57 protein-coding genes, 1 tRNA gene and 2 pseudogenes (1 of these 60 cut by a window edge) are annotated in these 57671 nt (G+C 49.8%); 39 read left to right on the top strand and 21 right to left on the bottom strand.

From position 1 onward, the window contains the following. The 12 genes from EHV15_RS08835 to dnaA form a co-directional block, all read right to left on the bottom strand. Positions 1 to 1204, bottom strand: partial view of a heparinase II/III family protein gene (locus tag EHV15_RS08835; protein WP_128630880.1) — the 5' portion only. It extends 632 nt beyond the left edge of the window; the window shows 1204 of its 1836 coding nt (coding positions 1-1204); the start codon lies at positions 1202 to 1204; its stop codon lies beyond the left edge, outside the window. Positions 1205 to 1246: 42 nt separating this feature from the next. Continuing rightward, a complete protein-coding gene (locus EHV15_RS08830; protein ID WP_128630879.1) occupies positions 1247 to 2866 on the bottom strand; it encodes a helix-turn-helix domain-containing protein in 1620 nt (539 codons plus the stop codon). Then, positions 2866 to 4704, bottom strand: a complete 1839-nt coding sequence (locus tag EHV15_RS08825) for a cache domain-containing sensor histidine kinase (RefSeq protein ID WP_128630878.1) — start codon at positions 4702 to 4704, stop codon at positions 2866 to 2868. The genes EHV15_RS08830 and EHV15_RS08825 overlap by 1 nt, the downstream gene beginning before the upstream one ends. Positions 4705 to 4767: 63 nt before the next feature. Continuing rightward, on the bottom strand, positions 4768 to 6189 hold the full coding sequence (locus EHV15_RS08820; protein WP_128630877.1) for an ABC transporter substrate-binding protein: 1422 nt from the start codon (positions 6187 to 6189) through the stop codon (positions 4768 to 4770). Positions 6190 to 6257: 68 nt separating this feature from the next. After that, positions 6258 to 7097, bottom strand: coding sequence for a carbohydrate ABC transporter permease (locus tag EHV15_RS08815; RefSeq protein ID WP_128630876.1), 840 nt, complete (start codon positions 7095 to 7097; stop codon positions 6258 to 6260). A gap of 18 nt (positions 7098 to 7115) precedes the next feature. Continuing rightward, entirely contained in the window at positions 7116 to 8003 is an 888-nt protein-coding gene (locus tag EHV15_RS08810; RefSeq protein WP_246061423.1) for a carbohydrate ABC transporter permease, read from the bottom strand. Between the two features lie 118 nt (positions 8004 to 8121). Beyond that, the gene (gene gyrB, locus EHV15_RS08805) at positions 8122 to 10026 is read right to left on the bottom strand and encodes a DNA topoisomerase (ATP-hydrolyzing) subunit B (RefSeq protein WP_178075804.1); all 1905 of its coding nucleotides are present in this window, start codon (positions 10024 to 10026) and stop codon (positions 8122 to 8124) included. 69 nt (positions 10027 to 10095) lie between these two features. Beyond that, complete coding sequence (gene remB, locus EHV15_RS08800) at positions 10096 to 10344, bottom strand: extracellular matrix regulator RemB (protein WP_036618201.1); 249 nt, start codon at positions 10342 to 10344, stop codon at positions 10096 to 10098. Between the two features lies 1 nt (position 10345). After that, complete coding sequence (recF, locus tag EHV15_RS08795) at positions 10346 to 11470, bottom strand: DNA replication/repair protein RecF (protein WP_128630873.1); 1125 nt, start codon at positions 11468 to 11470, stop codon at positions 10346 to 10348. A 62-nt stretch (positions 11471 to 11532) separates the two neighbouring features. After that, positions 11533 to 11757, bottom strand: a complete 225-nt coding sequence (gene yaaA / locus EHV15_RS08790; RefSeq protein WP_128630872.1) for a S4 domain-containing protein YaaA — start codon at positions 11755 to 11757, stop codon at positions 11533 to 11535. A gap of 20 nt (positions 11758 to 11777) precedes the next feature. Then, entirely contained in the window at positions 11778 to 12920 is a 1143-nt protein-coding gene (dnaN, locus tag EHV15_RS08785) for a DNA polymerase III subunit beta (protein ID WP_128630871.1), read from the bottom strand. Between the two features lie 494 nt (positions 12921 to 13414). Next, positions 13415 to 14761 (bottom strand): chromosomal replication initiator protein DnaA, encoded by a 1347-nt coding sequence (gene dnaA / locus EHV15_RS08780; protein WP_128630870.1) that lies wholly within the window; start codon positions 14759 to 14761, stop codon positions 13415 to 13417. An 839-nt stretch (positions 14762 to 15600) separates the two neighbouring features. On the opposite strand from dnaA, the gene EHV15_RS08775 reads away from it, so the two are divergent. Further along, positions 15601 to 16725 (top strand): C45 family autoproteolytic acyltransferase/hydrolase, encoded by a 1125-nt coding sequence (locus tag EHV15_RS08775; protein ID WP_128630869.1) that lies wholly within the window; start codon positions 15601 to 15603, stop codon positions 16723 to 16725. A gap of 296 nt (positions 16726 to 17021) precedes the next feature. Here the strand turns inward: EHV15_RS08775 and gntK are convergent, their stop codons facing one another. The 4 genes from gntK to gnd all read right to left on the bottom strand — a co-directional run bounded on the left by gntK (position 17022) and on the right by gnd (position 22028). Next, entirely contained in the window at positions 17022 to 18572 is a 1551-nt protein-coding gene (gntK, locus tag EHV15_RS08770; RefSeq protein ID WP_128630868.1) for a gluconokinase, read from the bottom strand. 257 nt (positions 18573 to 18829) lie between these two features. Further along, positions 18830 to 20191 carry a GntP family permease gene (locus tag EHV15_RS08765; RefSeq protein WP_128630867.1) on the bottom strand — a complete coding sequence of 454 codons (1362 nt, stop codon included), beginning with the start codon at positions 20189 to 20191 and terminating at the stop codon, positions 18830 to 18832. A gap of 150 nt (positions 20192 to 20341) precedes the next feature. After that, positions 20342 to 21013 (bottom strand): GntR family transcriptional regulator, encoded by a 672-nt coding sequence (locus tag EHV15_RS08760; protein ID WP_128630866.1) that lies wholly within the window; start codon positions 21011 to 21013, stop codon positions 20342 to 20344. 115 nt (positions 21014 to 21128) lie between these two features. After that, complete coding sequence (gene gnd, locus EHV15_RS08755; RefSeq protein WP_128630865.1) at positions 21129 to 22028, bottom strand: phosphogluconate dehydrogenase (NAD(+)-dependent, decarboxylating); 900 nt, start codon at positions 22026 to 22028, stop codon at positions 21129 to 21131. A 336-nt stretch (positions 22029 to 22364) separates the two neighbouring features. On the opposite strand from gnd, the gene rpmH reads away from it, so the two are divergent. From rpmH to EHV15_RS08695, 12 genes are all read left to right on the top strand, one after another. Continuing rightward, positions 22365 to 22499, top strand: a complete 135-nt coding sequence (rpmH, locus tag EHV15_RS08750) for a 50S ribosomal protein L34 (protein WP_009223341.1) — start codon at positions 22365 to 22367, stop codon at positions 22497 to 22499. A gap of 132 nt (positions 22500 to 22631) precedes the next feature. Continuing rightward, positions 22632 to 22982 (top strand): ribonuclease P protein component, encoded by a 351-nt coding sequence (rnpA, locus tag EHV15_RS08745; protein WP_036618220.1) that lies wholly within the window; start codon positions 22632 to 22634, stop codon positions 22980 to 22982. 75 nt (positions 22983 to 23057) lie between these two features. After that, on the top strand, positions 23058 to 23945 hold the full coding sequence (locus EHV15_RS08740) for a YidC/Oxa1 family membrane protein insertase (RefSeq protein WP_128630864.1): 888 nt from the start codon (positions 23058 to 23060) through the stop codon (positions 23943 to 23945). Continuing rightward, the gene (gene jag / locus EHV15_RS08735; RefSeq protein ID WP_128630863.1) at positions 23942 to 24661 is read left to right on the top strand and encodes an RNA-binding cell elongation regulator Jag/EloR; all 720 of its coding nucleotides are present in this window, start codon (positions 23942 to 23944) and stop codon (positions 24659 to 24661) included. Before EHV15_RS08740 ends, jag begins: the two co-directional genes overlap by 4 nt. Before the next feature lie 1047 nt (positions 24662 to 25708). Continuing rightward, positions 25709 to 27088 (top strand): tRNA uridine-5-carboxymethylaminomethyl(34) synthesis GTPase MnmE, encoded by a 1380-nt coding sequence (gene mnmE / locus EHV15_RS08730; protein WP_128630862.1) that lies wholly within the window; start codon positions 25709 to 25711, stop codon positions 27086 to 27088. Between the two features lie 125 nt (positions 27089 to 27213). Beyond that, positions 27214 to 29100, top strand: coding sequence for a tRNA uridine-5-carboxymethylaminomethyl(34) synthesis enzyme MnmG (gene mnmG, locus EHV15_RS08725; protein ID WP_128635252.1), 1887 nt, complete (start codon positions 27214 to 27216; stop codon positions 29098 to 29100). 8 nt (positions 29101 to 29108) lie between these two features. Then, complete coding sequence (gene rsmG, locus EHV15_RS08720) at positions 29109 to 29831, top strand: 16S rRNA (guanine(527)-N(7))-methyltransferase RsmG (RefSeq protein WP_128630861.1); 723 nt, start codon at positions 29109 to 29111, stop codon at positions 29829 to 29831. Between the two features lie 229 nt (positions 29832 to 30060). After that, complete coding sequence (gene noc / locus EHV15_RS08715; protein ID WP_128630860.1) at positions 30061 to 30885, top strand: nucleoid occlusion protein; 825 nt, start codon at positions 30061 to 30063, stop codon at positions 30883 to 30885. 277 nt (positions 30886 to 31162) lie between these two features. After that, positions 31163 to 31924, top strand: a complete 762-nt coding sequence (locus EHV15_RS08710; RefSeq protein ID WP_128630859.1) for a ParA family protein — start codon at positions 31163 to 31165, stop codon at positions 31922 to 31924. Further along, entirely contained in the window at positions 31917 to 32759 is an 843-nt protein-coding gene (locus tag EHV15_RS08705) for a ParB/RepB/Spo0J family partition protein (RefSeq protein ID WP_128630858.1), read from the top strand. Before EHV15_RS08710 ends, EHV15_RS08705 begins: the two co-directional genes overlap by 8 nt. A gap of 109 nt (positions 32760 to 32868) precedes the next feature. After that, positions 32869 to 34029 carry an aminotransferase class V-fold PLP-dependent enzyme gene (locus EHV15_RS08700; RefSeq protein ID WP_128630857.1) on the top strand — a complete coding sequence of 387 codons (1161 nt, stop codon included), beginning with the start codon at positions 32869 to 32871 and terminating at the stop codon, positions 34027 to 34029. A 22-nt stretch (positions 34030 to 34051) separates the two neighbouring features. Further along, a complete protein-coding gene (locus EHV15_RS08695; RefSeq protein ID WP_128630856.1) occupies positions 34052 to 34552 on the top strand; it encodes a DUF4446 family protein in 501 nt (166 codons plus the stop codon). On the opposite strand, the gene yyaC is transcribed toward EHV15_RS08695, so the two are convergent. Further along, on the bottom strand, positions 34524 to 35132 hold the full coding sequence (yyaC, locus tag EHV15_RS08690) for a spore protease YyaC (protein WP_128630855.1): 609 nt from the start codon (positions 35130 to 35132) through the stop codon (positions 34524 to 34526). The two genes, EHV15_RS08695 and yyaC, sit on opposite strands and share 29 nt — an antisense overlap. A gap of 147 nt (positions 35133 to 35279) precedes the next feature. Here yyaC and EHV15_RS08685 point away from each other — a divergent pair, with 147 nt between their 5' ends. From EHV15_RS08685 to EHV15_RS08665, 5 genes are all read left to right on the top strand, one after another. Then, positions 35280 to 35513 (top strand): putative Se/S carrier protein, encoded by a 234-nt coding sequence (locus EHV15_RS08685; RefSeq protein WP_246061912.1) that lies wholly within the window; start codon positions 35280 to 35282, stop codon positions 35511 to 35513. Between the two features lie 35 nt (positions 35514 to 35548). Then, a complete protein-coding gene (locus EHV15_RS08680; RefSeq protein ID WP_128630853.1) occupies positions 35549 to 36412 on the top strand; it encodes a mechanosensitive ion channel family protein in 864 nt (287 codons plus the stop codon). 49 nt (positions 36413 to 36461) lie between these two features. Beyond that, on the top strand, positions 36462 to 36698 hold the full coding sequence (locus EHV15_RS08675; RefSeq protein WP_128630852.1) for a DUF951 domain-containing protein: 237 nt from the start codon (positions 36462 to 36464) through the stop codon (positions 36696 to 36698). Positions 36699 to 36926: 228 nt separating this feature from the next. Continuing rightward, a complete protein-coding gene (locus tag EHV15_RS08670; RefSeq protein WP_128630851.1) occupies positions 36927 to 37511 on the top strand; it encodes a glycerol-3-phosphate responsive antiterminator in 585 nt (194 codons plus the stop codon). 198 nt (positions 37512 to 37709) lie between these two features. After that, positions 37710 to 37800, top strand: a tRNA-Ser gene (locus EHV15_RS08665). 932 nt (positions 37801 to 38732) lie between these two features. Here EHV15_RS08665 and EHV15_RS08660 read toward each other — a convergent pair. Beyond that, entirely contained in the window at positions 38733 to 38948 is a 216-nt protein-coding gene (locus EHV15_RS08660; RefSeq protein WP_128630850.1) for a helix-turn-helix domain-containing protein, read from the bottom strand. Positions 38949 to 39070: 122 nt separating this feature from the next. Between EHV15_RS08660 and EHV15_RS08655 the strand changes: the two genes are divergently transcribed. The 3 genes from EHV15_RS08655 to EHV15_RS08645 all read left to right on the top strand — a co-directional run bounded on the left by EHV15_RS08655 (position 39071) and on the right by EHV15_RS08645 (position 40416). After that, the gene (locus EHV15_RS08655) at positions 39071 to 39385 is read left to right on the top strand and encodes a hypothetical protein (RefSeq protein ID WP_128630849.1); all 315 of its coding nucleotides are present in this window, start codon (positions 39071 to 39073) and stop codon (positions 39383 to 39385) included. Between the two features lie 335 nt (positions 39386 to 39720). Beyond that, positions 39721 to 40026 carry a hypothetical protein gene (locus EHV15_RS08650; protein WP_128630848.1) on the top strand — a complete coding sequence of 102 codons (306 nt, stop codon included), beginning with the start codon at positions 39721 to 39723 and terminating at the stop codon, positions 40024 to 40026. A gap of 36 nt (positions 40027 to 40062) precedes the next feature. After that, positions 40063 to 40416 carry a hypothetical protein gene (locus EHV15_RS08645; RefSeq protein WP_128630847.1) on the top strand — a complete coding sequence of 118 codons (354 nt, stop codon included), beginning with the start codon at positions 40063 to 40065 and terminating at the stop codon, positions 40414 to 40416. Positions 40417 to 41265: 849 nt separating this feature from the next. On the opposite strand, the gene EHV15_RS08640 is transcribed toward EHV15_RS08645, so the two are convergent. Next, on the bottom strand, positions 41266 to 41463 hold the full coding sequence (locus EHV15_RS08640) for a YjzC family protein (RefSeq protein ID WP_128630846.1): 198 nt from the start codon (positions 41461 to 41463) through the stop codon (positions 41266 to 41268). Positions 41464 to 41662: 199 nt separating this feature from the next. On the opposite strand from EHV15_RS08640, the gene EHV15_RS08635 reads away from it, so the two are divergent. The 10 genes from EHV15_RS08635 (at position 41663) to EHV15_RS08590 (ending at position 51515) form a co-directional block, all read left to right on the top strand. Further along, positions 41663 to 42214, top strand: a complete 552-nt coding sequence (locus tag EHV15_RS08635; RefSeq protein WP_128630845.1) for a TetR/AcrR family transcriptional regulator — start codon at positions 41663 to 41665, stop codon at positions 42212 to 42214. A gap of 15 nt (positions 42215 to 42229) precedes the next feature. Next, on the top strand, positions 42230 to 43816 hold the full coding sequence (locus tag EHV15_RS08630; RefSeq protein WP_128630844.1) for a GH3 family acyl-acid amido synthetase: 1587 nt from the start codon (positions 42230 to 42232) through the stop codon (positions 43814 to 43816). After that, the gene (locus tag EHV15_RS08625; RefSeq protein ID WP_128630843.1) at positions 43813 to 45078 is read left to right on the top strand and encodes an MFS transporter; all 1266 of its coding nucleotides are present in this window, start codon (positions 43813 to 43815) and stop codon (positions 45076 to 45078) included. Before EHV15_RS08630 ends, EHV15_RS08625 begins: the two co-directional genes overlap by 4 nt. 160 nt (positions 45079 to 45238) lie before the next feature. Further along, positions 45239 to 45523: a 30S ribosomal protein S6 gene (gene rpsF / locus EHV15_RS08620; RefSeq protein WP_068784284.1), complete on the top strand. Its 285-nt coding sequence runs from the start codon at positions 45239 to 45241 to the stop codon at positions 45521 to 45523. A 43-nt stretch (positions 45524 to 45566) separates the two neighbouring features. Beyond that, a complete protein-coding gene (ssb, locus tag EHV15_RS08615; RefSeq protein ID WP_128630842.1) occupies positions 45567 to 46064 on the top strand; it encodes a single-stranded DNA-binding protein in 498 nt (165 codons plus the stop codon). Between the two features lie 342 nt (positions 46065 to 46406). Further along, complete coding sequence (gene rpsR / locus EHV15_RS08610; protein WP_023559051.1) at positions 46407 to 46691, top strand: 30S ribosomal protein S18; 285 nt, start codon at positions 46407 to 46409, stop codon at positions 46689 to 46691. Positions 46692 to 46905: 214 nt separating this feature from the next. Continuing rightward, complete coding sequence (locus tag EHV15_RS08605) at positions 46906 to 48054, top strand: tyrosine-type recombinase/integrase (protein ID WP_237716596.1); 1149 nt, start codon at positions 46906 to 46908, stop codon at positions 48052 to 48054. Continuing rightward, positions 48051 to 49448 (top strand): tyrosine-type recombinase/integrase, encoded by a 1398-nt coding sequence (locus EHV15_RS08600; protein ID WP_128630841.1) that lies wholly within the window; start codon positions 48051 to 48053, stop codon positions 49446 to 49448. The genes EHV15_RS08605 and EHV15_RS08600 overlap by 4 nt, the downstream gene beginning before the upstream one ends. Beyond that, positions 49441 to 51072: a tyrosine-type recombinase/integrase gene (locus tag EHV15_RS08595; protein ID WP_128630840.1), complete on the top strand. Its 1632-nt coding sequence runs from the start codon at positions 49441 to 49443 to the stop codon at positions 51070 to 51072. Before EHV15_RS08600 ends, EHV15_RS08595 begins: the two co-directional genes overlap by 8 nt. Further along, positions 51069 to 51515 carry a DUF6262 family protein gene (locus tag EHV15_RS08590; protein WP_005828377.1) on the top strand — a complete coding sequence of 149 codons (447 nt, stop codon included), beginning with the start codon at positions 51069 to 51071 and terminating at the stop codon, positions 51513 to 51515. The genes EHV15_RS08595 and EHV15_RS08590 overlap by 4 nt, the downstream gene beginning before the upstream one ends. Positions 51516 to 51646: 131 nt before the next feature. Here the strand turns inward: EHV15_RS08590 and EHV15_RS08585 are convergent, their stop codons facing one another. Further along, positions 51647 to 52543 carry a manganese catalase family protein gene (locus EHV15_RS08585; RefSeq protein WP_054943616.1) on the bottom strand — a complete coding sequence of 299 codons (897 nt, stop codon included), beginning with the start codon at positions 52541 to 52543 and terminating at the stop codon, positions 51647 to 51649. A gap of 82 nt (positions 52544 to 52625) precedes the next feature. After that, the gene (locus EHV15_RS08580; protein WP_155615381.1) at positions 52626 to 52853 is read right to left on the bottom strand and encodes a YuzF family protein; all 228 of its coding nucleotides are present in this window, start codon (positions 52851 to 52853) and stop codon (positions 52626 to 52628) included. Between the two features lie 218 nt (positions 52854 to 53071). Here EHV15_RS08580 and EHV15_RS08575 point away from each other — a divergent pair, with 218 nt between their 5' ends. The 8 genes and pseudogenes from EHV15_RS08575 to EHV15_RS08535 all read left to right on the top strand — a co-directional run bounded on the left by EHV15_RS08575 (position 53072) and on the right by EHV15_RS08535 (position 57646). Then, positions 53072 to 53275, top strand: coding sequence for a hypothetical protein (locus EHV15_RS08575; RefSeq protein ID WP_101807367.1), 204 nt, complete (start codon positions 53072 to 53074; stop codon positions 53273 to 53275). 12 nt (positions 53276 to 53287) lie between these two features. Continuing rightward, a complete protein-coding gene (locus tag EHV15_RS08570) occupies positions 53288 to 53518 on the top strand; it encodes a hypothetical protein (RefSeq protein WP_128630839.1) in 231 nt (76 codons plus the stop codon). 129 nt (positions 53519 to 53647) lie between these two features. Next, positions 53648 to 54172: a spore germination protein gene (locus EHV15_RS08565; protein ID WP_178075803.1), complete on the top strand. Its 525-nt coding sequence runs from the start codon at positions 53648 to 53650 to the stop codon at positions 54170 to 54172. Beyond that, positions 54130 to 54788, top strand: a pseudogene (locus EHV15_RS38290) (spore germination protein). The gene EHV15_RS08565 and the pseudogene EHV15_RS38290 overlap by 43 nt, the downstream one beginning before the upstream one ends. 16 nt (positions 54789 to 54804) lie before the next feature. Then, a complete protein-coding gene (locus tag EHV15_RS36435) occupies positions 54805 to 54975 on the top strand; it encodes a hypothetical protein (protein WP_007779739.1) in 171 nt (56 codons plus the stop codon). A 12-nt stretch (positions 54976 to 54987) separates the two neighbouring features. Next, a complete protein-coding gene (locus EHV15_RS38285) occupies positions 54988 to 55062 on the top strand; it encodes a CHASE3 domain-containing protein (RefSeq protein WP_081494688.1) in 75 nt (24 codons plus the stop codon). Between the two features lie 906 nt (positions 55063 to 55968). Then, positions 55969 to 56382, top strand: a complete 414-nt coding sequence (locus tag EHV15_RS37885; RefSeq protein ID WP_281281714.1) for a CBO0543 family protein — start codon at positions 55969 to 55971, stop codon at positions 56380 to 56382. Between the two features lie 221 nt (positions 56383 to 56603). After that, a pseudogene (locus EHV15_RS08535) lies at positions 56604 to 57646 on the top strand (YkvI family membrane protein). Positions 57647 to 57671 lie beyond the last annotated feature (25 nt).

Raw genomic sequence — 57671 nt, 5'->3', positions numbered from 1 at the left:
GCCCGCCCTTGGCGGCAAAGCCAAACGATCCGGCCGTGCTCCGGTGCCGCGAGACCAGCCACTGGGCATCGGGCAAATCATAGCTCGCCGCCGGCCAATCGCGATCTTGCTCCCCTCCCGCCGTTCCGTTCTTCCAAATCAGGTTGCGGAAGGCCGGCGCCCAGCGGCTGCAATGGTCGTCCCGGTAATCGGCCCGCAGGCCGGGCGGCGGGAGCTGCACACTCTTGTAGCGGCGGGCGAGTTCATAGGACAACCCGATCTGCACGCGGCAATGGGGGAGCGCATCGGAAAAATTGGCGACCCGGTCGCCGCCGAGGTAGCATTTTTGCTGAAACTCGGCAATCCGCCGCACCTTGTCCAAGGCAAACAAGTCGGCCTCTCCTAATGTGCGCCGCGCGAGCAAATCGGCAAAATACACAAAATAGCCGAACCCGTAATTCCAATACCCGGGCCCTTCCGGGCAGGCCCCGTCCGCGCCGAAGCCTTGCAGGTAGCATTCGAGGCTGGCTTGCACCCGCTGCAGGATGGCGCTCAGGGCCTCCGGGTCCCGCAGCAGCAGCAGCGCGGCGGCACCGACGGAACCGGCGCATACGGCCGCCCAGTTATGCGTGGCCGTCTCCCATTCGTACGGCGCGCTCCGCAGGAAAGGCCAGAACAACCGCCGGTTCACCTCCGCCTCGATCCGCGTTTGCAGCAGCTTGGGCAGCCGCCCCTGCAGCAGCAAGGCAATCTCCCCGAGCGTAAACCCGGTTTCGGCCGCAAATAAATCGATGGCCCGGTCATGACCGTCCTCGCCCAGATGAGCCGGCAGGCACCACGTATACTCGCCGCAGACCGACCAGATCATGTCCAGCAGCTCATGTTCCGCATCCTGATCGTCCGGATCAAGCAGCGCCAGCAAAACGAATGTGTTCAGCCGCCGTCTCCGCTCAAAATACACCCGCTCATACTCCAGCCGCGTCCCCCGATTCGCATAGATCGTAAACAACGAGAAAGTGAGCTCCGGATTTTTTTCTTGCCGCAGCCGTTCCGCTTCCGCCCGGATTTCCCGGACTTCTTCCCGGTGCTCCCCGGACTCCCGCACCCGCCGCCAAAACGCGCCCTGATCTCCGTCCGGATAATATAAACGAAGATCGGCCGGAACCATACGGCTGACGATCGTCAGCCAATCCTCACGTTCCAACGTTCGTCCCAACGAATTCATGATGATCCCATCCTCCGCTTCACGCCAGATTCCAAACGCCCCTCACCTGCGGTATTCCATAGGAGTGGCGCCCGTGTATCCCTTGAACGTTTTGATAAAATAACTCTGATTGTCGTAACCGAGCATTTCGCCGATCTCCCCGACGGAATGCCTGGTCCCGTCCAGCAGCTCTTTGGCCCGCTCCATTTTCATGTGCGTAATATACTCTATGAAGGTCATGCCCGTTTCCTTCTTGAACAGCCGGCTGAAATAGCTCGGGTTCAAATGGAGATGTCCGGCCACCTCGTCCAGGCTGATCCGCGTATGGAGGCGAAGGGAGACGAACCGGCAGGCCTCCGCGACCTCCGTTCGCCGGCTCGCCCCCGAGCCCGCCTCCGTCAGAGCCGCAATCCGCTCCAGATGAAGCTTCAACCATACGCCAAGCTCGGACAGCGAATATATGTCGACCAGTTCCTTGTGCAGGGACTCGGCGGAATAGGACGGGCGGATCGAATGCAGCGAGTGAAGCTTCAGCTTCAGATCGAGCAGCAGCTTCAGCGTCCAATCTTTGACGGTCTCCGGCGAATAACGCGCCCGGCCGATCATGGACATCCATTGGTCCACGATACTTCCGGCCCGGGACGGATTATTGCCGAGCAGCGCCTCCCTCAGCTCCGCGTTGGCCCGGTCATAAAAAGCGAACAGATTCGGCCGCTCGCCATCCCCCGCGCTATCCAAGGTCTTTTTGCTCCGTTTGGCAATTTCCCCGGGTTCCAGGTAAAACCGTATCTTCTCGCCGTTAAGCAGCTCGCCAAGCTTCTGTTTCAGCCCCTCCGCACCGCTGCAGCTCTCTCCCAAAACAAAGGACATGCCGACCTTAAGCACGCGGCGCAGCGTGGATTGCATCTCCTGCAGGCACGCGGCCGCTTCGTCCGCGGCGTTCCGCTTCAGCGAAGGCGTATGGGAAAACAGCAAAATCGACGTCCCGGCGCCAAATCTGACGTGAAGACCTTGCAGCGGCAGCTCGTTCCAGACTTCCCCCAGCACGTTGCCGATCGCAAAATGCAGCGTCCGGTCCGATGCGAAGCGGTGCTTCACCGTCTGATAATTCTCCACGTAACCGATCGCCGGCAAACAGGACTGCCCGGGCAGAAACAGTCCGTATTCCCGCGCTTCCTGCTCCCACTTCTGCGCCGAGAAAAGCGGCTGATCGATCAGGCTCGCCAGCATCTGCTCCTTGCGCAGCTCGCTCGTCTCCACGACCAGATGCTTCATCCGCGACTGCTCCCAGCCGTTGTGCGCCTCTTCATCCATATGGTCCTTGAACCGGCGCAACACCGCGGCCACATCCTCCGGATCGAGCGTATCCTTCAGCAAATAATCCTGCACATTCAGCCGCATCGCCTGCTGGGCGTATTCGAATTCGCTGTGGCAGGACAAAATGGCGATTCGTACATGCGGAGACATTCCCCGGATTCGAGCCGACAGCTCCAGTCCGTCCATCCTGGGCATCCCGATGTCCGTGATCAGAATGTCCGGCATTTCCCGCTGCGCCTGCTCCCAGGCGCTCCAGCCGTTTTCGTAGGAACCCATTAAACGTAACCCCAGCCCTTCCCAAGGAATCGCCTCCGACAGCAATTGGGTAACGGGATAATCGTCGTCCACCAGCATAACGTTATACATCAGCGCTCCCCCTTATCGTGAGGAATGTACATCTCGATCACCGTTCCAAGTCCCGGCTCGCTACGAATTTCCACGTGGAACAATGGCCCGAACCTCAGGCGCATCCGCTCCATCACATTGTGCAGGCCCATGCCGGAAAAATGGCCTTTCGGCTTTAAACCACCTTGCTCTGCCGCCGTCCCCGTATCATTCATCTTGCGCAATGTGGCCACAAGCTTCGCCTCTTCCATCCCGGCGCCGTTATCCTCGACGGTGAGCAGCAAACCGCTCCTTTCCATCGAGGCGGCGATCCTGATCATGCCGGCCTGCTGCGTGAGCCCGTGGATCAGCGCGTTTTCTACAAGCGGCTGCAGGATGAGCCGCGGCACCTTCACGAGAAAAGCCTCCGGTCCAACCGCAAGCTCCAGCGTCACTTCCTGCTTCTGGCGCAAATTCATCAGCCGCACGTAATGCGAAACAAGTTCGATTTCCTCATGCAGCGTGATCTCATCCTCTTCCCGGCTGATCGTCATCCGCAGCAGCGTGGACAGCGAACCGATCATTTTTGCGCTCTCGAGATCGCCCTGCTTCATCACTTTCATCCGAATCGAGTTGAGCACGTTAAACAAAAAATGCGGGTTGATCTGCGCCTGCAGCATTTTCAGCTCCGCCGTCCGTTTGCGGGCCTGGGTCGCGGAAATTTCCGCGATCATTTCCTTTACCCGGTCCAGCATCTGGTCGAACAACAACCCCAGCCGCCCGATTTCATCATTGCCGCGAACGCCGGAGCGCACCTCCAGGTTGCCCCGCTGCACCGCCGAAGCCGCCTTGCCGAGCCGCACCAGCGGTCTGGTGAACGTTCTAACCAACACGATCAGCATCGCCATGAACACGATAAACGAGATGATCTGAAACAAGAACACGCGGTTGAAAATCGAGCTGATATTAACCGTCGCCTCCTGGTAGGGTTGGGTAAGGATCAGCCGCCAGCCGTTCAGGGCGATGCTCTGCTCGGCCACAAGCCGCGTTTCCCCATCGTCCCGCGAAACAAAGGCGGTTTCCGCCGCCGCATGCCCAAGTCCAGCCCCAAGCCCCAACTGCTCCTGCTTCCCGACGGGATACATGCCGCCGATGTTGTCCTTGTTCCGGTCCGCCACAACCCTCCCTGCGCCATCCACCAAGCGCACCTCCTGGCCCGCGGTCAGTTCGCTGAAAATATCGCTGACCTGATCCTCCATCACCGTCACGACGACATACCCGTAAATGTCCGAGTTAGCCAGCCGCAGCGTACGCGCTACCGACACCTGGTACGGATGGTCGAACCGGTCGTACTTGAATTTCGTCGGCTCCGCGCCAATCCAATAAGAATCCAACCCCTGCAGCTCGTCGAGTTGTTCGAACCAAGGTTCCTGCAGCAAATCGAGCGGCTTGTAATCGCTTACGGAATAATTCATAAAATAAGATCCGTCGGTGAGCAGCACCGTTACATAGCTTTTTTCGCCAACCACGGTCAGGCTGTCCAGCTGTTCCAGCACGCGGTTCGCGTCGGTAAATTTCCGGTAAGGGTCCGGTTCCTTATATCCGGAGGCCACCAGCTTGAAATACGTGTTCAATCCCGCATTGACCTGGATGTAATTGGCGATGTCCAGCATGCCTTTTAATAAATGGGTCACCGAGCCGTTTACCAGTTCGAGCGAATTTTCCGCATTGGCGATGGCCTGCTGCTTGACCGCCTTTTGCGTCAGCGCATGATACACGTTTAAGGTAAAGGCAGCGGGAACGAGAATGCAGACCACCGCGGCCAAAATCAATTTCGCGCGAATCGTCCGGGGCGCAAAGTGGCTGAGCCGCTTGAACATTTCACCTCTCCCCTTAGTGAAAAGGGGGGCGATGCCGCCCCCTGTTTTGGATCATTTTACCACTCATTTTTTGTTGGATTCAATAATTTGGTTAACGCGCTCCTGACAATTTTTGATCGTCGTATCGATATCCTGGTTGCCCAAAATCAGCTTCTCGTACTCCTCGTTGATTGCCTTGTACACCTCGGCCTGGTACGAAGAAGGCGGGATGATCGCGGAAGCCTTGGAGGCCATCAGCGTGTTCACCAGCGACTCTTTGTCGACCTTCTCCGGATTTTTCGTGCCGGCCAGAATCGTATCGATGATGCCGGTGATTTCCTCAGAGCTTACACCGTTCCACGCCGGAATGTTTTTGCCCTGCACGACTTGCCCTTCCGTCGTATACCAGCGGACAAAGCGGTACGCCTCTTCCTTGTGTTGCGATTTGGCGGCGACGGCTACATAATCGGTGGTCACCGGAGTCAGGCCGATCTCATCCTCGGGGTTGTTCTTCGGGAACGGAGCGACCGCCACGTTAAAATTCAACGGGACTTTGTCGGTGCCGCCGATTTCCGTGTTCATCCAGCTCCCGATCGTCAGCATGCTGGCCGATTCGTTGAAAAACTGCGTCCGGTAAGCGAGCTTTTGCGAGATCATATCGGTATACGGCACGGAAGACTGGTCTTCTTTCTCCATCCGCACGCGCAGCTCCAGCGATTTGCGGAAATTCGGGTCATCCAGATTGGAAGAGCCGTCCGCTTTCAGAAAATCGGCATTTTGCGGCTGATTCATCAATAGCAGCTTGACGTATTCCATCCATCCCCCGGCTTGCGGACCGTGGAAATACGTTCCATAGCGTTTGTTTGCACCTTCCCCCTGGGTCAGCTTTTTTGCATAATCGGCATATTCGTCCCAGGTCCAGTCGGCAGGCACCGGAAGTCCCGCCGCTTCAAGATGATCTTTGTTCAAAAGCACGTACCACGGATTAAATTTACCTGGAAGCGCATACACTTTACCGTCCAAATGGGTGTCCACTTTGTAATCTTCTTCCACGGTGTACCCGTCTTTGGCGATGTAATCGTCGAGCGGCTCGGCCATGCCTAACGCCACGCGCTGTGCGTATCCGGCGGCATCGCTGAACATCAGGATGTCCATTTGCGCCGACGAGGCCGCTTCCAGGTCCAGCTTTTTGAACGCCTCCTGGGTGTCTCCTTTTTCGCTCAGCTGCACCAGCTCGACCGTTACGCCCGGATTCGCCTGCTCATAGGCCTCCAGCGTGTGCTTCCAGTTGTACGCCTCTTCGGTTCCGTACGTGTACAAGCGAAGATTCACCTTGCCGCCGCCGTCACCGGACGTTTCTCCTTCCGCCGCCGGAGATCCCCCGCCGTTGCCTCCGGCCGTGTTCCCGCCGCCCCCACAGCCCGCCAGCAGCCCGATCAGCAGCATCGCGGCCAGTATTGACGACCACAGCTTTACTTGTCTAGACCCCGTTTTCCATTTGTTCATGCTTACCCCTCCTTGGTCAGGATATATATGGATTCTCCCGGACGGTTCTTATGTCTTTCCTTATGCCGTTAACCTTTCACCCCGCCGAGAGCAATTCCTTCAATCACGCTTTTTTGCCCAATGATGAAAATAATCAGGAGCGGAAAGATCGCGGACACCGCCCCGGCCATAATCAGGGAATAAAACTCCCCGCTCATGGACGTAAACTTCTGCATCGCCAGCGGCAGCGTAAACCATTTGTCCGTCCTTAGAAAAATCAGCGGATTCTGATAATCGTTCCATGTCCAGATAAACCGCAAGATCGCATAAGTCGCCACGGCCGGCTTCACCAGCGGCAGACCGATCGAACGGAAAATCCGGAAATGCCCGGCCCCGTCGATTTTTGCCGATTCGATGAAATCCTGGTGCACGCCCATAAAAAACTGCCGCAGCATAAACGTCCCCAGCACGCTGAAGCTGCTGATGACGATTAGGCCGAGATGGCTGTCGAACAGCCCGATGTTGCGGTACAAAATAAACTGCGGCACCAAAATCGCCTGGCTCGGAATCATGTACGTGGCCAGCACGATCAGGAACAACCCCTGGCTGGCGGCGAACTTGATCTTCGAGAAGCCGTAGGCCGCCAAACTGGAGATCAGGCTGGAAATAAACGTCGTTGCCACAGCGACCTTAATCGAATTCCAGTAATACACGTAAAACGGATAGTCGCCGAACCACACCTCTTTGTAATTTTCCACCGCGTTCCAGGTCCGGGGAATCCATTCAATCGGGTAAACGAACACCTCGGTTTCGATTTTGAACGACGTCATCAGCATCCAGAAGAAAGGGAGCAGAAACAGGATGCTTGCGGCAAACATCAGCAGGGTCAGAACGGCCCTCGGCCACTCGATACGGCGGCTCGTCATCATCTAAGCCCACTCCTTTCCTCAGTAGTTGACCCATTTTTTCTGGGCGATCCATTGGATGAACGTAATCAGCATAACCAGCCCAAACAGCACCGTGGCGATGGAGGAGGCGTAGCCCACTTTCAAATTCACGAAGGCCGTATCGTACAGATACCACACCATCATCGTCGTCGAACCGATCGGTCCTCCCTGGGTTAATACAGCGATGATATCAAACACTTTAAACGTGGAAATGATCCCGGTGACCATCAGGAAAAAAGACGTCGGCGACAGCAGCGGAAACGTAATGCGGCGGAATTTCACCCACCCGTTGGCGCCGTCGATATCGGCGGCTTCGTACAGATCCTTGGGGATCGATTGAAGCCCGGCGATGTAAATGATCATGTTGAAGCCGATGGAGATCCAAACCGTGATCATCATGATCGAGATGAGCGCATAATTCGGATCGGCGATCCATTTCGGCGGATTGGCGAAGCCGATCGTTTTCAAAAGCTCGTTGATCGGGCCGTAGGAGGGCTGAAACAGCACCTGCCAGACGACGGCCACGGCGACGATGTTGGAGATGTATGGCATAAAATACGCCACCTTGAAATACCCCTTCATGTACACGTAACGGTCGATCAAAATCGCCAGCACCATCGAAATCAGCATATAGGCCGGGACGGTCAGCAAAAAGAGCAAATTGTTGCGAAGTGAACGAATAAACATCGAATCTTCCATCAGGTTGCGGAAATTTTCCAAGCCGACAAAGCGGATGCCGTCCCAGCCCTGCACAAAATTCCAGTCCGCAAACCCGAGCACCAGCGTGGCGAGAATCGGCATCAGTACCAGCACGGACACGCCCAGCAGCATCGGGCTGACGAACAATAATCCGGCGATCGTTTCGCCCCGCTGCAACGATTTCATCATAGAAATCACCTCGGAAAGGAGTAGTAAGCTCTTGCGTACCTCCATAATAAAAAAAATACCGCCACCACAGTGACGGTATTTTGATCAATTTCACGCTGATTTTTACTTTTTCATCTGATTAGATATCGAGGTTCTTCACGTATTTGGCGTGCTCGTGAATGAAATCGCGGCGCGGCTCGACGTTGTCGCCCATCAGCGTATCGAAAATCGCATCCGCCTGGATGGCGTCGGCAATCGATACCTGCTGCATCGTCCGGCTTTCCGGATCCATCGTCGTCTCCCACAGCTGCTCGGGGTTCATCTCGCCCAAACCTTTATAGCGCTGAACGTTGACTTTGACGCCTTCGCCGAATTCGGCGATGATTTCATCGCGTTCTTTCTCCGATTGGGCGTAGCGCACCGTCTTATTGCGTTCGATTTTGAACAGCGGCGGCATCGCGATGTAGATGTAACCGGCTTCGATGATTTTCCGCATGTAGCGGAAGAAAAACGTCAGCAGCAGCGTCCGGATATGGGCGCCGTCGACGTCGGCGTCGGTCATGATGATGATTTTATGGTAACGCGCCTTCGTAAGGTCGAACTCCTCGCCGATCCCGGTGCCCAGCGCCGTGATGATCGCGCGGATTTCGGCGTTGCCGAGGATGCGGTCCAGACGCGCTTTTTCCACGTTCAGAATTTTACCGCGCAGCGGCAAAATCGCCTGGAAGTGACGGTCCCGCCCCTGCTTCGCCGAACCGCCGGCCGAGTCGCCTTCGACGATGTACAGCTCGCTGATCGAGGCGTCCTTGGAGGAGCAGTCCGCCAGCTTGCCCGGCAGGGCGCTGACTTCCAGGGCGCTCTTGCGGCGCGTCAGCTCGCGCGCTTTACGGGCCGCTTCCCGCGCCCGCGAAGCCTGCAGTGATTTCTCCAGGACACGCCGGGATACGGACGGATTTTCTTCCAGAAACTCCTGCAGCTTTTCCGCAAACAGCGATTCCACGATTCCCCGCACTTCGCTGTTGCCGAGCTTTGTTTTCGTTTGGCCTTCGAATTGGGGCTCGGGAATTTTTACGGAAATGATCGCCGTTAACCCTTCGCGCACATCGTCCCCGGTCAAATTGTTGTCATTGTCCTTGATCATTCCTGCCTTGCGGGCATAATCGTTGATGATGCGCGTCAGCGCGCTCTTAAAGCCGGACTCGTGGGTGCCCCCCTCGTGCGTATGAATGTTGTTGGCAAACGAATAGATATTTTCGGTATACCCTTCGTTGTATTGCAGGGCGACTTCCACCTGAATCATGTCGCGTTGGCCTTCCACGTAAATCGGCTCTTCATGCAGCACTTCTTTGTTATGATTCAGGTAAATCACGTATTCCTTGATGCCGCCTTCGTAATGGAACGAATCGCTGGCCCCGGTGCGTTCATCGGTCAGGGAGAGATTGATGCCTTTATTCAAAAAGGCCAGTTCCCGGATCCGCGTCAGCAATGTGTTGTAATCGAATACGGTCGTTTCCGTGAAAATTTCCGGATCAGGGTAAAATCTCGTCTTCGTCCCGGTTTCATCCGTGTCGCCAATGATCCGCACATCGTATTGAGGCACGCCGCGGTGATACTCTTGCTGATAAGCATGCCCATCGCGGCTTACCTCAACGACAACTTTCGTGGACAATGCGTTGACGACGGAAACGCCGACCCCGTGAAGTCCCCCTGATACTTTATATCCGCCGCCGCCGAATTTCCCCCCGGCATGCAGCACGGTCATGACGACTTCGAGCGTCGATTTCTGCAGCTTCTCATTCAGGCCGACCGGAATGCCCCGGCCGTTGTCTATGACAGTCACACTGTTATCTTCATGAACGATGACGTCGATTTTGTTCGCATAGCCGGCAAGCGCCTCGTCTATACTATTGTCTACGACTTCCCATACCAGATGGTGCAAACCGCGGACGCTGGTGGATCCGATATACATCCCCGGCCGTTTCCGGACCGCTTCCAGGCCTTCGAGCACCTGTATGTTACTCTCGTCATACGTTTGTTCGTTCATCGACAATGCCTTCACCTACTTCTATAGATTCAACCACATCATGTAAACCTCTGAACTTATATTATAACGCTAAACCGCCAATATAACGTTAGCCTTTTTTTTCAAAGTCGCCGAGGAAATAGGCGAATAGTATACTTCATTTTGGGTCACGACGATCGACTTGGCCTCTTCTTCACCGATGCGCACGACGTTTTTTTGCTCAAGCGCGTGGCTGATAAACTGCTTGGATATTTTCGATGACTGCTCGATGGAAATATCAAAAATCGCCACCAACTCCGAAGAGAGAATGACTTTTTCTCCGCCCAAATGAATATACATTTTACTCCTTCGCCCCTCCTTGGACTTGTCCGTCCTGAACATGAAAAATGCTGGCGTCCCGCAGCCGGCTTGCATTGATGCTTTCGATGCCAGTCGCCGTAATGAACGTCTGCACTTTGCTCTGAAACGTTTCGATCAATTGGGTTTGGCGGTAAGGATCCAGCTCGGACAATACGTCGTCCAACAGCAGGATGGGATATTCCCCGATCTCCTCATGAATGAGCTCGATTTCCGCCAGTTTCAAAGATAACGCCGTGGTCCGCTGCTGCCCCTGCGACCCGTAGACTTGGGCTTCGTTCCCGTTAATATAAAAAGAGACATCGTCGCGATGGGGACCGCAAAGTGTCATGCCGCGGCGGATTTCCTGATCTTTCACTTGTGATAACTTTATCATAAATTGCTGCAATAAGACAGCTTCATCTTCTTCTTCCGCTTCTCCGAACGAGGGAAGATAGGATAATTTCAGCTTTTCACCGCCGCCGGTGATGCCTTCGTGTATCTGCTCGGCCCATTTTTGCAGTTTTCTTATAAATTGTTTCCTTTTTTTGATGATTTTAACACCATGCTCCGCAAGCTGCTCGTTCCATATTTCCAGCATCGTGGAAAGCTCAGGCCCGGCGCCCCAGGCTTGCTTCAGCAGGTTGTTCCGCTGCACCAAAATCTTCTGATATTGCTGAAGATGATATAAATATCCGGGCTGCACCTGGCCGATTTCCATATCGAGGAAACGCCGCCGCACTCCCGGCGTGCCCTTGACGATTTCCAAATCCTCCGGGGCGAACATCACGACGTTCAGCGCCCCGATGAAATCGCTGAGCTTGCGCTGCTCCAGTCCGTTGAGCTTTGCTTTTTTGCCTTGCGAAGTCAGGCGAAGCTCCAGGCGGACAGCTCCGTATTTTTTCTCCACTTCTGCCTCCACCACGGCGTGATCGCTGCCGAACGAAAGCAGCTCCTTGTCTTTGCCGGTCCGGTGCGATTTCGTCAGAGCCAGCACAAACAAAGCTTCGAGCAGATTCGTTTTGCCCTGGGCGTTGCGCCCGATGATCAAATTGACGGCGCCAAACGAGTTTAGCGATAGCGTATCATAGTTTCGGTAGTGCTGCAGCGATAATTGATTAACATACACGATAGCTTAAGCCCCCTCGTTTTCCGCTTGCTTCGCGCCGATTTAAGGCTGGGAAGAGCCGGTCAGGGAGCCTTCGGCCCGGCGATTTGAAAGGCACCGCACCCTTCCACTTCGACCTTGTCGCCGGGATACAGCTTGCGGCCCCGGCGCTCTTCCGCTTCCCCATTCACTTTGACCGCCCCGTCCGCCAGCAGCGCTTTGGCCATGCCGCCCGTCGGCACGCAATCCGCCAATTTTAAAAATTGATCCAATTTAATATATTCACTGGAAATGGAGATTATTTTCATGGCGCCGATTTCCTTTCAGGTCAGTGAGTAGTCCGGTATGGCAAGATCAGATACAGGCTCTGCGTGTCGTCCACCGGCTTGATAATGATCGGGCTCATCGCGCCCGTAAATCCGATATGCAGCTGTTCGCTCTCCACCACTTTGAGCACGTCCAGCATATATTTTGAGTTGAAGGAGATGCGCAGCGGTTCCCCGGTGAACTGGGCGACCTCCATTTGCTCGGTAACTTTCCCCAGTTCCGAAGAGCTGGAGGAGATTTCGATGGAGCCGTCCTCCAGCGTCTGCAGGCGCACGATGTTCGTTTTTTCCTCGCGGGACAGCAAATAAGCACGGTCGATCGAATCGCTTAATTTTTTCGTGTCTAAAATCAGTTCTGTTTTATAGTTTGTCGGAATAATCTTGGAAGTATCCGGATATGTCCCATCGAGAATACGCGTATAGAACAGGACGCGGTCGATTTTGAACAGCACTTGGTTGTCGGCGACGACGATCTCGATGCGCGTATTTTGGTCGGGAATGATTTTGCTCAGCTCGTTTAGGGTTTTGCCGGCAATGACGATGTTGCTGAAGCGCGCCCCTTCGGCGTCATCGAGCCCGGCCACACGGCTGGCCAGCCGGTGACGGTCCGTCGCCACGAATTTGAACTGGTTGTCGCTTAAATTCCACAACACCCCGGTCAAAATCGGCGACGTTTCGTTGGTGGAAATCGAGAACACGGTCTGCCGGATCATATTTTTGAGCAAATCGCCGGGGATGGTAATGACCTGGTTCTCCTCGATGCTTGGCAGCACCGGGAATTCCTCGGGGTCGAGACCGACCATTTGAATGTCCGTCGAACCGGAGCGAATGAACGTTTGGAAGCCGTCTTGAACCTCCATTTCGATCTCCTCCGAAGGCAGCTTTTTGATGATTTCGACGAAAAATTTAGCGGGCAGCACCACACTGCCGGGACGTTCGACTTGAACGATCTGCTTGTCCTTGTCTTCCGCCGGGATATAAGCCTGGATGGAGATGTCGGTGTCGCTGGCGGTTAACGTCATCCCTTGAAAATTCACTTCCAGCTTGATCCCCGTCAAAATCGGAATCGTCGTACGGCTGGAAATCGCCTTGGATACGTGCTGAATCGACTCGTTAAGATCATGTTTTAAAACGCGGATTTTCATAAGTTCAACTCCTAAAAGTTTTATGAAGCATAAGCTTCTTTGGAATAACATCGCAATAAAACTACTTCGGAAGCATAGGCTTAGTTTTATGAAGCTTACGCTTCTGTTAGAAAGGACTTCGCAATATAACTTGCTTCGAAAGCATAAGCTTAAGTTTTATGGAGCATAGGCTCCTTTAGAAATAACCTCGCAATATAACTTACTTCGGAAACTTTAAATCTATAAGTAATAAAACTTGCTTGATAAGCATAAGCTTGTTTTATGTAACGGGATTACTCCCCCGGTTTTTCGGGTTATACGAAAGTGCGAATGTGCTGATTGCTGTTTGCGTTGGTCCCCGAAGTCAGGTTGCTCGCTACCACTTATTAAGATGTGTATATTTAAATTTATTTAGAAGAAGTAGTAGGGGCCCTGAATATGTGGATAACAACCCGGAAAATATGAAATGAAGCCTATCCACATGTGAATATCATGTGCATAGGCTTATCCCTTATTCAGGTGGCGTTTTTTATTTTCTCGGTAATGTTGTTTACGATCTTGTACAGTTCCTGATCGTTTTTGAGCTGCTGGGTGATTTTCTCGTGTGCGTGTATGACCGTCGTATGGTCCCGCCCGCCAAAGGCGTCGCCGATCTTCGGCAGCGAGAAATCGGTTAGTTCGCGGGCCAGATACATGGCGATCTGCCGCGGAAAAGCGATCGCTTTGGTCCGTTTGCGCGCTTTGAAATCGTCCAGTTTCAAATTATAGTAATCGCCGACCCTTTGCTGAATATCCTGGATCGTAATCATCTTCGGACGGCTGGAAGGGATGATATCCTTGAGCGCTTCCGCCGCCAGATGGGTGGTGATGTCTTGATTGATCAGGGAGGAATAAGCGACAACCCGGATCAAAGCGCCCTCCAGCTCGCGGATGTTCGTATCGATTTGATTGGCGATGTAGATCATCGCTTCGTTCGGAATATCGAGATTTTCGGCCTTGGCCTTTTTACGCAAAATCGCGATCCGCGTCTCTAAATCCGGCGGCTGGATATCGGTGATCAGTCCCCATTCAAACCTCGACCGCAGCCTCTCCTCAAGCGTCGGAATCTCTTTTGGCGGCCGGTCGCTGGAGATAATGATCTGCTTCCTCTCTTCATGCAGCGCGTTAAACGTATGGAAAAATTCCTCTTGGGTCGATTCCTTGCCGGCCAGAAACTGAATATCGTCGATCAGCAAAATGTCGATGTTGCGGTATTTGTTGCGGAAGCTTTCCGCACGGTTATCCCGGATGGAATTGATGAATTCGTTCGTAAATTTCTCGGAGGAAATGTATACGACTTTGCTGCTGGGGCTATGCTCCAAAATATAATGGCCGATCGCGTGCATCAGGTGGGTCTTGCCGAGTCCTACGCCGCCGTAGAGGAAAAGCGGGTTATACGCGCGCGCCGGCGCTTCCGCGACAGCCAGGGAGGCCGCATGGGCGAACCGGTTGCCGGATCCGATGACGAACGTGTCGAACGTATATTTCGGATTAAGCATGTTGGAAACGCTTTCCTCGCTTGGGACGGGAGCGGGTGGTTCCTTGTATACCTGGGTTTGTTCGGCCGGAGCTGATTCCTCAATGACGAAGGAGACGTCAAGCTGTTTGCCGGTAAATTCAAAAATCGTCGTTGCGACCAGCTTTGTGTAGCGGCTTTCCAGCCATTCCACCGCAAACGTCGTCGGCGCGGAGATGACGATCGCTTTGTCGGTCATGGAGACGATTTTCGTTGCTTTGAACCAGGTATCAAAGCTGGGTTTGCTTAGCTTGGTATTAATGATTGCTAATATTTGCTGCCATATTTCCGAGGTATGGCTGTCCACAGACTGTCACTCCTTTTAAAACTTCCAAGTGTGGCTTAAGCCATGCGAAAGAAGTCGAAAAAACATAAAGAATGGGGAAATTTATCCCCATAGTCCAGTTCCATATGATTATTATAAACGTGAATAAATTCGAATTGTTCACAATTTTATCCACAGGTTGTGAATAAACGATACTCAAAACTTAGATATTCACAACAAAAGCAATATAATCATAGCAAACCAAGGCTTATATTTCAATGTATTGTCTGCTTTTATCCACAAATTCAATAACTTGTGCATAATTCTCATGCACACCACTACATATTGTTTATAATTTGTTTAAACTTCGACATGATGCACGAAAATCTCAAAAAAATTATGCACAGGTTATTAATGGCAAGCTGACCGGCCTCTATTAACCTGTGCATATATTTTTTTAATAGGGCTCAGCCTAGATAGAAATCGGTGCTTGACTGCTGGTTACTGGACCGAACAGGCTTCGACGAACCGTCGGCTGGGCCTACAAAATAGCGCCACTTTATGTACTTATTATCCGGAGCAAGGTCTGTTCATCCCCATTAGCGGCATTTTTTGTCCTTATTTTCCTATGAAGTGTTCAGAAAGCGGGCATCACCTAGCGATTCGAGAAAATAGCGCCATAAATTACCTCTATTTCTCTCAAATGGACGAATATCGCCGAAATAACGCCCTTTTTTGCCCTTATGTTTTCCCCTGGAGTTTCTCTGGCAGCCTGATTTTGCAGTAGGATAGCAGAAACGATCAAGAATTATATTTTGCATTTGCCAGAATAGAAGCAGGGGGCCGAAATAGTAAAATTCATTTTGACTAGGAGGAAATGGATGATTAAAAAACAAGCTTATACGGTAGAGCTGCGGGGAACGAGTTACGAAATCGGCTTTGGCTTTGGCGAATTTGTGAAGGAGAATCCTGCACTCAGAGTTGTTCACACCGCTGGTTTTGACCGTTTTGACGAAGCCGGGGCGAAGCAAGCCGCCGAATTGTTCGACCGCTGGTGTCCTGGCCTTGCCGAGGAATTGCGGGGATTTGCCGACGCGCTGGAGGCCAAACCGTCGCAAATCGTCTATTACGCCATGACTTACTTGCGTCCGCGGTGCAGCCAGATCGCCGTGCTGCCGGGGATTTCCGCAAGCGGGAACCCGCTGCTCGCCAGGAGCTATGAATTCAGCCCTGATGCGGAGGATTTTACGCTGGTGAGAACCTCCGTGACCGGGAAGTATGCGCATCTTGGCACCAGTGTGCTGCATTTTGGCCGCGATGACGGTTTTAACGAATGCGGGCTTGCCGTGACGATGAGCTCCTGCGGCTTTCCGGTAGGGGCGCTGCCGTACATGCGCAGTCCGAAGCTGACCGGTTTGCAGTTTTGGGCGGTGATCCGCGCGCTCCTGGAGAACTGCAAAGATGTTCCCGAAGCCTTGTACTATATGAAAGACATGCCTATTGCTTTTAATATGAACCTGATGCTTGTAGATAAAGGCGGTAGGGCCGCGCTCGCGGAAACACTTGATGGCCGGATGGCCGTTAAGCAAATCGATCATTCCAGCGCTGACCAGCTTCTTTACGCAACCAATCATCCGCTGATGCCTGACCTGGTGCCTTATGAGCCGCAGGCGATGCGCAATTCTTTGCAGCGTTACGAACTGATCGGGCATTCGCTTCGGGGGAAGGGTGAAATTACGGAGGATGAATTGAAGCAGTTGCTGCTGGGAAAATTCCCGGCCGGCCTTAGCTGCCCGTATTATGAAGACTTTTTCGGCACAACCAAAAGCATGATCATCGACCCGGCCAAAGGGACTGTTGAACTGTGCTGGGGCGGACGGAGCGAAAACGGCTGGCACCGCTACGACATTCGCGAACCGCTTGCCGACAGCGCGCTGGACATTGAATTGCACGCGGAGGAAGCATACCCGGAATTTTTCGAGTCCGTGCCTATTTCGGCGAATTGATGGGGAGGCAGTAGGGGACCATTCAGGTCATATACGCGGATAGCGGTAAAAATGGTCGTTATTTTGGTTTGCAATGCTATATTCCGATCATTAGCGGAATTTTTTTCCTCTATTTTTGGTTATTTCGACGAAAACACCTTTTGCCGCCATCATCTGGGAGAATAACGCCATAAAATTCCGCTATTTTTCCAGCAAACCTTAAATGACAGAGATAGCGCCCTTTTTTGCCGCTATTTTTCAAGCTAACATGGGTGCAAAAAAGCCTGCCGATCCCAAAAGGACAGCAGGCTTTTCTCTTAATGTTCCTCGGTCAAGTGGCGTTGGAGCTTGGCGATCGCTTCGTAATCTTCTTCCAATTTGCGCGAAATGCGGATAAAGATTGGCAGAATCTGCTTGTAAACCGCGGTATGCTTCTCATTTGGCGTATGCATGTACGTTCCCCCGACCATTTCTTTGACGATATCGAAGGAATCGATTTCGCCCAGCGCGTATAAACCGAGGACAACCGCGCCGAGACAAGAGCTTTCGATGCTTTCCGGGATCACGACCTGTTGGTCGAAAATATCGGCCAGCATCTGCCGCCACAGCGGGGAGCGGGCGAAGCCGCCGGTCGCCTGGATTTTGCGGGGCCGTCCGATCTGCTCTTCCATCGCCAGCAGCACCGTGTACAGGTTGTAAATAACACCCTCCAACACGGCGCGGATCATATGCTCTTTCTGATGGTGCAGCGTCAGCCCGAAAAACGAACCGCGCGCGTTCGGATTCCACAGAGGTGCCCGTTCGCCGGTCAGATAAGGGTGGAAAATAAGGCCGTCGGAGCCGGGATTCACACGCTCGCCGATTTTGGTCAGTACATCATAAGGGCTGATGCCCAGCCGTTTCGCGGTTTCGACCTCGGAAGCGGCAAATTCGTCGCGGACCCAGCGGAAAATCACCCCGCCGTTGTTGACCGGGCCGCCGATCACCCAGTGTTTGTCCGTGAGCGCATAGCAGAAAATCCGCCCCTTCGGATCGGTTTTCGGCCGGTCGACGACCGTGCGGATCGCGCCGCTGGTGCCGATCGTGACGGCGACGACCCCGGGATCGATCGCGTCCACCCCGAGATTGGACAACACACCGTCGCTCGCTCCGACCACAAATGGGGTCGAGGTCAACAAGCCCATATCGTCGGCGTATTTTTGCGATAGCCCCTGCATGATATGCGTCGTCGGCACCAGCTTTGACAAGTGCTCCGGCGTAATGCCTGCCACGCGCAGCGCTTCCTCGTCCCAATCCAGCTTCTCCAAATTCATCAGCCCCGTGCAGGAGGCGATCGAATAATCGATCACGTATTCTCCGAACAGCTGGAGAAAAACATATTCTTTAATGGAAATAAACTTCCGCGTTTTCTGAAAAATATCCGGGCGCTCGTGGCCCAGCCACATCAGCTTGGTCAGCGGCGACATCGGATGGATCGGCGTTCCGGTGCGCAGATAGATGTCGTGGCCGCCCAGCTCGTTTTTGAGCCGCTCCGCGTAGTCCACACTCCGGTTATCGGCCCAGGTGATGCAGCGCATCAGCGGTTTGCCGTCTTCATCGACCGGGATGACGCTGTGCATCGCCGAACTGAACGAAACAAAGCCGATTTGCTCCGGTGCCAGGCCGCTTTTTTTCATGATTTGGCGAACCGACGTAACGACGGCGGAGAAAATTTCTTCCGGATCCTGCTCGGCGATGGAAGCGGAAGGGGTGTATAGCGGATATTCTTCGCTGGCGGAGGCGATCACTTTGCCGCTCCGCTCGAACAGGACCGCTTTGGTGCTGGTCGTTCCAATATCCAGGCCGATCATATAGGTCAGGGAATTCATTTTAAAACCTTCTCTCTATGTTGATATCTGTACTAAGTTGAACAAATAATTGAACGAATTGAGGCAGCTGGGTGAAATGTTCTTACGATCGCTGTTGTTCGCGGATTTCTTTGATTTAGTAAATTCAAACAAGGTAGAAATCCGCTCACAAAGGCGACCGCTGCCGCTTCTTCAGAATCATTTCACCCTCTTGCCTTTATCATTCCTAATTTAATAGTTCAACTTATCTGGCTAACTCCATTGTAAACATGATTTTTTTAGAAAATAAAGCTCAGAATCAGGATGAATACCAGTCCGACAACGGAAAGAATCGTTTCCATGGCCGTCCAGGACTTCAAGGTTTGCGGGACGGACATATTGAAAAACTCCTTCACCATCCAGAAGCCGGCGTCGTTGACGTGGGACAGCACGATCGAACCGGCGCCGGTGGCCAGTACGGCCAGTTCCACATTCGCACCCGGCGTCAAGGCGAGCACGGGCGCGACGATGCCCGCGGCCGTCGTCATGGCGACGGTAGCCGAGCCGGTGGCCACGCGGATCAACGCAGCTACAAGCCAGGAGAACAAAATAATGTTGATATTCGCTCCGGTGGCGATTTCGGCAATCGCCTGGCCGACGCCGCTGTTGATCAGCACCTGCTTGAACGCGCCCCCGGCGCCGATGATCAGCACGATCGTAGCGATCGGCGCCAGACATTCGCTCGTAAATTTGGAAATGTCGTGTTTCGTAAATCCACGGCTGTATCCGAGCGAAAAGAAAGAGAACACGACGGCGATCAGGAGCGCCATGATTTCATGGCCGATAAATCCGCAAAACAGCGTGACCGGGCTCGTTGCCTGCGGATCGATGATGCTTGCGATCGAACCGATCAGCATCAGGATCACGGGCAGCAAAATCGTGAACAGCGTCATGCCGAAGCTCGGCAGATTGCGGCCTTCCTTGACGGCAAATTGTTCGGCCAGCTCGGCGGGCGGCTGCAGCACGATGCGTTTGCCGATATATTTGCCGAACAAGGGCCCGGCGATGATCGCAACCGGCAGTCCGACGAGGATCGAATACAGAATCGTCCGGCCCAGATCGGCCCCGTAGGCGTCAATCGCAATCATCGGTGCCGGATGCGGCGGGACGAGCCCGTGCACGGTGGACAAGCCGGCCAGAATCGGAATACCGATCTGCAGCAGGGACATTTTCGTCTTTTTGGCTACGGTAAATACGATCGGAATCAGCAAAATGACGCCAACTTCGAAAAATACGGGGATGCCGACAATAAACCCGACGAGCATCATTGCCCAATGCACTCTTTTTTCGCCGAAACGGTCGATCAAGGTCGTGGCGATCCGTTCGGCTCCGCCGGATTCGGCCATCATTTTGCCCAGCATCGTGCCGAGCCCGATGACGATGGCGATCGTGCCCAGCGTGCCGCCGAGGCCGCCCGTGATCGAACTGACGACGTCGAGCGGCTTCATGCCGGCCAGCAGCCCAAGCAGCAGGGCGGAGATCAAAAGCGTAACGAACGGATTCCATTTATATTTGGAAATCAGCAAGACAAGAAAAACGATCACAAGCAAAGTCCATAACAGCAGCGTGGCGTTATGGCTCATTCCGAACAGCGTATCCAAATTGAGGTTCCTCCTTTTAATGGTTGGTGCCTATATTGCAACGCTTTCATTTCAATAGATTGATTGGATTTTAGTATGAGCTAAAATCAGATTCCCATTAGTGTATACTTGTCGACAACTTAAGCGGTCAAAGGCCGCACAAAGCCAGCCTCATTTGGGGATGCTCTTATGCAGCGTACGGCGGGAATCGGCAAAATACTCCTCGATGTTGCGCTGGATGATTTCGCTGTCCCGCGATTTAAAACTTTCTAACAGCTTGCGGTGCTTGCCTACGACGTATTCGATTTTTTCCTCGTCTTGCGATAATACCTCGCGGGTCGTAATCAGCATGACCGTCATCACGACTTGCCGGATACTGGTCCATAACTGCTCAATTCGCGAATGGCGGGCCCCCGTAATGATCGTTTCATGAAAACAAAGGTCCTGAAAAGCAAATTCCACCGTATCCCGATGCTTGCCGGCCAGTTCCATTTTGTCGACGATTTTGTCCAATTGGGACAACAGTTTCTCCGGATCGGCGGCGAGGCGCTGCCAGGCGAAGCTTTCAATCAAATAACGGACATCGTAAAGCTCTTCGATATCCTGCAAATTTAGGCCGCGAACGACAGCCCCCATGCGCTGCAAAGTGATCAGGCCTTCGCCGGAGAGCGTTTTCAGCGCTTCCCGGACCGGAGAGCGGCTTGTTCCGAAATCCGCGGCAATGCGGTTTTCGGACAAGATCTCGCCCGGTTTGATCGTGCCGCCGATCATTTGCAGCCGAAGCTCGGCGGCGATCGACTCGCCTAATGAGCCGCTTTTTAGCCATGAAGCAGGAAACTGCATTTATCATATCTCCTATTCAGATGAAATCTCCCGAGTGATCCTCTTCTCGTGAACACTTCGATCATAGCATGAAAGCGCCCTGGCGGTCAGCCGATATCCGCATGTTTTTAGCTGCTTATTTCGCCGATTCTACCGCGTGTCCGCCGAATTCGTTGCGCAGCGCGGCGACGACTTTGCCGTGGAACGTGTCGTTATCCAGCGAGCGATACCGCATAAACAGCGACATGGCGATGACCGGAGCGGTGGCCTGAAGATCAAGCGCCGTTTCGACCGTCCATTTGCCTTCCCCGGACGAATGCATAACTCCGCGAATGCTTTCGAGCTTCGGATCTTTGGAGAACGCGTTTTGCGCCAGCTCCATCAGCCAGCTGCGGATGACCGAACCGTTGGACCATACGCGCGCCACCTGCTCGAAATCGAAATCAAACGGGCTTTTGTCCAGCACTTCAAAGCCTTCGGCAATCGCTTGCATCATACCGTATTCGATTCCGTTGTGCACCATTTTAAGAAAGTGGCCGCTGCCGGATTTCCCCGCGTACAAGTAGCCGTTTTCAACCGCCAGATCGCGGAAAAGCGGTTCGATATGCCGGAAGGCCGTTTCGTCGCCGCCGATCATAAAGCAGGCGCCATGCTCCGCGCCTTCAACGCCGCCGGAAGTGCCCACATCAAAGAAGTGGATGCCTTTTTCCGAAAGCTGTTCGGACAGGGCCAGCGAATCTTTGTAATGCGAATTGCCTCCGTCGATGACCATGTCTCCTTGTTCAAGCAGCGGAGTAAGCGTCGTTACAACCGAATGCAAAGGCCCGCCGGCGGGGACCATCGCCCAGATGACCCGCGGAGCTTCCAAGGAAGCGACCAGTTGTTCCAAGCTGTTTGCGGGAACGGCTCCTTTATCGGCGGCATGGCTGACGGAATCCGGATTCATGTCGTAAGCTACGACCTCATGCTTGTGATCAAGCAAATTGGAAACCAGGTTCATGCCCATCTTGCCAAGGCCGATCATGCCAATTTTCATGATAATGTAGCACCTCTTTCTTTAACAGTATACTTGTATACAACTTCTCTTGTTCAATATACTCCTAAGCCTGAAACCTGTAAACCGGGGACGCCGGAAATTTTGTAAATGGAATGGCGCAAATCCCGTAAATATACTTTTCCACATGTGCATAACTTATATGCTTGGTCAATTTTTTGTTTGTCTGTGGACAACTTTTTTTGAAAAAACGGATTGTGAATTGTGCATAATGCTCGGTTGACTTTTTGCAGGCGGTATGATTAAATGGAAAAAGGCATTTTCTGTGGATATGAAAATGATGAAATCGATAGTGAATCCTGTAAGGGGGTGCGATAGATGAAACCGACTTTCAAACCGAATGTGAGCAAGCGTAAAAAGGTTCATGGTTTCCGTAAAAGAATGAGCACGAAAAACGGCCGCAAGGTTCTCGCTGCTCGTCGTCTCAAAGGCAGAAAAGTATTGAGTGCGTAAAGCGTGCGTTAAAGGCCACTGCGGTGGTCTTTTTTTTGTATGCGGCTTTATTTGCGGAAATGTTGGTCTATAATACTTTAGAAGTTACGCCCTTTGAAATCGATCAGGAAGTTTGAATCAAGGAGATAACTCGTGCATAAAAAACTTCGTTTAAGAAACCGGGCCGACTTCAATCGGATTTACCGGTTCGGAAAGTCCTTCGCCAACCGCCAGCTTGTCGTTTATTGGTCCAATAAGCCGGATATCGAACGGTTTCGGTTAGGGGTATCCGCCAGCAAAAAGATCGGCAACGCCGTGGTCCGCAACCGGATGCGCAGGCTGCTCAAAGAAATCGTGCGCCTGCATGAAGCCGAGATTCGCGACCATGTCGATCTTATCTTAATCGTCCGCAGCGGGGCCGTCGGGATGGAATATAAAGAACTGGAAAAAAGCGTGCTCCATGTGCTTCGGAAAGCCTCGTTGCTGCGGGCTTCCGGACGTTAGGGAGGCTTGTTTCTTTGTCCTTTTAAATATGTTATGATTTACGTTGAATGGATAGGTTAAGAGAGGGGTTTTGAAGTGTCGCGATTGATGACGAACAGAAGAAGATGGCTTCTTCTCCTTCTTGCGGTCGGGCTGGTGGCGGTTCTTGCCGGCTGCGCTCCGCAAAATGCTCATTTGGCTACCACGACGGAAAGCATGAAAACAAGCGGGTCGTGGTGGACCGCAAACGTCGTTTACTATTTTTCGTTGGCCCTGGATACGTTTGCAGAATGGTTTAACGGCGCATACGGGATCGCTATTTTGATTATGGTTATCATCGTTCGGACGTTGATTTTGCCGCTTACGCTAAAGCAGGTGAAAAGCTCCAAAGCGATGCAGGCGATCCAGCCCGAACTGCAAAAAATTCGTGAGAAATACAAGGATAATCCCGAGAAGCAGCAGCAGGAAACGATGAAGCTGTTCCAGGAGAACAAAGTGAACCCGATGGCGGGTTGTTTTCCTTTGATCATTCAAATGCCGGTGTTTATAGCGTTGTATAACTCCATTTACTACAATTCGGCGATCAGTGAGCATTCCTTCCTGTGGCTGCAGCTCGGAGAACCGGATAAGCTGTTTATTTTGCCGGCTATTGCAGCGATTACGACATTTATTCAAACCAAGATGATGTCGAACGTAAACCCGGCGGGGATGCAAGGTCCTATGGCGTTCATGATGTGGGTGTATCCGATCCTGATTTTTGTCATGGCGTACAATTTTGCCGCAGCGCTTCCGCTGTACTGGATTTTCAGCAACCTGTATACGATCGCGCAAAACTTCTTCATCTATCGTAAGAAGGACCCGGTTCCGGCCGTGGCAACCGCCGGCGGTGGTACGGAGAGTTCTTCCGGCAAGAAGCGGGGCGGCTCGAATTTGAAAGCCGGTCATCCCGGCAAAGGAGCCAAGGAGGCCAAAAAATCGAAATGAATAAAATCGTGACGTCGGGAAAAACCATTGAAGATGCTGTTAGACAAGGACTGGCCAAGCTCGGCACCACCGAGGATAAAGTCGCCGTAAACGTGTTGGAGCAGCCGTCAAAAGGATTCCTGGGATTGATCGGGGTGAAGGAGGCAAAGGTGGAGCTTACTTTGCTGGAAGAGCCCGATTCAGTGCCATCCCCGCAAGGGAGCGCTCCGGAACCCCCGATGTCTTCTTCCGCGGAAGCGGAGGAATCGCATCAGGGGAACAAGGATCCCTATGAGGAGGCGGCGTCATTCGTACGGGACGTCGGCAAGAACATGGGCCTGGATCTCAACGTCGAGACCATCCATGGCAAAGACAACACCGTGCTAAACATTTCGGGCCATGATTTGGGTCTCTTGATCGGGCGGAGAGGGCAAACCCTCGATGCTCTGCAATATTTGGTGAATATTATTGCCAACCGTTATTCGGATAGTTTCATTCGTATTGTATTGGATGCGGAAAATTTCCGCGAGCGCCGCAAAAAAACGCTGGAGGACTTAGCCGTAAGGCTGGCCGGAAGAGTCGTTCGTACGCGAAAAGAAGTCACGCTTGAACCGATGTCGCCGCAGGAGCGCAAAGTGATTCATTCCAAACTTCAGGATCATCCGGAGGTCAAAACGTACAGCAAAGGCGAGGAGCCAAACCGGCGGGTCGTTATTACACTGAAGCAAAGCAAATGAATGGGACGCAATGACGTTTGCTCGGCGTGAAGCCTGGGAAAACGTTGTTGCGTCCTTTAATATCTCAACCCTCCCAAACCCTCCCTTACCGTAAGGGAGGGCTCCCAAGGGCTCGCTGCCCTTGGGCATCCCGCAAATTGGAGTAACGTAGGAGGAAAAGAGGCGCTCCTGCTCGCTGTTCCCTTTGGGAATGCGCTTGGCTGCGTGCTTGGAACGCTTTTCCCCCTTCGGGTACGTCTTACTTGGGATGCTCCCGGGTAACCTGAAAACATGCTGGAGGCACTGCTGCTTTCGAAGCACCCGGGGTTACAGTGGCGAGCGGCTCGCTTGTCGCCCCTTCGGGGCACGCTCTACTTTCGGTGCTCCTGACTCTATGCGGGGAATCGCAGGGAAGCGGGAGTATAGAGTTACTGATGCGCGTGGTGGAGCGACTACCTGCAAGAAGGTCGCTGTCCCTGCGGGATGCGCTTAGGGTGGATCAAGACGTGAGGGTTAATGCTTCGAAGGGTCCGAGGTGCAACGGGTGCGGGGGTGGATGGACTGTCGTGCAAGGAGGCGCTGTCCCTATGGGATGCGCTTAGGATAGAGCAAGGCGCGCGGGTTGATGCTTCGAAGGGTCCGAGGTGCAACGGGTGCGGAGTGGATGGACTGTCGTGCAAGGAGGCGCTGTCCCTATGGGATGCGCTTAGGGTTGAGTTATCGGCCGGATCGAGCTTTGCGATGATCCGGGAATATGCCTGGCGAAACATTTTTGTGAGCCGGCGTTTATGCAGAAACGACTGAGTGAATGGGGAATAGCGGAGAGGGTCGTTTGAATCTGGAGAAGTGAAAGCTTTCCGGAGGAAAGCTGCATCGGAAGCATATGCTGTGTTCGCCTTTGCCATTGGATTGTAACCCTGTGGGGTGTTATTAAATGAAGACAATCCAATGGCAACAGCGATCGGAAGATCAAACGAGCAGCGCAGCGTCACATTCACGAACCATCATAGAGTCAACATTCACAAATTCTTCTTTGAACTACAACAACAAATAGCGAGGTGAACAAAAATGCTGAGCGATACGATTGCAGCCATATCCACCGCCGTAGGCGAAAGCGGCATCGCCGTCATCCGCGTCAGCGGACCGGAGTCGATCGCCGAAGTAGACCGTGTGTTCCGCGCCAAAACCCCGCTGCCGGAGGCGGAGACCCACACGGTCCATTACGGGTTCATCGTCGACCCGCAGACGGGTGAGAAGCTCGAAGAGGTGCTGGTCAGCGTGTTTCGGGCGCCCCGTTCGTTCACGACCGAGGACGTGGTCGAGATCAGCACGCACGGCGGGATCATCTCCGTCAAACGCGTGATGGACCTGCTGCTTCAGCAGCCCGGCATTCGCCTTGCGGAGCCGGGGGAATTTACGAAGCGCGCGTTTTTGAACGGGCGGATCGACCTGTCGCAGGCGGAAGCGGTGATCGACCTGATCCGCTCCAAGTCGGACCGGGCTTTTTCGGTGGCGCTGAAGCAGGTGGAAGGCGATTTGTCGCGGAAAATCAAAGCGCTGCGCCAAACGCTGGTGGAGACGCTGGCGCATATCGAGGTCAACATCGATTACCCGGAGCATGATGTGGAGTCGATGACGATGGCGTTTATCAAGCAAAAATGCGCGGAAGTGTCGGAAGGCATCGACGTGCTATTGAAAACGGCCAGCCAGGGCAAAATTTTGCGCGAAGGCATCACGACGGCGATTGTGGGACGGCCCAATGTGGGCAAGTCCTCGCTGATGAACGCCCTGGCACGGGAGAACAAAGCGATCGTGACGGACATTCCCGGAACGACGCGGGATGTGATCGAAGAGTACGTGACGATCAACAACATCCCGTTGAAATTGCTCGATACGGCGGGGATTCGCGAAACGATGGACGTCGTCGAGCAAATCGGCGTGGAGCGCTCGAAGGCGGCGGTGAACGAGGCGGATTTGATCCTGCTCGTACTCAATAGCGCGGAGGAGCTGCATGAGGACGAAATCGCTCTGATGGAGCAGCTTGCCGGCCGGTCTACGATCGTGCTGCTTAACAAAATCGATTTGCCGCAGCAATTGGATCGGGAGGTTGTGCGGCGTTATTTTAAAGAGGAATCGATTGTGGAATTGTCGGTGAGAACGGAGGAAGGACTGGATCATCTGGAGGAGGCGATCGCGCGCCTGTTCTTTGGGGGGCAGCTGGAATCCAATGATTTGACCTATGTCAGCAACGTCCGGCATATCGCCTTGCTCAAGAAAGCGAAGCAGTCGCTGGCCGATGCTTACGAAGCGGCGGATAGCGGGATACCGATCGACATTTTGCAGATCGACGTTCGGCTCGCCTGGGAACAGCTTGGCGAAGTGATCGGTGATTCGGCGCCGGATGCGCTGATCGATCAGATTTTCTCGCAATTTTGCCTGGGGAAATAAAGTTCCGAACGTATCAGCCGAGGCCGTTCATGGTATGATGATACAGAAGATTTTAATTATTTATTTTTTCAAAAATAAGCGGATAGAGATTCCTCTTTCTGTGGGATATAAGGAGGTTGTTTGTGATGGGATACGCTGCCGGAAGCTTTGACGTCGTCGTCGTCGGCGCGGGTCATGCGGGCTGTGAAGCGGCTTTGGCCGCGGCGCGGATGGGCTGCCGCACGCTGATGGTGACGATCAATTTGGATATGATCGCTTTTATGCCGTGCAATCCTTCGATCGGAGGTCCGGCGAAAGGCCATGTGGTGCGGGAAGTGGACGCGCTGGGCGGGGAAATGGGCCGGAATATTGATAAAACGTTCATCCAAATGCGGATGCTGAACACGGGGAAAGGGCCGGCCGTGCATGCGCTGCGGGCGCAGGCGGACAAGTTCCTGTACCAGCACACAATGAAAGAGACGATGGAAAAGGAACCAAACCTGACGATGCTGCAGGGGATGGTGGAGGAACTGATCGTGGAAGACGGGCAATGTGTTGGCGTGATCACGAAAACCGGCGCGGAATACCGGGCCAAAGCGGTTGTGGTGACCACCGGCACCTATTTGCGCGGCAAAATCATTATGGGCGAGCTGATGTACGAGAGCGGACCTAACAATCAGCAGCCATCCGTCAAACTGTCGGAAAACTTGCGGGATCTGGGGTTTGACTTGATTCGTTTCAAAACCGGCACGCCGCCGCGGGTGCACAAGGATACGATCGATTTTTCGCAGACGGAAATTCAGCCGGGCGACGCAAAACCGAAGTTTTTCTCTTACGAGACGAAAAGCTCCGACAACGAGCAGTTGCCTTGCTGGCTGACCTATACCTCGGAAGAAACGCACAAGATTATTCAGGATAACCTTCACCGCGCCCCGATGTTTTCCGGCGTCATTGAAGGAACCGGACCGAGATACTGCCCGTCCATCGAGGATAAAATCGTGCGCTTTAGCGACAAGCCGAAACATCAGATTTTTTTGGAGCCGGAAGGTAAAAATACGTCCGAATATTACGTGCAAGGCTTCTCCACGAGCATGCCGGAAGAGGTGCAGTTGAAAATGCTGCGAACGCTCCCGGGCCTGCAAAACGTGCAAATGATGCGGACCGGCTATGCGATCGAATACGACGCGATCGTTCCTACGCAGCTGTGGCCGTCGCTGGAGACGAAGCGGCTGCCAGGCTTGTTTACGGCAGGGCAAATCAACGGCACATCCGGTTATGAGGAGGCGGCTGGCCAAGGGATCATGGCCGGGATCAATGCGGCGCGCAAGGTGCAGGGCAAAGAGGCGGTCATTTTGGATCGTTCGCAAGGGTATATCGGCGTGTTGATCGATGATTTGGTCACCAAAGGGACAAACGAGCCTTACCGTTTGCTGACGTCCCGTGCGGAATACCGCTTGCTGCTCCGCCATGACAATGCGGACCTGCGGTTGACGCCGATTGGCTACGAGATCGGATTGATCACCCAAGAGCGGTACGACCGCTTCATCGATAAAAAGCATAAAGTCGAGCAAGAAATCGAACGCCTTAAAGCGGCGAAGGTCCGTCCCTCGGAAATCAACCCGCTGCTCGAGTCGGTCGGCTCGGCCCCGATCCAGGACGGCAGCAATTTGCTGACCATTTTGCGTCGGCCGGAAGTGACGTATGCGCATATCAGCTCGCTTTCTCCTTCCGATGTGGAGTTGGATGAAGAAATGCAGGAGCAGGTTGAAATTCAGATCAAGTATGCAGGATATATTGAAAAACAGCTGCTTCACGTTGAAAAGTTACAGAAAATGGAAAAGAAAAAAATCCCGGAAAATATCAACTATGAGGATGTTCAAGGGATTGCGACGGAAGCACGTCAGAAGCTAGCGAAAATTCGCCCGATTTCGATCGGGCAAGCGTCGCGGATTTCCGGGGTAACTCCTGCGGACATTTCCATTTTGCTGGTGTATTTGGAACACTACAATCGTGTGACCGCAGCGGGAGGTTGAGCTAACCATTGGATTCGATACAATCGGAGTTCCTTGCTCTGCTGAAAGATCATGACATCGAGATTTCGGATAACCAACTAAGCCAGTTTGAGACTTACTTTAAGGAACTTGTTTCCTGGAATGAAAAAATGAATTTAACCGGGATTACCGAACGGCATCAAGTGTATATTAAGCATTTCTACGATTCCGTTACCCTCGCTTTTCATATTCCGATGGGGGAGATTGTTACGATGGCGGATATCGGGTCCGGCGCCGGTTTTCCCGGAATCCCTTTGAAAATTTGTTTCCCTCATTTACAACTGACGATCATCGATTCGTTAAATAAGCGTATCCAATTTTTGCAGCATGTTGTCGATCAGCTTGGGCTGCAGGATGTTCAGCTTCTGCACGGCAGGGCGGAGGATTTGGGCCGCCAAGAGGGATTAAGGGATTCGTATGATTTGGTTACCGCGAGAGCGGTCGCGCGATTGGCTGTTTTGAATGAATTTTGTTTGCCTTTTACCAAGGCGGGGGGTGTTTTTGTGGCGATGAAGGGCAGCGATCCGGAGGAAGAGGTCAAAGAAGCGGCATACAGCCTGTCGCAGCTTAAAGGCCAATGGGTGAACACCGTACCGTTTACGTTGCCTATGGAAAATTCCGATCGTCATCTTGTCATCATTCGTAAAACAGGCCCAACGCCTAAAAAGTATCCACGCAAAGCAGGAACTCCGGTCAAGTCTCCACTTGTATAAATTGTTTCACCCTCTTAGCAAAATGTTCCACGTGAAACATCTCGTTAAGAGGGATTCTTTTCTGCAATATTCTTTTAAGTTCTAAAAAGAAGATAATAGGATTATAGAGGAAAAAGTGGTAGAATAGATATATCGGAAAAAAGATTGTACTGCTTCTCCATCCCATATCGGGATGCTATCCGTAAGGCTTGGCCTTATGTCACTATGAAACTAGGTGGTAATTGACGGAATGAAAGAACAATTTTCTAAATTGTTTGGTTTAACCGAACGGAGCAGCGGCGATGAAGTAAAGCAAATCCCGGTGGGGGAAATTGTCGGCAGTCCTTATCAGCCCCGGACCATTTTTGACGATGAGAAGATCGATGAATTGTGCCAAACGATTAAGACTCACGGCGTCATTCAGCCGATTGTCGTTCGCCATCGGAATGACAAGTATGAGATCATTGCCGGAGAACGGCGCTGGCGGGCGGTCAAAAAATTGGGATTGGAGACGATCCCGGCTATTTTGCGCGATTTCAACGATTCCCAGGCCGCATCGATCGCGTTGATCGAAAATCTGCAACGTGAAGGTCTTACTTCAATTGAAGAAGCTATGGCTTACCAAAATTTGATTGACCTTCATCAGTTGACGCAAGAAAGCCTGGCGCAAAGATTAGGGAAAAGCCAGTCGACCATCGCCAATAAAATTCGTTTGCTTCAGCTTCCGGAAGCTGTGAAAACGGCGCTCATGGAACGGAAAATTACGGAACGTCATGCGCGTGCTCTACTGTCCTTGGACTCTGAGGAACTGCAATTGAAAGTCCTGGCTGAAATTATCAGCAAGGAATTGAATGTGAAACAAACCGAAGCCAGAATTGCTTTTTACAATGAAGTTTCGAAGAATAAAAAGTCGGCTTCCAAACGAATCTCATTTACGAAGGACGTCAGACTGGCGTTGAATACGATTCGTCAATCGATTGATATGGTTTCCGGTTCAGGATTGCAAATTAAAACGGAAGAAAAAGATCACGATGATCATTATGAAATTGTCATTCAAATCCCTAAGCGTTCCTAGAATGCTCGCTGACCCTTACCGCGAGGTTTGCTGGTCAGCTTCTTTTTCGCAAATTCAGCCACATGCTCATGGAATGGAACGTTTTCCTCAACCCAATCATTCGATAGGATCAATCTGTTTCTGTTCCATAAACCAGCTCACGGTTTTTTAGGAAATCAACACTCGGGTGGAGATACGTCCGGGGGGCTTTTTGGTCTTTTTGTAGCTGCAACTTGGCGAATTTGAACATCTTTATGAACTACAAGAAGATTCTTCTATTATATTGAGGTGAACTGGATTGTCTAAAATCATTGCCATAGCGAACCAAAAGGGAGGCGTCGGAAAAACGACGACTTCCGTCAATTTGGGAGCTGGACTTGCTGCGATTGGAAAAAAGGTGCTGCTGATCGATATTGATCCGCAGGGAAATACGACAAGCGGCGTTGGCATCAATAAAGCGGATGTAGCCAACTGCATCTACGATGTACTCATTAATGAAGTGCATCCTAAAGAAGCTATTGCACATACCGAAATCGAAAATTTGGATATTATCCCCGCGACGATTCAGTTGGCCGGTGCTGAGATTGAGCTTGTACCTACGATATCCCGTGAAGTTCGTTTGAAAAAATCGCTTCAACCGGTTCGTAAATCGTATGATTACATTCTCATCGATTGCCCGCCTTCCCTTGGCATTTTGACGATTAATTCGTTAACGGCCGCCGATTCCGTGCTTATCCCGATTCAATGTGAATATTACGCCTTGGAAGGGCTAAGCCAGCTGCTGAACACCGTTCGCCTGGTACAAAAACATTTAAATACTTCGCTGCAAATTGAAGGTGTATTGTTGACTATGTTTGATGCACGCACCAACCTTGGGATTCAAGTGATAGAAGAGGTTAAAAAGTATTTTCAGCAAAAAGTGTACAAAACGGTTATTCCACGCAATGTTCGGTTGAGTGAGGCGCCTTCTCATGGGCAATCGATTATTACGTATGATCCACGCTCTAAGGGTGCGGAAGTATATTTAGAGTTGGCAAAGGAAGTGGTCTCTTATGAGTAGCAAACGATTGGGGAAAGGATTGGACGCTCTCATACCGTCGCTTTCTATTCAAGACGATGACAAGGTCATTGAGGTTCCTCTCAACCAGCTTCGTGCCAATCCGTATCAACCACGTAAAACTTTCGATGAAGAAGCTATACGGGAACTGGCTGAATCCATTCGCCAGCACGGAGTGATCCAGCCGATTATCGTGCGCAGCGTGCTGAAAGGTTATGAAATTATTGCCGGGGAACGGCGGTTCCGGGCTTCGCAATACTGCGGGAATACGACGATTCCGGCGGTGGTAAGAACTTTTTCCGACCAGCAGGTTATGGAAATCGCGCTCATTGAAAACTTGCAGCGGGAAAACCTGAATGCGATGGAAGTCGCAGTTGCTTACCAGGGATTGATGGATCAGTTCCAACTTACCCAAGAGGAGTTATCCCTTAAGGTGGGGAAATCCCGGTCCCATATCGCTAACTTTTTGCGGCTGCTGACATTGCCGGATGAAGTTAAAGATTATGTTTCACGTGGAACATTGTCGATGGGACATGCTCGTGCATTGGTTGGATTAAAGGATCCGGCGACGATTAAACAGCTGGCCAAACAGTGCATTGATCATGAGTGGAGCGTTCGCGACCTGGAGGAAGCCGTTCAGCAGCTCGATCGCAAAAAACAGGAAAAATCAAAAACCACCAACAAAAAACGTGATCCTTATATTGAAGAAGTAGAAGAGAATTTGCGGGAACGTTATAAGACGACCGTCAAAATCAAGTCGAACAAGGATAAGGGGAAAATCGAGATCAACTATTACAGTTTGCAGGACTTGCAAAGAATCCTTGATATGTTGGGTTAACCGGGCGATGACATATTCATCTTTTCCGTGAAGCGGCTTGCTTTAAAGGAGAGAGGAATATGTCATTCTTGGTCTGACGGAAAAGAACTGGGGAGGATGTGGGGGACGGATGAAGGATAGGCCGGTGATATACCTGGATCATGCAGCCACATCTTGGCCAAAACCGCCTGGGGTAGGAGAAGCCATGTTGGAAATACTAAATGGACCAGCTGCCAATGCGGGGCGCGGAAACCATAGTATGGCGCTGCAGGCGGGACGGGTGTTGTACAAAACGCGGGCCCAGCTTGCAACTTTATTTCATATCTCAAATCCCAATGACATTGCGTTCACCTCCAATGCGACCTCAGCTTTGAACATGGCGATCAAAGGATGGGTCAAACCGGGAGACCATGTCATCGCGACCATGGTTGAACATAACTCGGTGAGAAGACCGCTTGAATATTTGCGGCGAATCCAAGGCGTCGCGGTGGACTATGCAAAAGTGAATCCCCAGGGCGAAATCGATCTTGATCAAGTCCGGTCCATGTTTCGTCACAACACAAGACTGGTCGTTTGTACGCATAGTTCAAACCTGCTTGGATGTATTTTGCCTGTAAAAGAGTTAAGCGCCATAGCCCATGAACAAGGGGCGATTGTGCTGCTTGACGCTTCGCAAACCGCCGGCTCCTATCCGATCGATGTCAAGGACTTGGGAATCGATATGCTGGCGTTCCCCGGACATAAGGGGCTTTTGGGACCCCAAGGGACCGGGGGGCTTTACATCGATCCGGGCATCGATTTGGAGCCTTTACTGCATGGCGGGACAGGAAGCCAATCGGAGGAGCCGGAGCAGCCGGTAGTTCGGCCGGACCGGTATGAAGCCGGAACGGGGAACGCGCCGGGGATCGCCGGTCTTGGAGCGGGAGTGGGCTACGTGCTTAATGAAGGAGTCCAAAATTTATACCGCAAGGAATGGGACTTAACACAGAAATTAATGGAACAGTTGCTTGCCATAAAGGGCCTGTCCATATTGGGGCCGGGGCTGGGAAAACTTCGTACCGGCATCGTCGCTTTTACGATGGCCGGACACGAGGCTTCGGAGTTGGCTTTTACACTGGATCGGGAGTTTGGCATCGCCGTGCGGGCCGGTTATCATTGTACACCGCTTGGGCATGAAACGGCCGGGACATTGGAAGGTGGAGCGGTTCGGGCCAGCGTAGGGTACAATACGACGAACAGCGATATCGAGGCGCTGGCAGCGGCCTTGATATCGATCACCAAGTCATTTTAGGCATAGGGGAGTAGACAATAGCATGCGGGATTGGAATGATCTCATCTTAGACCAGCTGTTTTTGGTTGTTGGCATAATCATCATTTTGTTTGTTTGGTTGTTCGTCTGGAATTTGGTTCAGGGTGGAAAATTGCGGAAGATGAGAAAAAAATACGATCTGATGATGCAGGGGACCGGCGTTGAGGACCTGGAAAGCCTGCTCATCGATCTGAAAATGCAGCAAGGTAAAATCGAAGATATCCAAGAAACTCAAGCTCGCCAGCTTGGCGAATTGCAGCGTCTGATGCCGAAGCAAAAAGCAAAGATCGGGATTAAACGGTATAACGCGTTTGGTGAACGAGGAAACGACCTGAGCTTCTCGATTGCGTTTATCAACGAAGATCAGGACGGGGTTGTGCTTACCGGGATATACAATCGGGACGGTTCCTTTGTATATGCCAAGTCTTTGTCGAAGGGCGAATCATCGCACGCGTTATCTCCGGAAGAACAGGAAGCTATTGCCCTCGCCGCGATAAAGGAGTAAGGTTTCGATTCCATTCTTTGATCGCGGTGTAAACGCAATTGGCAATGATGTCCGAAAGCCGCATCACAAGACTAAGCCGCGTGTTTTGCAATACAAAATATTCCATGAAGCCGCCGACATTGACGATGCCCGTTAGATGGATATCGCCGACCGGCGGCAGTTCTTTATTTACTCCCGCGCCGGGACGCAACGGCCCTTGAACAACCTGGATCGACCCGACGCTCGACGTTTGGCCGAGGCAGGCGTCAATACCGATGATAAACGGATCGTCGAAAGTGCGGTTGATGAGCTCGAGTGTATCCTTGAGATTCATGGCATGAACGGGTTCGTCAAGCGTCCCGAAAAGATGGAATTGCGGGCAATTATATTTTGCGAGAGAAGTGCCTACCAAAGGGCCAAGGCAATCTCCGGTCGAACGGTCTGTCCCAATGCAGATAACGACGATCTCCTGTCCGGGAGCGATTTGGGCAAAATGCAGAAGCAGACGATGAATGATGGCGGAATGAATTCCTGGCTCGGTATGGGCGATTTTTAAATACGGGATTTGTTGGCCTGAAATTGACGGCTGAAGCTGTGACATGGAATCTCCCTTTCCTCAAGTAAAATAACGTCAAAAACAGTTCGTAGATTTAGTAGATAGTATATGGAAGAAACCGGGATTATATACTCGGACTATAGTCATGTATTTAAAAAAGGGGGAACGACGGTGGGGGAAGTGTGGCTGGTGATGGCCTTTGATTCAACGCAGCAAGCTTTGCGTGCCGAAATGCTGTTGGAATATGCCGAGATAGACATCGATTTGTGCCCGACGCCCAAGGAGATTACCGCAGGCTGCGCCTTATCGATCCGTTTTCCATCAGAGGCTTTGGAAAGGGTGAAGGAGATCATTCGCAGCGAAACAGTGGAAATTCGAGGCATTTACTCGCCGCGGCCGATGGGCTATGATAGCATAGAGCTATAATCCGTCAGGATTTGTTCGAAAGGATGATAGATGCAATGTGGTTGGAGATGCCAACGGATGAAATGCTGAATGCCGCTGTTACCTGGAAGGATAAAGTTTGGAACTGGTTTTCGGACATGGATATGTGGCAAGACGTGCTGATTTCCGCATTGAAAATACTGCTTATCTTTATTTTAACCCGCTTATTTGTAAAGGTGATCTATCGCCTGATCGACCGTTCCTTGGAGCGGAGGGAAAAGAACCGGCTGCAAATGAATCCCCGCAGACTGGTGACCGTAGGGGAGTTAATGAAAAATATAACGTCCATTACGGCGAATTTTATTTTGTTGATGCTGGTGCTGGGGGAGATCGGTTTTCAATTGGGGCCGCTGTTGGCGGGCGCCGGTGTATTGGGATTGGCGATCGGGTTTGGCGCACAGGCTTTGGTCAAAGATGTGATTTCCGGCTTTTTCATTATATTGGAGGATCAATTTGCGGTGGGGGACGTCATTCAGACCGGCACATATAAAGGAACGGTGGAGATGATCGGTCTGCGTTCAACGCGGCTGGCCAGTTGGACCGGGGAGGTGCACATTATACCAAACGGCACGATTACCAACGTTACGAACTATTCGATTGGGAACGCGTTGGCCGTTGTTGACTTGTCGTTTAGTCAAACCCGCAGGCTGGAGGAGAGTATAGAGCTGCTGAAAGCTGCGATGGAGAAACTGAAGAAGAACCATCCGGAGGTTTCCCAGGCGCCAAACGTGCTTGGCATCCAATCCATGTCGTCCAGCGAATACGTCATTCGGATCGCCGCGGAATGTTCGCCATCGAAACGTACGGAGGTGGAGCGCTTGATTCAAACCTTCGCCAAGGAAGCTTTGGAGGATGCGGAGTTGGGGAAGGGAGTACAATAGGGCAGCAGAGTTAGGGTAGGGATTAATGCGTGTAGAAAGGGGAAGGGCCATGGAGCGAAAATCTTTTCAATTGGGCGATATTGTGCAAATGAAAAAAAACCATCCGTGCGGGAGCAACGAAATGGAAATCATCCGCATGGGGATGGATATCCGCATTAAATGCGTAGGCTGCAAGCACAGCGTACTGGTGCCTCGCGCCAAGTTCGAAAAAAACATGCGCAAGGTGCTGCGTTCCGCGGCGGCACTGCAGGAAACGGAGCAGCAGCCCCCTGAGCAGACGGATTAAGGGCCATCGGAAGCATAGGGTTACACGTGTAAACCCAATTGTAGAACATTTCACCCGGCTGCCCGTATCCGTATAATCATTAGTTCAACTTATATAGTTCCCGGCAGAGGTGGTTCGACGCTTATGGCGCCGAATGCGCCTCTTTTTACATCATTTGAACAAAAGGCCCGCATTTCCTTAATATATCGGCAGTATGCTAAGTTCAGAACGGGGGAAGAGGTGAGAAGCATGAGTGGCTATCCAATTATCGCCTCCATTACTCAAGACATCATGATCTCTGCTGCTGTGGACGGTAAAGTCGAGCGCGTTATTTTGATGGCGGGCAACATAATGACGCTGGATGAGATCGTCAAGCAATTACGCAAAAAGAACAAGCAGATTTACGTCCATGTCGAAATGGTGGGTGGAATCGGCCGGGATGCCTCGGTGATCGAGTATTTGGCCGAAATGTTCGCCATCGACGGCATTGTCACGACAAAAAGCAATATGGTTGTGGCGGCAAAACAGGTTGGCATCAAGTCGATTCAACGGGTATTTGCGATCGATTCGGCAGCGGTGGAAACGGCGATTCGCATGATCCAGCATTGCGACCCGGATGAGGTGGAACTGATGCCTGGGCTTATGCCGCGTATTATCCGCGAGTTCAAGCAGAGGATTGACCAGCCGTTGATAGCAGGAGGGCTAATCCGCAATCAGGAGGAGATCGACACGGCCTTCCGAAGCGGGGCCAGTTATGTGTCGATCGGGAATCCCGATTTTTGGAATGATTTTGCTACCGGCAGCATGCCAAAGCAGCACTCGTCCCAAAAGTGAATAATGCCTAAGGGTGGAGACGCTGAGAAAACCCAAAAGCAGCCTTCCTTGCTAAGATATGCACGGTGTAGATTGTTTTTTTGTTTTCGGCGTTTTTTGCTGTCTTGGCGGAGGAGGGGGTTTACATAATTTGGATAAAACGGTTTGTATCATTCTATTGCAATGCTACAAGATCTATGGTACAATAAATATTGCTGTGGAGAGGTACCCAAGAGGCCCAAGGGGGTTGACTCGAAATCAACTAGGCGTCGCAAGGCGTGCGTGGGTTCGAATCCCACCCTCTCCGCCATTATACACAAACCGCATCATTATGATTTGTACATAACTGAATGATTCTGAGCCTTCTACGTTATAATCGCGTAGAAGGCTTTTATTATGAATAAATGAGCCGGAGAGAAGACGTAAACTTAGACGTACTGCAAGATGCTAAATCAGAAATTTAATTTATTTCAGATATAAATGAAGAATTATCTAACTCAACCTAATCATCAGCGCTTGACAGTCAAGTCGGTAACCGATCGTGGGAAGAAATATTGGAAGGGTATTGAAAGCTTGAGGACAGGGAAGGCGGTGGGTTGGTCGGCAGATCAACATCCGCTGTCCGGACGCTTTTGCACGATTATCCCGTTTGATCCGGAAGCTGAGAGGAAGATAAATTCAGGAGAAGAAAATAGGTTTGGGAGAGCAGACATGCTCGAGATCGTTAGACAGGTTTGTGAGAAGGAAGTTTAGGAGAAGTGAAGCAGACCTGACGGGAGGAACGGGGGAAGACACCGGGAAAAATGAAAGGACCGTGATTAGCCCCACCCTCTACCCCTGAACTAAAGGGATAATCGTGCAAAGCAGCATACAGGGAATACCAAGACACGAACGCAATAGACAGCCACCTCAGAGCCAAAGTCATAATTTATTTTGTCAAGCACTGATCCCGGTTTTGAGCTATTATCTAAGTTACTTTAAGGGATCTAGTAAAAATTTACCACACTATGTAATTCGCCAGCACCTGCGGAGCCTTTGCCGCAAAACTGGCGTTTTTATTTCCACTATTTCACCGCACCTTGCCGCAACCCTTCCGATAACTCTCCCGTGCCCAAAACGCCTAAAATTACCGTAAATTCCACGGAAAACGCACGATAAAAAGCCGCGAACTCAACATTCGACGGCCGGTATGTACATTTTGCATATTATTAGGTTTGTTTTTTACTGACAAGTGAAAATGGCCTACTCCTTTTCTAATATGATCAATTCTGATATGTCGTCGATTTCGAGCGCGTCAGCGATCTTCGCTAAGTGCTCCTTATTGATTACTGTTCGCGAATCTCTGACTATTTCGCTTATCGTGCTTGGACGGAGTTCCGTTTTTTCCGCGAGTTGTAATTGTGTCATTCCTCTCCGTTTGAGAATTTCTCCGACCCTTGAAACAACTGTTCGAGCCATAAAATCGCCTCCATAACGTTATTTTAAAATATCGAAATAGGGATTGACAATGCCTGGATAACGATATATTGTTATATATGTGGATAACAAAATAACGTTATTAAATTATAGGAGATTTCGCTATGAGCTCTATTATCCTTGTACCAGTTTACGAAATTGGGCTTTTTCGTAACTGCCGAACGAACCTTATCGAAGTCACCCCCGGCATGGCCCGTACCGCACGGCATGTAACCATTGATCCCTCGATTTTCTTCGCCGTATTCTCACGTATCAACCGGAAATGGGCCAACGATATGGTTGACGCGACGGCGGAACAATTAAGCGCGCTGGACTTCGAAATCCCCCCAAAGCCGTACCATTTCCGCGAGGTTACGGGTTGGTGCCGCTGGTTACGCGACTTAAACATCAGGCTCGAAATCGAGGACATGGGCCCATGAGGTTCCGCGTCGGTAAAGTTATTAATAGGCGGCTATACGTCCGTACACGCGGCGGTAACTGGATTGATTTACGGTTATTATTTCAAATTTAAGAGGACGTAAACAACTATGTGGAAAATTAAAATTGACGGATGTTACGCTTTTTTTGATAAGGGATGATCTGGCGGTATTGAGCGATCTTGAGGCCGAGTGGGAGGTTATTTCGCGGTTGTCGGAGAGTGGGCCGGGCCTGGGAGGCTGTGCATGGAAAACTCCATCAGCTTAGGCGCTACATTAAATCTACACCACTGATAACGAGCTAGACATGTTGATCGCGCATTGGAGGGATGATTCGAGTGAACCTCGTAAAAATCACGGAGATTTGCGAAGACCCCGACGGTTTAGGCGAACCGTTTGTGCTTGTCCACGACGGGATTAGATTAAATGGGAATGTCGCAGTCTACGCGGAGCAATCCGGTGCAGGTACATACCTCGTCGTTGAGAGAGTCAGGGAGGTATTCGGAGGGCTACAAACGGTCGGCGCATTCTGCAGTGTATTGTTTGACGCCAATCTGTCGCAAAAACTAACGATCCAGGAAATCGCTGCTATGTCCGCACTCGAATTATTGGAGGTGCTTGCACATGCGCAAGCCGGTCGCTGATCACGCGGCAATTCCTGGTCGAAAGGAGAGTTACATATGTCGTTGAACCTTGAGCGCGTCTTGGTCATCGACGGCTATTTCTGCGACGATCCGCTTGACTATGATCTTCACCGGGCATGGCTAATCCGCGACGACCTGGCGCTATACTTTAGCGGTGACTATCTCGTTTTACGCGTGGTCAAGCGCTATACAGATACCGTGAACCATCCGCGCCTCTACATCTCGCAAGAACTCAAGGACTTCGTCCGGATCGCGAAGGGGGTCGAACAGACCAACGAGATTGTCGCGGAGGTGGCCGCCTGCCTGCTGCGGATGTCTGCGCTCGACTTTCTGATTAATTGCGTCATGAGTGATTCGGATGCCGGCAAAGAGTTCCGGGTAGTACGTTGATGATTCCGTTGTATCTGGGTAAAAGCAGAACTAAATTACAAAAAACTAGAGAAGTTCTTAGGTGTTCTACATATCACGGATTTAATGGACTATTTTGAATGGGTCAACCTAGAAACCGGCACTCGACTAATTGTCAGGTGGGTAATCCATCATTTGGAGCGAACGGTCCTGCATTCCAGAGCTCCAGTATGTCGCTAACGGTTGTGAGCGAGCTTATTTGGCCGAAAAGACGGGACTTCAATTTTTAACGGTTGTAATCGCGCTTATTTGGGTGAAATAGGCACGAATCCGCAGAAATACGGTAAATAAGCTCTGTCACAACCGTTAAAATTATTTTTCCCTACATTTTAGCGAAATAACGTCGTTCACAACCGTTAGAATGATGGCCCCGCTATTTTAAAACGGTAAAACGCCAGACTGACAGAATCCCACTGCAGGTTGGCGTTTTTATGCATTCACGCAACTTGTTATTTAAGAAGCTTAGCAGGAGGGAGGCCGCGACAATAAAACGCAAAAAACGCAAACCCTAAAGCTAAAGCTAAAGCCCAAACCCCAAAAATAAAGAAGGACCCTTGTGGGCCCTTCCTGGTTGACGGCGAACTGGATTTTTGGAAATCTTTTCACACAAGCCAGAGAACCATTCGATACTGCCTTAGCATACGCGGATTGGAGAAGAGGGGTCTTATCCAACCCGCGCTCTTACGCTTCTACAAGCAGTGACAAGATACTCCTGATGGTTTGTTTCCTGCGGATTGATCCAACGGAACCACACCTCTCTTGCTCGCCGTCTGAGTATATTATGTGCGGGTCTCCGGTTTTTATACGAAGCAAAAAATTGGAAATGGATCATCAATGAACCCGCGCTTTTTCTTCTTTTTTCCACTTCCGGTTTTTGTTCGTGGTTTCCGGGAATTTGTCGCCTTTTTCAAGCGTTATCCGCTTGGGGTTTTCAATTTGCGTATGGAAGCTGCGTCCTTCGCTGACTTCAACGTATACGCCGGGATTGGGGGCTCGCTGTCCTTCTTCAAATTCGGTTTGTTCACCCATTGCAGCTTGCTGCCTCCTTTCAGTTCTTTTGAGGAATATGAAACGTTTTTAGGTTATGTGGCGGGATTCTAATTTAAACCCATAGTCCGATTTACAAATTATTGAAAAAGTAGTACTATAAGCAAGGAAACTGAAAAACGAAAATGAGTTTCCAAGCGTGTCGGATCTTATTAAAGCGAATTGGAGAAGGGGGGGAGTCATGCTGCGGGAACGAATTATCGAAACAGCCTCTCAGCTTATTGGCCGGCATGGTCTGCGGAGGTTTACGCTTGACGATTTGGCCGCACAGCTTGGCATCAGCAAGAAAACCATATACAAGTACTTTTCGGGGAAGGACGAAATCATTTCCGTCTTCTTCGATGAGGTGTTGGGGAGCGATCGAACCAGTACGCTTCAGGAAATGGACAGAGCCACGGAATGGCGGGATCGATTTCGCGCTGTCGTATTTTCCTACCATAAATATAAATTGCCGCTACCCGTTATCGAAGAAGCACGTCTGATCTATCCCCGGGAATGGGAAAAGGTGGAGGCATACCGCCGTTTTAAAGTACGGCTGCTTACCGATTTATTAAACGGGGCTGTGGGGCAAGGATTGCTGAGGCCAACGATTCGTCCGGAAATTCTCATCTATATGATTGAGAAGACGAGTTCCATCATCTATGAGCACCAGTTTCTCCATGATCATGGTTTGACCTTGAAACAAGCTTGGGAAGAAGTGTATCAGGTTCTGATGAAAGGAATTTGCGAATAAAGGGATGATACAAAGATGATTACGAAACAGCGCTTGACCGGGCAATTGTATGAAAATTACAATGCTTTTCGTGAGTCACTTACCGACATTGAAAAAACACAACAAAATTTACTAATATCTATCATACGCAATAATGAATCGACTGAAGTGGGACGCAGATACCGGTTTGCTCAAATCCGCGAGGCGGCTCAGTATCGCCAGGCCGTACCGGTTAGAAGTTATAACGAATACGCCCCTGATTTGGAGGCGGCGCAGTGGAAGCCGGGCGTATTAACCCGCGATCCGATCTTTTACTGGGCAAAAACCAGCGGTTCGTCCGGCACGGCCAAGCTGATTCCGCATACCCGGGAAAGCCTCGACCAGTGGTCTCACGCCGCCACGCGGAATCTAATCGGGTATATGGAATCCGGCGGCGGCTTATTATTGCCGCCCGACGGAAAGGTTTTATCGACGGCGGGGCCGCGGCGGGTTGGGGAAATCAACGGGGTTCCGGTCGGCTATATTTCCGGGATCATGAGCTCCTACAACCCAAGGCTGAGGGATATTAACCCGGTCCCCGATTCGGTGATGGAGCTTGACGATTACGACCGCAGAATGTTTGAAACGGCCAAGTACGCGCTAAAGCATAATATTGTCGGGATTGGCGGGATTACCAGCTTCTCGCTGAACTTATTGAATTATATCAAATACCGGAGCGGCAGCTTGTTTTCGTGCTTGCCCGAATACCGTGAGACGGTGCGGGCGGCGATGGACAGTGATGGCAATATCGATTTATTGAAGCTGTGGCCCAACTTCCGGGTGATGTTGTCTACCGGCGTACTTTACGATACGTTCATTCCGCAAATCCGGCAATTGCTGGGCGACGGCGTATGGGTCAGCGACTTTTATTCCGGCACCGAAGGGGCGTATGGCTGCGTTTATTCCGAACAGGACCCGGGGCTTACGCTGAACGCGGATTTGTATTACTTTGAATTTCGCGATCCGGAAAGCGGCAGCGTCTGCCCCTTGGCGGAAGTGAAGCAGGACGTGCCTTATGAAATGATCATTACGGGCTCTAATGGGTTGTACCGCTATACCACTGGTGATGTGGTGAGATTCGTGTCGGCCAATCCGCCGCAGGTCAAAGTCGTCGGACGGACGGTGTCCATGGTCAATATAACGGGGGAGAAGCTGAATGAAGCGGAGATTGCTCAAGCCGTAAATCAGGCTGCCGCCCGGCTCAAGCTGAAGGCGGGGCCTCATCTGTTTTTCGGCTGGATGGACCGGGATTGCTTTGTCCATCATTGTTTGGGAATTGAAATGGGGGAGGCTCTGCCGCAGGAGACGATGACCGGATTTATGGACGCCTTTGCGGCGGTGTTGAAAGACATCCGCATCGCCTACCGCAACTATTCGCAAACGATCATTAAACCTCCGCATTATGTACAATTCCGGCCGGGAACGTTTACCGAGTTGGAGCGGCAAAGAAGCGAACAAACGGGAATCACCGGCCACATTAAAGTAAAGGCTGTGGTTACGCCGCAATTTTTCCGGGAACATATCGATAAATCTTGGATTGTCAATCAAGATATGCCGCAGGATTGGGAGCAGACGATTCAATGAACGGCATCGGCAAACACACGACAGAAGGTTTTACAAGAGCAGGGCTTGCTTTTCTGCTTATACTTAGCATCGCGGTCAGCATCCGGCAGGTCGCGATGACGATGGTGATGCCGTTTATATCGGTTTATTCCAAATCGCTGAGCGGATATACGCCGACGCTCGCCGGGATAGCGCTGGGCATATTTGGTCTGGCGCAGGCGGTTTTTCAGATTCCGTTCGGATTATGGAGCGATAAGATCGGCAATAAAAAGGTTATTTTGATCGGATTTGCCCAGGTCATCGTCGGGCTGGTCCTCGCTTATTACGCCACCAGCATCTACTGGCTGATTGCGGCTCGTGCGCTCCAGGGGAGCGGGGCGGTCATAGCCGTGGTATTTTCCTGGATATCCGCCGGATTGGACGAACGGCTGCGTCTGAAAGCGATGAGCATCGCGAGCGCTAGCATCGGCTTTGCCGCTGCGGCCTCGTTTGCCTTTGGACCGATGGTGCACCGGATATTGACCGTCAACGAAATGTTTCTGGCGTGCGCCTTCATTATTACTGTAAGCTGGCTGCTCATTTTGTTCTTTTTAAAGGAGCCTGCGGGGGAGCCAAAAGGGACGGCGACAGATCAGCCTGCAGGGGATAATGTTCCGCTCGGTTTAAAACCGTTGGTAAAGAGTTTGCTGAAAAATAAAGCTTACTTAAAATTAAACGCAGCTGCCTTTATCAACAATTATGTGATGGTGGCCGTGTTTTACATTGTTCCGATGTATCTGCAGACGATCACGGGAACGGATGGAATGTGGAAGGTGTTTATGCCGGCGGTGGTTATAGCGATCATCGCTTTAAAATTTTCCGGGCGAATCGCGGCCAAAGGGTACCGCTATATTTTGCTGCAGGCTGCTTTTTTGCTCTGTGCCGTCGGCATCGCTTTGTTCTACAAGCCGAGCTACGGGTTTATTTTGGCGGGAAGTGTATTGTTTATGGTTTGTTACATCTGTGTGTCCACGATCGCCCAAAGCTGTGTCAACGATATGGCCGACGCCGGCTATCGGGGAACGACCAACGGGATATTCAACAGCATTCAATATCTGGGGTCATTTATCGGCTCGCTCGTTACGGGCGCCGCTTGGGAAATCGGGCCCCATCTCGCGCTGGCCATAACTCTGGCGATTGCCGTCTTGGGGATTGCCGTGATGCGGGGAACTTACGGCGCAAAGTCCAATAAATTCAAAGATTTGACGGGGGCGGGGAAAACGGAAAGCCAGGGCGGCCGTTAAACCGCGGCAGTTTATATCTCAGGGCCGCTTCGGCCCTTTTTAGGCTTATGCTTGCAGTAGCACGGTCAATTTGGTATATTAATATGGTGCGAGTTTACGCTCGCTCCTTGCTCCCAGGCGCAGCAATTTGGGGGCCATAGTCCAAGAGGAGGTGAATCAGATGCGCAAATATGAAGTGATGTACATTATTCGTCCTGACGTTGAACAAGAAGCTGTTCAAGCTACAGTCGAAAAATTCCAAGGCATCATCCAAAACGGCGGTGAAATTACCAAACACGATGTAATGGGCAAACGCCGGCTTGCGTATGAGATTAACAAGGTTCGCGACGGAATTTACGTGCTCGTAAATTTCACGGCTACCCCTGAAGTGGTTGCCGAGCTTGAGCGGATTTTGAAGATTTCCGACGAGGTTATCCGTTATCTCATCACGAAAGACGTAGCCTAATTGTTCAAGTTTGAGTAAACACTTCCCGAAGGAGGGGATTTGATTGTTGAACCGTGTCATTCTAATCGGACGTCTTACCCGGGATCCCGAGCTTCGCTATACGCCTTCCGGCGTGGCGGTGACTCAGTTTACGATTGCGGTGGACAGACCGTTCACTTCGCAGGGAGGAGAACGGGAAGCGGATTTCATTCCGGTTGTCACCTGGAGGCAACTCGCCGAAACTTGCGCGAACTATTTGCGCAAAGGGCGGCTTACGGCGGTGGAAGGACGTATTCAAGTACGGAATTACGAAAATAACGAAGGCAGACGTGTATACGTAACCGAAGTTATTGCCGACAATGTCCGTTTCTTGGAGTCGAATCGCGAAGGCGGCTCAGGTGGTGGAGGCGGCATGCGGGAGGAGTCTCCTTTCGGAGGCGGCGGCAGCAGCAGCGGTGGCAACAACCGCAGCGGCGGCGGATTCTCGCGCAGCAATCAAGATGATCCTTTCTCCGATGACGGGAAACCGATCGATATTTCGGATGACGATCTGCCATTTTAGAGAGCGTAACATCTGAGAGCAAGAAAATGCTTTAAGACCTCAGTAAAACAAGGGGTTTTAAAGCATTTTAACTGTGTAATGGTAATCTTCATTTACGACCAGCATCCACGGTTTATTAAGATCGCATGATGTTGAGTAAAGTGTGTAATACGTTATGACAGTCAATGTAGTCTAGTGATGATGACCATCCTTATTTCAAGATGTGGGTGCAGCCCCGTAGTGAGAAGTTGGGTGTGGGTAAGTCGTAAGACTTATCCACACCCAACTTTGAACTAGGGGATAGCCAGAGAAAGCTTATTACGTTTGACCAATATGCATAATGAAAGGAACGAGAGTATAACAATGGCATTTGCACAAAGAAATGACGAAGAACGTGGCGAAAGAAAGTTTGCTCCACGTAGAGGTGGCAAAGGTAAACGTAGAAAAGTTTGCTACTTTACAGTCAATAAAATTACTCATATTGATTACAAAAATACGGAAGTTCTTAAAAAGTTCATTAGTGAACGGGGGAAGATTCTTCCTCGCCGTGTGACTGGAACAAGCGCAAAATATCAACGTGCTTTAACAGTTGCAATTAAACGTGCTAGGGCGGTAGCGTTGCTTCCGTACACAACGGATAATATCTAGGAAAAAGGTGTGTTGGCCTTATGGCAACACACCTTTTTCTATGGCAGCACAAAAGAGTTCATTGTACCCGCGGCGGAAGAGCATTGCATATGCGAATCGTTCCTTTTGTTTCTTGAGTTTAGTCCGGAACTCAACTATGATAATTGACAATTAGCTCCATAATAATAGATGATGGATGATATATACACTCAAGTTCGGTTAAAGTGGGAAAACATTGGCTGAACATCATATAGTATTGATCTTGGTGGTGATGAATATGGGTAATCTGAAAATTGAAAAAACTCTCAATGAGGCCGGAAAACGAAATGTAGTAGTTGTGGATGAGGACTACAACATTGTCGAGGAAATAACATTGTTTCTTCACTATTTAGAAGAGAAGGGGCACTCTGAGAACACAATCGAAGGTTATAGTAGAGACTTAAAGGAATATTTCACTTGGTTAAACGAAGTGGGGCTTAAATTTTACGAGGTTAGGAAAGCGGATATGTTTTCTTGGCTTGAGTATTTGAAAACGAAAGTCGGAAAGACGGACAAAGAGAAATCTGCAAAGACAAAGAATAAGTATATGGCAACAATAGCCTCATTTTATCGATTTTATGAAGTGATTGGGGGCTTTGTGACGGAGAACCCATTAACTTATAAAGATGATTCAAAAAACAGACATTTCCTAGTTCAGAAAGTTAGTCGTAAAGATATGGGTTTTAATTTCTTCCGAGTTAAAGAGAAAAAATCAGTTAAGGGTAAGCGTTTGACTCGGGAACAGGTTGAAAAGCTCTATCAAGGACTTGAGATGTTACAGTCAGATGAGAGCTTAAATGCCCGAAATCAGTTATTGTTCAGATTTCTTTATGAAACGGGTTGCCGGATTAGTGAGGCATTAGGTCTTCGTATAGGTGATTATGAGATTCAAACAAAAGTTGGGGTTATAAAGGTAAAAGAGCATGATCCACTATACCATAAAGACCACAACATCAAATCACTAGAAAGGGAAATACCCGTCAGCAGAGATATTGTCTTTGCCATAGAGGATTATATCTTGTATCATCGCCCTGATGATGGAAAACATCTTACGATATTTGTGAATCATGAAACCAGCCCTGGCCAATATATGATCCGCGATACGATAACAAAGCTCTTCAATAAGCTATCTGAACAAGTGGGTATTAAATGCACTCCTCACATGCTTAGGCACACCCATGGAACCGAACTCACCGAATCGGGATTTGATATGCGTTATGTCCAAGATAGGTTAGGTCATAATGATGTTAAGTCTACGAGTAAGTATCAACATTTGTCGCTTGAAGCGAAAACAACGGCATATGAAAGCTTCATGCGTCAGAGAAGGAGCGCGGAGTTGAATTGAGTAGAGCGTATATTTCAACAGTTGATACAAAAACTGATAGATGGGAGGTTCCGTATCAATCGAGTTATGGTGATAAATTATCTTTTGAATTTTCATATTTGCCAAATAAATGGTTCAAGAAAATACATAAGCAAATAACAATTGAATGCATGAGTCTAGGGAAGCCGAGCGTCGAAACACTGTATCGATATAATTATTCATTGAAACGGTTCTTTGAATTCCTGAAAGAATACAACTTGAAAATTATGGATTATGCCGATTTATCGCACCAAATTACTCAAATGTATATTTATTATTTACAACAGATTCATTTAGCAAACTCTACAAGATCGGTTGCTATGTCTGCACTAAAATGGGTAGTAGAACATGGGCAGTTTTTTGAGTATGATGGTTTTCCGGAGGGACAGGTTTTTGATGGAGATGAGTACCAAGCACTGAAGCAAGATGATGTTTTAAGGACAAGGTATATACCCGATAATGTAATGGAACAGATTGAAATAGCTTTAAAAAAGGAGAATAACATCCTCTTGAAGTCTATTGTGGAGATCGGCATCGATTCGGGAATAAGGCTTTCAGAGGTTTTGGACCTAACCGAGGGTTGTATAACTGAAGATTTTACAGGAAAACCCGTATTGTATGTTTTCTCTCCGAAAAATAAGGCTGACAGATATATCCCCGTATCAAATCGAGTCAAACGGGCAGTTCAACTACTTGAACAATACTCAGAAGTGGCCAGGAAAGAACTTGCAACAAACTACATTTGTCTTTACTGGCAAAAACGGAATATACGGTACGCCAGACTGCTCCAAAAAATATTTCGAGATAAACTTTATCGGTTTGTCAAAAAGTATGATATCAGAGATAACAATGGCGAATTATACCCATTAACCTTTCACGCATTTAGGCATACGCTTGGAACGGACATGCTAAATAAGGGCATGAGCATGTTTGAAATTCAAGAATATCTAGGTCACGAATCATTGCACTCCACAAGCTTATATGCAAAAGTCCAAAATCCAAAAGTTGAAAGCGAATATAAAAAGCTTGGATTTATTGGCATGATAGTCAAGGAAATCAATGAGAAGGAACTTGGTCAAGGAAAGAATCTCGACACGGAAACGCTATTGTCTGCTTCATTGCCTGATGGGGCTTGTCAGAAGCCGATAAATAATGAGGGCAAGATATGCTCTAAATTTAATATGTGCGTGATCTGTCCTAAGTTTATCACGACTCCCGAACACTTACCAATTCATAAAGACCATTTGGATCGTCTCAGAGCCAACAGAGAGGCATATATGGCTCAGGAGTATATCGGGAAGACACATCATCTTGAGACTGTTGAATACGCCTTAGAAACGATTATAGGGCGTTTGGAGGCGATGCAGAGTGGTTGAAAGTATAAAGCTTCAATTGTTTGATTACAACCCCCTAATACCCCAATCAGATTTCCGTTGCGGTAATAGTAAATTCTCAGACAATGTATGGGATTTTAACGGATTTATTAATGTAGAGCATTTGTCTGGCAAGAGGCTTATGATTGATTTTGAATTTGTTGTTGATAAGCCCAAAATGCTAGAAGTAATAAAATGGTTTATGCATCATGAGTTAACCACGGGCAAGTTTTCAACTGCCAAACGAAATTTAGACGGTGTTGTTCGATTTTCTAAATTTATAAAAGAATATGCGCCGGAAGTGGAGTCGTTTTCAGAAATTGATCAGATTTTATTGGAGATGTATTTTACGTATTTGCCTGAAGCGAAAAGCGAGACAAGCGGTCAGTTAATAAGTTCTGTTTCAATCAAGAAAAGTGCATTGGCGTTAAAAGAAATCTTATTAAAGGGAAATATTAAAGGCTGGGATGTTCCAAAAGATGTTCGATTTGTTCAGGGTATGTACAATGAGCTCATTATTAATAACAAAGCGTTAAAGAAGGATGCCAAGCAAGCAGAGCAAGTAAACATTGATAAAATTTCGGACGAACAGTTGATCGATCAGATATTGCGTAAAGCAGTAAGTGATTTAGATATGGACGAAAATATACTTGTTGCAGCTAGCGTAGTAGTTGGATTGCAGCTTGGACTTCGCATTAGCGAAATCATTACGATGTATAATGCCTCCATTGAGCCAATTGGCGGAGAAACTAAATTAGTATACAACACCGGTAAACTGCAAGCCGAACCTACGAGGGTGTATAAACCAGCGAATGCCCTTGTCGTACAAGCCATTACGAAAGTTGAAAAATACACGGCTCCGTTAAGAAAAGAATCGGGCTTACCGTATTTATTTCTTAATCGAATACGTAATGTCAAAGGATATCCCGTGGGTATAGTTTCCCATGCAAATTGGTCAAAGAATTTTCTAAGACCCTGGCTTCAAAAACACAATCTCCGATATAAAAATGGAGATATTGCTGATTTTTCATCTCATACATTCCGCCACGCTTGCGCTACGTATGCTTTAAAAGGCGGGGCCTCTCTGGAAACCATACGGGAATTGTTAAATCACAAGTCCATTAGAGGTACACAGCACTATACACACCTGCTTCAAGAGGATGTAAGGAACAAGTTCGCGAAAGTATTCAATGAAGGCGCAGTTCTTGTTGGTAAGCAGGCTCTTCAAATAAAAGAAAAACTTAAAGTAATTAACCCATTCAAAGGAAAGACCATCGAACAAGTTGATAAATTGCGTAAAGCGCATAAGATTCAAATTTTGTCACATGGACTTTGTCTTCACCATCCAATGCGAAATGAACCTTGTGAAGGCGACGGGGTATGTTTAGGATGCCGCAATTTTTTGACTACTCCGGACTTTCTTGAAGTTCATAAAGGCCGGTTGAAAAAAATTCGTAGCGAATTGGCATCTGCACCTGCTGGAGGTCCTTATGAGAACAAGTTAAAGACAATTGAAAAATACCTCGTAGGAATTATTGATGAGTTGGAAACCCAGGTGAATTATTCCGGAATTGATAATCATTCAGATTACAATATCACACCAAGCGAATGGGAGGGAATGGCATGAGTGACCCTTCTAAAGAAAATAAACTCGTTACACTGGAGCGTATCGAACAAGCAATAACAAACCTCCGAAAAGGAAAGAAAAAACTGTCCATATCAGCGATTGCTAAAAAAGCTGGCATTGAGCGAAAGACGATCTATAATCGTCCTGATCTTAAGGAACGCTGTGATCAAGCCATTTTGCTGCAGATGGAAATTGAAAAAGGGGCAGAAGAAATTGCAGCTACTGCAATCGAAACGTCAACCAGACCAAGCGGCAAAAGATTGCTTGAGAATCGGTATGAAAAAGTTAAGCAGGCGCTTCAGAATGAGAAGGAAAAGAACGAGAAACTTCTGGAAATATGCAGAAAACATGTCATAGAGAAAGCACAACTAAAATCTCGCATCGAATATTTAGAAAATAAAATTCAAGAACTAAGGGATAGGCAATTGAAACCATTCAAATAAAGGCTTGTGCTTGACCGCCACCATGTGACGAGCCGCACGCTGGGAGTCGCGCGCGGCTAATAGAAATAAATAAAGGTTTCGTATACATGCCATATAAGCAGCAACCCTTACCCGTATAGGAACGCAACACCTTACAATCCGGCGAGCTTTTGCAGCCGTTGGGCAATCTGCATAAAATCCTCATTCGAGATGCCAGGGGCAAATTCTTCCGGCACTTCTTCAAGATCGGGCACTTCCCCTCCTTGGGGAACTCCTCTGACGACTTCCAATCGCTCTCCGTCGGAAGGGTGGGATCCTTTCCAGATTTGAGCGATATCTTCATAGTCTGAATCGCTAAACGTATACAACTTTCGATGAATTCCCTGTTCTTCGTATTTGCGGGTCGCATCAAATGCCCGATTCTCTAGATTGGGAATAGGGAGCATTTTTTTGACGTCGACTCCGGTCATGATTTCGAGCGCCTTCGCGTAAGCAAGCACATGAACTCCCCCGCGGACCAGCAAGTAACCCGTCATTTCGCGGGCGACAGGATGATCTGTCATCTCGTACACGCGCATCTTATGGGTGCGGGCGCCGCATTCGAGAAAAAAGTTATGCAGCAGATCAAGTACCAGATTGCCACTGTTAAAGACATAATCACCGTTCCATGCTTTGCCCATCGAATCGCCGGGCAACGAGGTTTGAGCCGTTGCAATAAAATGGTAGGTATTGCGTTTGTCAAGCCCGTTGCGCAGAGGAGCCGCATCCGGATCTGCCGGAAATGTGGAACCGGACAGGCATAAATTAATGGAATTCATCACCAATTCCACATGGCCAACCTCCTCCGCCGTAATGCTGGCCACAAGTTCATAAAAGGGCTTCAGCTTTTTTTTGCTGCGAAAATTCGAAGATTGGACCAAATAATTATTCAACGTAGACATCTCCCCGAAACGGCCGCCTAATAGTTCCTGCACAGCCGCCGCGGCGTTGGCGTCCGGATGTTTGGGAACAGGCAATGCAATGGGCAATCGATTGATGCGCTTGAACATGGCGGACATCATCCCCTTATCAGATTAATAGTTCTTATTATCTTTATGACAGGGAACGTTTGTCTCATGCCGCGCCGGAGTGCTAAGAGGGCATAACCCAAATCATTTGCTGCGTGCGCAGAAAAAATGAGGAATTGTCTGTTTGCAGCAAGACATGATCCGGTTTCACGTCGGTTATCGTACCCCGAACAGGGCCCCGAAACGTTTCAATAACCACCGGCTTTCCTTGAAGCGAGCGCAAGGTGTGATAAAAATACGGGTCAACCAAGGTTACTGTGGATAATGCGGGATTTGCCGTTTCCCTGTACATTCCATTCGGATAAGCATACACGATGAAATCTCCTCCTCATTCTCGTTACCATTTAGCCTATGCCGAAGTAAGGAAGGTTGTGTCTCCGCCTGCGTATAGACAAACAACCCGATAAAAATGACCGGAAACCGGGCGGATGCCGGTGTCGCTTCTACACGTCTGCCATAGACTGATGCTGTAAGTTCAAAATTTACCTACCCAAGGAGGAATGGTATCGAATGCAGTTTACTAAACAGGCAATGCCCATGTTTACGCATGACCACGCCGTTTATGTCAGGCAAATGCACGACTGGCACATGAAAATGGCTCAATATCACGACCAATTGCGTGCCTTTCATCTGGAAAGAGCGAAACAATTTCAAAAGCTGGCCGAAGAAAGAGCGAAAACGTCAGAAATATCCAGCGATACCAGCGCCGCTTAAAGGCGAACCGACATGGAGCGATGTGATGAGTTGGCAGCATTCCGAATCAAAATCTGGGACCGTTATGTAACCCTTCGTTCCCAATATGGAACCCGGATGCCCTTGTCTTTCGATCAGTTCTGGTACGACTTTTTGGCCAGGCACATGATATCCGACAGCAAGGTTGAGAAAGTGTATGAGGACTTCTGCAACAACTGGGAGAAGCAGTGTTCGCAAAATGTTCACGATTCAAGCCACCGGTAGTAAAATCGGTGGTTTTTTCACGAACCGACTCATAATCTCAAGACTGCCAACAACCCGGAACTGCGAAGCATGTTTTTTGTTATATCGGGAAAAATAATACATGGACTGAACGCGAAAGGCAGGGAGACGATGCGTTGGATCGGTTGGTTTAAAAAGCAAGACAAAAGCGATACGCCAAAAGAAGCCGATACCCAACCTCCTGCAGGTAACTTGTCTCCGCAGCACGTGCAGCAATTGTTTCACGATATTCACGATGCACAAGTGCATGAGTTGGATGCGGGAGGGCGGAAAGTCAAGCTGTTCTACATCCGTTCCTTTGTGGATCAAAATCAGGTCGAAAGCGACATCGTGCTTCCCCTTTTGCACGCCCCGGACGAACAAGCAGGACAAAAGGTGATTTCCGAAGATCGGGTGGAAGTAACGACGCTGCAGCAAACCGAAGAGCTCATCTTGCAAGGAGGAATCCTTGTTTTTGATGAAATCGGGAACGTTTGTGCAATCAAAAAGCAGAATCAGTTGGGCCGCGCCATCGATTCTTCCGAGCAGGAATCGATTGTGTACGGCCCTAAAGACAGCCTAACCGAGCAGTTGGACAAAAGCTTGAGCTTAATTTGTTTCAATCCCCAGAAGACTATGTACATCGCTGGTTGGTAAGCACCTTCCTGCGGGGACTTCGTTTTGTCGCGTTTGTAATTGCTTTGTTTTTGACCCCGGCTTACGTAGCGGTGACGGTTCATCATTATCAGGTGGTTCCTTTGGAGATGCTATTTCTTCTGATGTAATCACGGAGTGAAATTCCATATCCACCGTTCTGGGAGGCGCTGCTCATGCTGCTGACTCTGGAAATATTAAAGGAAGCCAGTATGCGCATGCCCACCAAATCCAGCCAAACACTCGGCATCGTAGGCGGTATTGTCATCGGTCAAGCAGCCGTGGAGGCGGGAATCGCAAGCAACGTGATGGTGATTGTAATCGCCATTTCCGCCATGCCTCCTTTCTCGTTCCCAATTATTTAATGACAAATGCGAGCAAGCTTCTTCAATTTTCACTGTTGATTCTGGCGGCATGGCTTGGCATGTGGGGTATCGGTCTTGGTTTGATCTGGTTCTGCATCCACCTGCATGGACTGACTTCGCTCGGGCAGCCGTACTTGCAACCACTTAGCCCGTTTTTTGCTAGCGACTGGAAAGATACAGTGCTTCGTTTGCCGCTATCCAAAATGCGTACAAGGCCAGCTTATTTGAAGACGTTGCAACGGCGATGCGCGTAACCGGGAGGAAACCGTGATGTCCCCCCCTGTGCGTCCGGTCAGTTTGTATTCGATTTCAGCGCCTTTCGGATTTTTGTCCCTCGCTTTCTGGGCAAACCGGATGCAGATGGCTGCATTCCAGAAGGAAACCGAGTTTATTACGAATCATGATATGGAAGTACACAGCCTGGCTCAATCCATCGAATAAGATCTTGTCGATATGGAAACGGGCCAGCGTGGTTTTGTGATAATCGGAGAAGCGCAATATTTGGATCCTTATAATAACGGGAATTAAAACTGGCAGACGTACTATGACGCTCTGTTCGGACTTGTCGCCGATAACCCGGACTAGCAGGAAAAACTGAAATTCAAGTCGCCGGAGAGAAAGTGATTGCTTTGCTCGCTTCGCGCGTTAGTTGGAAAATTCAAAGGATAATTTTTGAAGACAACTTATCCTGCGAAATAGGACCAAAGCCCGGCTGTTGTCCAATATGGACAGATCCGGTCTTTGATATTTGTATGCGGGGGCTGGAGTAGATTGGATCAAAGTGGAACTTTCACGATGCGGATTGCTGCTTGGCGGAATAGGATAATTCGTTTCTGGACAACTTAAATGCTGTTTGCATAAATTTGGAAAGGTGGATACCTGCATGTCACCAACATCCAGTACAAGCGTTGAAAACCGGACTACCTCTGCCCCAAGACAACCGAATCGATGCAAAAATTGCATCTGGGGCAACTGGGATGGACTGAAACAATTTTGTTCAAAACCTGTCTGCATTAAGAATCAACCGCTATAATTGAAAAACGCCAACAAATGTCAAGGAGAGGGATGAGTTTCCATTTAGCCATTGCTTTGTGGACAGTATTGTGTTTCCGCTGAAAGGTAACGTCCAACTTCTGGCGGGATTGCCTGTTCAGAAGTTGCTGAATATAATGACCGTATTCACAGGAATCGAAAAGGATGCGTCCTCATTATGTTGGCCTGCAGGAACGGGATACTCGAAGCCATAGCGAGATTGAAAGAGTCCGCCATCGCTTGGGGCAATCGATACGAAGAGCGAGCGGCTTTCTGCAAGGCTTGGCGACCGCTTCAGGATTTTCGAAACGGTTCCTGCCGTGCTGCACCAAGAAGTCGACAAGACGTTGGACAGACATCTCAGCAAGCTCTTCGATCGATTCGAACTCCTGGCTATTTTGAATCGGATTTCGGGATAAGAGAACTACGGGACAGTTTCTCCTATCCGGGTTTATGATGATTATCGTGTCGTCGTGGCTGGACCAGCTTGGGATTGCCATGGGACTTTGGCATTATCACTGGGAAGTCATACCATTCATGCCCGCTAATTTTCCATGGAATTTTTCACTTCTTCCCGTCACGGTTATGTTCTTACACCAGTACAAGTCTGGCATACATCCGTTGTTCAAAGCTCTCCTATTTGGGGGATTTTCCGCTTTTGTGGCCGAGCCGGTCTCACAAATGGCCGATTTATACCACCCCGTTCACTGGAAACATACATATTCGTTTCCTATCTATGTGGGGCTATATCTGCTGGCTTCGAGCATCGCCAAGCGGGGCGTTGATTGCACAGATTCATCCTCGGTAGATAAATAAAGGCCAAAACCATAAGTTTACCGATTCCAAAAATCATGCCCAGATTCATGAGCTGCATATTTACCATGTCATTGTTAAAGACTCAAGTTTGTTAATTGATGATCTACCGGACCACTATCGTTTCTCGTCATAACGGCTGACAACGAGTTCCTTTTGGAATAAGCAATTTTTTTAAGCATAGAATTTAATGATTCTATTCTCTACCAGGACATGGGTGAAATATGAAGAAAAAAACAAATATGATAATACAAATCGCCGCGACATATACGGGAACCGTGGTGGGAGCCGGATTTGCCTCAGGACAGTCGATTATGCAGTTTTTCACGGTATACGGAGCCTATGGGGTATTAGGCATTTTATGCAGCACCTTTCTTTTTGTATGGATCGGCACTAAAATGATGATTCTAGCTCACCAGATCAAAGCATTTTCATATCAGGAGTTTAATGTTTATCTGTTTGGCAAGAGTTTCGGCAAAGTCGCAAATGCCTTGACTTTTATTATTCTATTTGGGGTAACGGCCGTGATGCTTTCAGGTACCGGTACCATTTTCGAAGAACAACTCCGTCTACCCTATCAACTGGGTATTATCATCAGCATCATTTTGTGTTATCTGGTGATGACGAAGGAAATCAGCGGAATTATGTTCGTAAACTCGTTAGTCGTTCCCATGATGCTTTTTTTCACTATTCTCCTTGTCGTAAAGGTTGTCAGAATAGACAATATTTTTGATATAGTCGGTTGGCAGAACCAACAACTGTACAATTTGAAGTGGTCGTGAGTCCGTTTGTGTATGCAGGATTGAATTTTGCTTTTATTTTAGCCGTTATGGTTCCTCTAGGGAGTGAGGTGGATGACGAAAGCGCATTAAAATGGGGAGGGTTTTGGGGAGGCATTGGTCTTGGTTTTATGCTTCTTGTCAGCCATTTTGCAATGAGCTCAAAGATGCCCGAGATTCTTCAATACGATATTCCGATGGCCGAGATTATTCGAGATTTCGGGCGGTATTTTCATGTATTGTTTTTGCTCGTAATCTATGGAGAAATATTCACCACATTGATAGGCAATGTATTCGGAATTTCTCGTCAAATCCAAAGTCTTTATAATCTTCCTAAAAGTTGGTTGGTTCTTGGCATATTACTTGCTAGTTTTTTGATTAGTCAAGCCGGGTTCACCTCCTTACTTGCTTATCTTTATCCGCTATTTGGGTATATGGGTTTGATACTTCTTATTTTTTTAGCAGTTCAACGGATGCCCAGGGACTAAGTCTCCATATTTTTATAAGTTGATT

This window comes from Paenibacillus oralis (assembly GCF_003863965.1).
In the GTDB taxonomy this organism is placed as follows: domain Bacteria; phylum Bacillota; class Bacilli; order Paenibacillales; family Paenibacillaceae; genus Fontibacillus; species Fontibacillus oralis.
Note: the sequence above shows the minus strand (reverse complement) of the source record. Positions and strands in the feature narration are given on the sequence as shown.

Bases quoted from the DNA above. Each gene is read 5' to 3' on its own strand.
- EHV15_RS08820 (WP_128630877.1), bottom strand. From the start codon at position 6,189: ATGAACAAATGGAAAACGGGGTCTAGACAAGTAAAGCTGTGGTCGTCA.
- gntK (WP_128630868.1), bottom strand. From the start codon at position 18,572: ATGAATTCCCTGACCTATATGATCGGCCTGGATATTGGAACGACCAGC.
- EHV15_RS08685 (WP_246061912.1), top strand. From the start codon at position 35,280: ATGGCCTTTGATTCAACGCAGCAAGCTTTGCGTGCCGAAATGCTGTTG.
- EHV15_RS08590 (WP_005828377.1), top strand. From the start codon at position 51,069: ATGAGTGACCCTTCTAAAGAAAATAAACTCGTTACACTGGAGCGTATC.
- EHV15_RS08810 (WP_246061423.1), bottom strand. From the start codon at position 8,003: ATGATGAAATCGTTGCAGCGGGGCGAAACGATCGCCGGATTATTGTTC.
- mnmG (WP_128635252.1), top strand. From the start codon at position 27,214: ATGGGATACGCTGCCGGAAGCTTTGACGTCGTCGTCGTCGGCGCGGGT.
- jag (WP_128630863.1), top strand. From the start codon at position 23,942: ATGAATAAAATCGTGACGTCGGGAAAAACCATTGAAGATGCTGTTAGA.
- EHV15_RS08680 (WP_128630853.1), top strand. From the start codon at position 35,549: ATGTGGTTGGAGATGCCAACGGATGAAATGCTGAATGCCGCTGTTACC.
- EHV15_RS08645 (WP_128630847.1), top strand. From the start codon at position 40,063: ATGTCGTTGAACCTTGAGCGCGTCTTGGTCATCGACGGCTATTTCTGC.
- EHV15_RS08655 (WP_128630849.1), top strand. From the start codon at position 39,071: ATGAGCTCTATTATCCTTGTACCAGTTTACGAAATTGGGCTTTTTCGT.
- rpmH (WP_009223341.1), top strand. From the start codon at position 22,365: ATGAAACCGACTTTCAAACCGAATGTGAGCAAGCGTAAAAAGGTTCAT.
- EHV15_RS08660 (WP_128630850.1), bottom strand. From the start codon at position 38,948: ATGGCTCGAACAGTTGTTTCAAGGGTCGGAGAAATTCTCAAACGGAGA.
- rpsF (WP_068784284.1), top strand. From the start codon at position 45,239: ATGCGCAAATATGAAGTGATGTACATTATTCGTCCTGACGTTGAACAA.
- EHV15_RS08635 (WP_128630845.1), top strand. From the start codon at position 41,663: ATGCTGCGGGAACGAATTATCGAAACAGCCTCTCAGCTTATTGGCCGG.
- rpsR (WP_023559051.1), top strand. From the start codon at position 46,407: ATGGCATTTGCACAAAGAAATGACGAAGAACGTGGCGAAAGAAAGTTT.
- gnd (WP_128630865.1), bottom strand. From the start codon at position 22,028: ATGAAAATTGGCATGATCGGCCTTGGCAAGATGGGCATGAACCTGGTT.
- EHV15_RS08670 (WP_128630851.1), top strand. From the start codon at position 36,927: ATGAGTGGCTATCCAATTATCGCCTCCATTACTCAAGACATCATGATC.
- EHV15_RS08775 (WP_128630869.1), top strand. From the start codon at position 15,601: ATGATTAAAAAACAAGCTTATACGGTAGAGCTGCGGGGAACGAGTTAC.
- EHV15_RS08575 (WP_101807367.1), top strand. From the start codon at position 53,072: ATGCAGTTTACTAAACAGGCAATGCCCATGTTTACGCATGACCACGCC.
- gyrB (WP_178075804.1), bottom strand. From the start codon at position 10,026: ATGAACGAACAAACGTATGACGAGAGTAACATACAGGTGCTCGAAGGC.
- EHV15_RS08825 (WP_128630878.1), bottom strand. From the start codon at position 4,704: ATGTTCAAGCGGCTCAGCCACTTTGCGCCCCGGACGATTCGCGCGAAA.
- yaaA (WP_128630872.1), bottom strand. From the start codon at position 11,757: ATGAAAATAATCTCCATTTCCAGTGAATATATTAAATTGGATCAATTT.
- EHV15_RS08565 (WP_178075803.1), top strand. From the start codon at position 53,648: ATGCGTTGGATCGGTTGGTTTAAAAAGCAAGACAAAAGCGATACGCCA.
- EHV15_RS08675 (WP_128630852.1), top strand. From the start codon at position 36,462: ATGGAGCGAAAATCTTTTCAATTGGGCGATATTGTGCAAATGAAAAAA.
- EHV15_RS08580 (WP_155615381.1), bottom strand. From the start codon at position 52,853: ATGTACAGGGAAACGGCAAATCCCGCATTATCCACAGTAACCTTGGTT.
- EHV15_RS08760 (WP_128630866.1), bottom strand. From the start codon at position 21,013: ATGCAGTTTCCTGCTTCATGGCTAAAAAGCGGCTCATTAGGCGAGTCG.
- EHV15_RS08625 (WP_128630843.1), top strand. From the start codon at position 43,813: ATGAACGGCATCGGCAAACACACGACAGAAGGTTTTACAAGAGCAGGG.
- remB (WP_036618201.1), bottom strand. From the start codon at position 10,344: ATGTATATTCATTTGGGCGGAGAAAAAGTCATTCTCTCTTCGGAGTTG.
- EHV15_RS08630 (WP_128630844.1), top strand. From the start codon at position 42,230: ATGATTACGAAACAGCGCTTGACCGGGCAATTGTATGAAAATTACAAT.
- EHV15_RS08640 (WP_128630846.1), bottom strand. From the start codon at position 41,463: ATGGGTGAACAAACCGAATTTGAAGAAGGACAGCGAGCCCCCAATCCC.
- dnaN (WP_128630871.1), bottom strand. From the start codon at position 12,920: ATGAAAATCCGCGTTTTAAAACATGATCTTAACGAGTCGATTCAGCAC.
- EHV15_RS08705 (WP_128630858.1), top strand. From the start codon at position 31,917: ATGAGTAGCAAACGATTGGGGAAAGGATTGGACGCTCTCATACCGTCG.
- EHV15_RS08815 (WP_128630876.1), bottom strand. From the start codon at position 7,097: ATGATGACGAGCCGCCGTATCGAGTGGCCGAGGGCCGTTCTGACCCTG.
- EHV15_RS36435 (WP_007779739.1), top strand. From the start codon at position 54,805: ATGTCCCCCCCTGTGCGTCCGGTCAGTTTGTATTCGATTTCAGCGCCT.
- EHV15_RS08830 (WP_128630879.1), bottom strand. From the start codon at position 2,866: ATGTATAACGTTATGCTGGTGGACGACGATTATCCCGTTACCCAATTG.
- yyaC (WP_128630855.1), bottom strand. From the start codon at position 35,132: ATGTCACAGCTTCAGCCGTCAATTTCAGGCCAACAAATCCCGTATTTA.
- EHV15_RS08695 (WP_128630856.1), top strand. From the start codon at position 34,052: ATGCGGGATTGGAATGATCTCATCTTAGACCAGCTGTTTTTGGTTGTT.
- noc (WP_128630860.1), top strand. From the start codon at position 30,061: ATGAAAGAACAATTTTCTAAATTGTTTGGTTTAACCGAACGGAGCAGC.
- mnmE (WP_128630862.1), top strand. From the start codon at position 25,709: ATGCTGAGCGATACGATTGCAGCCATATCCACCGCCGTAGGCGAAAGC.
- EHV15_RS08700 (WP_128630857.1), top strand. From the start codon at position 32,869: ATGAAGGATAGGCCGGTGATATACCTGGATCATGCAGCCACATCTTGG.
- EHV15_RS08585 (WP_054943616.1), bottom strand. From the start codon at position 52,543: ATGTTCAAGCGCATCAATCGATTGCCCATTGCATTGCCTGTTCCCAAA.
- EHV15_RS08570 (WP_128630839.1), top strand. From the start codon at position 53,288: ATGGAGCGATGTGATGAGTTGGCAGCATTCCGAATCAAAATCTGGGAC.